Raw genomic sequence first — 56,635 nt, forward strand, 5'->3', positions numbered from 1 at the left:
CCCCCCCCCCCCCCCCCCCCCCCCCCCCCCCCCCCCCCCCCCCCCCCCCCCCCCCCCCCCCCCCCCCCCCACAGGGTAAGACGTTCGGGCTAGTACACCAACGGCACAAACAACTCCGGCGGCGTCGGTGTACGGCTGTAGTCCTCCTGGCGCACGCGCTGCGGCAATTCGATGCGCGGCGTCTCGACCTCTTCGTACGGCATCTGCGCCAGCAGGTGATTGATGCAGTTCAGCCGCGCCTTCTTCTTGTCATCCGCCTGCACCACCCACCACGGCGCCTCGGCGATGTGGGTGCGGGTGAGCATCACCTCCTTGGCCTTGGTGTAGGCCTCCCAGCGGCGCCGCGATTCCAGATCCATGGGGCTCAGCTTCCATTGCTTGAGCGGGTCGTGGATACGGCTCAGAAAGCGCAGATGCTGCTCCTGGTCAGAGATCGAAAACCAGTACTTGATCAACTGGATGCCGGAGCGCGCCAGCATCCGCTCGAACTCCGGCACGGTACGAAAAAACTCTTCGTACTGGTCGTCGTTGCAAAAGCCCATGACCTTTTCCACACCGGCACGGTTGTACCAACTGCGGTCGAACAGCACGATCTCGCCAGCCGCCGGCAGATGCGACACATAGCGCTGAAAATACCACTGGGTACGCTCGCGATCGTTCGGCGCCGGCAATGCCGCCACCCGGCAGACCCGCGGATTGAGCCGTTGCGTGATGCGCTTGATCACCCCGCCCTTGCCCGCCGCATCCCGCCCCTCGAACAGGATCACCACCTTGTGGCCGGTCTTGACCACCCAGGCCTGCAACTTCACCAACTCGCCCTGCAGCCGGAACAGCTCCTGAAAATAGAAGCGCCGCGCGGCCTTCTCCGGGCTTTCGGGGGTGTTGCGATCGAACAGCTCATCCAGCATTTCACCGTCGTCCATCAACTCGAGCTCAAGCTCCTCATCGCTGTGATCGAGCAACTCGCGGTGAATCCGGTGCATCAGGTTTTCGGTGGTGGCGTACATGGTGAAAGCCCCGTGGCTGACGGATGAGGCTCGCAGCTTAGAGACATTTTGTTACGACCCGGTGAAGCCCTACGAGCTTTTAAGATCCGTCCTACATCAGCTTCCCCTGCCTCCGATTTATATCCTGATCTGCCTATTGGTAGGTTTGCACTCCCAGCTGAAGACCCCGGCTGCTATCATCAAGCGATATCACCTCATGATAAAAAACAAGCATCGAAAGACACTCGAATCCATATTTCGCGTGCCGACAAGTCCCTCGATCAAATTCTCGGATATCGAAAATCTGGTTGTGCATCTGCAAGGGGAAATTATCGAGCGGGAGGGCTCGCGAATCATACTCAGGATCGCAGGCGAGACTTGGCGCTGCCATCGCCCTCATCCCGGCAAAGAAGCCAAACGCTATCAAGTAGAAGAAGCTCGGGATTTTTTTTCACGGGCAGGAGTAACCCCATGAACACCATGAATTACAAAGGCTACACGGCGAGGATCGACTTCGACGAACGCGATGACATCTTCGTTGGGCGCGTCCTTGGCGTGAGAGACATCATCAGTTTTCACGCGTCTTCGGTCAGCGAATTGAAGGCCGAATTGGCGATCGCCATCGATGACTATCTGGATGATTGCGAAACGCGCGGAATTTCCCCCGACAAGCCGGCGTCGGGCAAAGTGATGTTGCGGATCAGACCCGAGGTCCATGCGGCTGCCACTCTCGCCGCGCAAGCCGCAGGACGAAGCTTGAACCAGTGGGCTGACGAGGTTTTCGAAAAAGCTGCGAAGGCCACCCCGCTCAGCTGAATGACGCGTACTGGCTGCTTTTCAGACTCAACGCCCCCACCGCGCCATCACGAAATCCACGAACCGTCGCAGCTTGGGCAGTCGATAGCGGTCCTGGGTGTAGACCAGGTGCATCGGCCGGCTCGGCGGTGGGTAGTCTTTGAGCAGGGCGATGAGTTTGCCCTCTGCCAGGTCCTGGCCGACCACCACGTCCGGGAGCATGACGATGCCCATGCCGGCCAGGGCCGCCTGGCGCAGTGCTGGGGAGCTGTTGATGGCCATGGGGCCGGACACCGGGACCACCACTTCGCCGTGCGGGCCGGTGAGCCGCCACTCCTTGGCCACCGATTGCCAGTCATCCCCGGCCGGGTAGGAAAACGCCAGGCAGTCGTGCTCGCGCAGTTGCTGCGGCTCGGTCGGCATGCCGCGACGTTGCAGGTACTCGGGGGCGGCGCAGATGTTGAGGGTGTAATCCTGCAACGGGCGGGCGATCAAGCCCGACGTCTCGATCACGCCCAGGCGGATGGCCGCATCGAAGTTCTGCTCGATGGGGTCGATGATCTGGTTGGTCAGCACCACTTCCAGCTGCACCTGCGGGCACTCCAGACTGAATGCGGCCAATGCCGGTACCAGGCTCTCAGCGCCGAACGCTGGAGCCGCCGTCAGGCGCAACACGCCACGCGCTTCATCCTGGGCCTGCGCCGCCAGTTGCTCGGAATCATCCACCAGCCCGAGCACGTCCTTGCAGCGCTGGTAGTAGGTGGCGCCGAACTCGGTGAGGCTCTGGCGGCGGGTGGTGCGCTTGAGCAGGCTGACGCCCAGGCGTTGCTCTAGCGCGCGCAGGTGATTGCCGACCATGGTGGTGGACAGCTCACAGGCGTGCGCCGCCGCAGTCATGCTGCCGGTTTCCACCACTTTGACGTACACGTTCATGGCCTGGAACAAATCCATTATCAACTCCTGCTTTAAAGTAATCTCAGGATAGACGCGTTTATCCCCTTCGGGTGGTTAAAGATACTGGCAACAACCAATCGAAGGAGATCGATGCCGTGACCGCCGCCAGCCTGATGAATACCTACAAGCCCCTGCCCCTGCAATTCCAGCGCGGCCTGGGCACCCGCGTGTGGGATCAGCAGGGCCGCGAGTACCTGGACGCGGTCGCGGGCGTGGCGGTGACCAACGTCGGCCATTGCCATCCGCGCATCGTCGCGGCGATCACCGAGCAGGCCGGCCTGCTGCTGCATACCTCCAACCTCTACGGCATCGACTGGCAGCAACGGCTGGCGGCCAAACTGACCAGGCTGTCCGGCCTCGACGCGGCGTTTTTCAACAATTCGGGCGCCGAGGCCAACGAGACCGCACTCAAACTGGCGCGCTTGTATGGCTGGGCCAAGGGCATCGAAGCGCCGCTGATCGTAGTCATGGACAACGCCTTTCATGGCCGCACGCTGGGCACCCTGGCGGCCAGCGATTGCGCGGCGTCGCGCAGCAGTTTCCAGCCGCTGCCGGGCAATTTCCTGCGCGTACCCTTTGGCGACATGGCGGCCTTGCAGGCGTTGACGCGCACTTATGCCGAACGCATCTGCGCGGTGTTGCTGGAGCCGGTGCAAGGCGAAAGCGGCGTGCAGACCGCGCCTGTGGGCTACCTGCAAGCCCTGCGCGGGCACTGCGACAGCCAGCGCTGGCTGCTGATGCTCGACGAAATCCAGACCGGCATTGGCCGTACCGGGCACTGGTTCGCCTTCCAGCATGCGGGCATCGTCCCGGATGTGCTGACGCTGGCCAAGGCGCTGGGCAATGGCATTCCCATCGGTGCCTGCCTGGCCCGGCAGCGGATCGCCGATTTGTTTACCCCGGGCAGTCACGGCAGCACCTTTGGCGGTAATCCGCTGGCCTGCCGGGTGGCCTGCACGGTGCTGGAGATCGTCCGCGACGAGGGGCTGCTGGCCAATGCCGCGCGCCAGGGGCACCGGTTGCTGGCAGGGTTGCGCGAGGCGTTGGCGGATAACGCCAATGTGCGGGAAATCCGCGGCCTGGGGTTGATGGTGGGGATCGAGCTGAAGGAGCCGATGCGCGATCTGGCCCTCAGGGCCGCCGAGGAACAAGGGCTGTTGATCAATGTGACGCGGGGCAAGATCGTGCGCTTGCTGCCGCCGTTGACGGTAACCGATCGCGAGCTAGACATGATCGTCGGCAGGCTAGAGCAGTTGCTTCTGGTTTGAGACTGAGGCGTGAGCCCGCTTCCACAAGGGGCACGCAGATCCCTTGTGGGGCTGTGCCCGCGAAAGGCCCATCGGCTGCATTGGCGACTTCAGCCTAGAGTGACCTGCCCCTCGATGCAGGTCACCACCGCGCCGCCGATCCAGATGTCATCGCCGACCTGCTCGACGCTGATCCGCCCCGCACGGCCAAGCACGGTGCCCTGACTGGCGATGTACCGCGCCGGCGCTTGTCCGGTGCCCAGCAACCAGCGGGCGATGCCGGCATTGAGGCTACCGGTGGCCGGGTCTTCGGGCACGCCGTCGCCGCCGATAAAGGCACGCACTTCGAACTGCGCCTCCTCGCCGTCCTCGGCCTGCCACGGCGCCACCACGCCGACGTCGAGGCCGGCCAGACGGCCGTAGTCCGGTTGCAAGCTCAGCACCCGCGCCCGGCTGGGCAACATCAGCGCCATCCACGGCACGCCGTTGTCGACCCATTGCGCGCCAAGAATCTCCTCTGGACGCAAATCCAGGGCCTGGCGCACGCGCTCCAGCAACTCGGCTTCAACCGGGCCGGCCCGCAGCAATGGCGGCGCGGTAAACGCCAACTGCGCACCCTGGCGGCGAATCCGCACGAGGCCAATGCCACACTCCTGAATGATCTCCTCGCCCTTGGGCTGGCCGCCGGCCTGCAGCCAGGCATGACAGCTGCCCAGGGTCGGATGGCCAGCAAAGGGCAGCTCCCGAGCGGTGGTGAAAATCCGCACCCGGTAATCTGCACGCGGGTCCTGGGGCTGAAGCAGGAAGGTGGTCTCGCTGAGGTTGGTCCAGTTGCCGAACGCCGCCATGCGCGTGGCGTCGAGCTCATCGGCACCGAGCACCACGGCGAGCGGGTTGCCCTTGAGCGGTTGGGTGCTGAAGACGTCTACCTGCTTGAATGCGAAGATGCTCACTGGGAAGGCCTCGTGCCAGGGAAAAGCCGCACTGTGCCCGAGTCCTCGCCGCCCTGCAAAGTCATTCAGGGGCCGGCACCATCCCTGAAACGATGAGAGTTGGCTTGGCACGCTACCCGGTGGATGCCACCGGGCTGCGCCTCTTTGTCGTGGGCTGCCGTCCTCGCTGCCCGACGCGAGCACCTTGATCAGTCAAGGATGATCAAGCGATCAGGCAATTCGTTACGAGCCTGAGTCAGCGGCACATGGCGCTTGAGATGTTCGCCGCAGGCCTCGATGCAGGTCAGGAAGCCCTGCAGGGTCTGCCCACGGCCGACCGCCTGGGTGAAGTCGGCGACGATCGCTGCCCAGGTGTCATCGCCGATGCGCGCGGATATACCGTGATCCACCAGGATCTCGACGTAACGCTCGGCCTCGGAGACGAAGATCAACACCCCGGTGCCACCCACCGTGTGGTGCAGCTTGCGTTCGAGAAACTGACGCCGCGCCAGGTTGGCCGCCCGCCAGTGCCGCACGCGTCGGGGGATCAGGCGTGTGGTGATCGCGGGCAGCCGAAACAGCAGACCGATCACGATAAACGTCAGCCATTGCACCAACAGTAACTGGTGCGCGCTGAGCCAGGCCGGGTAATAGTTGACGATGCCCGGCACCAGCAATGCGATCAGGCCGGCCCAGAGCAGCGGAATGTAGGCGTAATCGTCCGCGCGCGGCGCGAGCACGGTGACCAGTTCGGCGTCGGTCTCGAGCTCGACACGAGCGATAGCGGCGGCGACCTGTTGTTGCGCACTTTCATTGAGCAGGGTCATATCAGGGTCAGACTCGTCATCATTCGTTTACCAGCCACCGGAAGCTCCACCGCCGCCGAAGCTGCCGCCGCCACCACCAAATCCACCGCCACCGCCACCACCAAAGCCGCCACCGGAGGAACCACCGCCCCCCAGTACGCTGCCCAGTATCGCGCCGTTGAGCACCGAGCGCCCGCCCCCACCACGGCCGCCACCACCCCCACCGCGAACGATCAATACCACGACCACGATCAGAAACAGGAACAACGGCCAGGGTAATTGCTGGCGCCCCTGTTCACTGGCCGCGCGTTGCTGCGGCTGGGCCAACGGATCGCCACCCAGCACCTGCAACATGGCCGCCGCGCCCGCCTGGATGCCGGCGCTGAAATTGCCCTGTTTGAAGGCTGGCAAAATGACGCTATTGATGATGATCGACGACTGCGCGTCGGTGAGTCTGTCTTCAAGGCCATAACCGACTTCGATACGCACTCGCCGCTCATCCTTGGCGATCAGCAGCAGGGCGCCGTTGTCCTTGCCCTTCTGGCCGATGCCCCAGGCGCGGCCCAACTGGTAGCCGTAGTCTTCGATGGTGCTGCCCTGCAGGTCAGGCACGGTGACCACCACCAGTTGCTCGCCGCTGGCCTGCTCGTGAGCCTCGAACATCTGGCTGATCTGCGCCCGCGCATTGGCATCGAGCATACCGGCCTGATCAACCACCCGCCCGCTCAGCGCGGGGAAGGTCAGAGCCTGGGCGACGTTCACCACACCCCACAACAGCAGCGCCAGGCACAGCTTCACTACCGATGGCCTCATTGAAACTTCACGGCAGGGGCTTCGTTGGCATTGGCCGCAGTCGCCTTGAAGTTCTCGCGTACCTGCATGTCGCGGTACATGGTCATCCGCCAGAGCTTGCCGGGGAAGGTGCGGATTTCGGTGTTGTACTTCTCGACGGCGGTGATGAAATCACGCCGCGCCACCGCAATGCGGTTTTCAGTCCCCTCGAGCTGCGATTGCAGTGCCAGGAAATTCTGATTGGACTTGAGGTCCGGATAGCGCTCGGACACCACCATCAAACGGCTCAAGGCGCCGCTGAGTTGCTGTTGAGCCTGATCGAACTGCTGCAGCTTGGCCGGATCGTTGATAGTGCTCGCGTCGATCTGGATCGACGTGGCCTTGGCCCGTGCTTCGATCACCTTGGTCAGGGTGTCCTGCTCCTGTTTGGCGTAGCCCTTGACGGTCTCCACCAAATTGGGGATCAGGTCGGCGCGCCGCTGATACTGGTTTTCCACCTGCGCCCAGGCCGCTTTGACCTGTTCGTCGTACTGGGGAATGTTGTTGATGCCACAGCCAGACAGCAAGCTGGCGAGGACCAGCAACCCGAGCAGGCGGGTTCTGGGAAAAGCGCGAAAGATGAAATCCATGATTGCGTGTCGTTCCTTGCGGGTTGGGCGGTCAGGCCACTGGGCGGATGTATCGAGACTAGCAGTTGCAGTTGCAAAACCCCTGCTACGCTCAAGAACGGGTATGGGCAATGAGCCAGTACCCGTCAATCGGGAAAACTGTCTGGTAGATCAAAAAACGCTGGATCGCGTCGATAAACCTTATTAACTGTTTCCTACATCTGGTATCGCCATGTTCAATACTCGTTCCAAACAGGAGTTGACGGCGCTGCGCGCCGAGGTTTCCCTGCTGCGGCAGGTGCAGGAAGCCATGGACAAAGAGATGATCACTCTGAGTATCGATGCGCAGTTTCGCATTACCCACATCAACTCCAGATTCACCCAGGCCATGCAGCACAACGAATCGTCTCTGCTGGGACGGTCGCTGGACGAGATCGTTCCGGAGTACGTCAAGAAACTCGATTGCTATCGCAACCTCAAGGCCGCCATCGCCCGCGGCAATTCAATCGGCGACCTCTACCGCCTGCTGCGCGCCGATGGCAGCGAAGCCTGGCTGCGGGCGTTCTGGAACCCGCTCAAGGACGAACAGGGGAATGTCTTTCGCGTCGACTGCATCGCCACCGACGTGACCGCCGCCGTGGTGACCGCCAAGGAAAACGAAGGGCTGATCAATGCCCTGCTGCGTTCCACCGCCGTGATCGAGTTCAACCTGCAAGGCGAGGTGCTGACCGCCAACGATCGCTTCCTGCAGGCCATGGGCTACCGCCTGGACCAGATCAAGGGCAAGCACCACAGCATGTTCTGCGATCCGGTGGAGGCCAATTCATCTGAATACCGCGAGTTCTGGGCGACCCTCAACCGTGGCACCTTCATCGCCGACCGCTTCAAGCGTGTCGACAGCAACGGCCGTACGGTGTGGCTCGAGGCGTCCTACAATCCGGTGCACGACACCAGCGACAAGCTCTACAAAGTGGTCAAGTTCGCGACCCTGGTGACCGATCAGGTCAACCGTGAGCAGGAGGTCAACGAAGCCGCGCATATCGCCTTCAGCACCTCGCAGCAAACCGATGTGAGTGCCCAGCGCGGCGCCAGCGTGGTCAAGGAAACCGTCGACACCATGCACAAGATCGCGGACGAGATGGAGTCGGCTTCTCAAGGCATCGAGGCGCTGGGCAAGCAGTCTTTGTTGATCAGTTCGATCGTGCAGACCATCGGCGGTATCGCCCAACAGACCAACCTGCTGGCCCTCAATGCCGCCATCGAGGCTGCGCGCGCAGGCGAGCAAGGCCGCGGCTTTGCCGTGGTGGCGGATGAGGTGCGGCAGTTGGCCGGGCGCACCAGTACGGCCACTGAAGAAATCATCAATGTGGTGCAACAGAACCAGAAGCTGGCGGAGGAAGCGGTGCGCGGCATGGCCAACAGCCGCACCCAGGCCGAGCAAGGCTTGAACCTGGCCAACCAGGCCGGTGACGTGATCGTTGAAATTCAGGATGGCGCCAAGCGGGTGGTCAGTGCGGTGGGGCAGTTTGCCAGTCAGTTGCGGTGATGCCTACACCTCTGTGGTGAGGGGGCTTGCTCCCGATACGGGGTGTCAGACACGAATACTCGTCTGACACACCGCATCGGGAGCAAGCCCCCTCACCACAGAATCGGCTGTATAACCACATGCAATGGATCAAACCGTTTCGTGCGCCACCCCGATCACCGTGATCGGCTCCACCGTGCCATCGCCCAGACCGTGAGTCTGGTACGGCTCCGAGGTCACCACCGAACTGCTCTGATTGGCAAAGATGACGTTGTTCGCTGTCAGATCGTTCAGGTGATTGCCACTAAGCAATATCTCGAAATGCTGGCCATCCCGGTCGGACGGCTCAAGTGACTTGAGCGCAGTCTTGTCCCCCGCCGCGCTGAGCACCACTTTCAACATACCGTTGTAGCCATTGCCCAAGCCACTGAAGCCCAGCGCGGAGACGTCGATCAGGTCGTTGTCCTGTTCGTTGAAGTCAGTGATGGTGTCGCGCAACGCCGTCCCTCCGGCGCCGTCATAGCGGGCGCTGTCGCGCACGTTGGTGAATACGAAGGTGTCGGCGCCGGCGCCACCGGTGAGGGTATCGCCGCCCGGCCCGCCATTGAGCCGATCGTCACCGGCACCAGCGTCGAGCACGTCCTTGCCGGCATTGCCGAGCAAGGTTTCTGCGCCTGCTGTACCGGTCAATACGTCCCGGCCGGAGGTGCCGCTGAGCTCATGCTGGAAGTTGTCGTCGGTGAGGCTGCCACGGTAGTCGCCCTTGAGCACCAGTTCGAAACGGTTGCCCAGCACATCCTCCTCGAAGCTCTTCAGGTAGGTGAGGTCCTTGGCGGCGTTGTACGACAGGTACAGGGTGCCGTCGTGGCCGTCACCCAGGCCGCTGATGTTGATGTCCGCCAGATCGAGCTTGTCGTGTGCGGCATCGAAATCGGTGATGCGGTCCGCGAAGGATTTGCTCGCCGTACGGTAGCTGTCCTCCAGGTCGGTGAAGCGGAAGATATCGTTGCCCGTGCCGCCACTGAGCGTATCCACGCCGCCGCCGCCGACCAGGGTGTCATCGTTGGCACCGCCGTTGAGCACGTCATTGCCGGCCTGGCCGAACATTGTGTCGCGGGTGATGCCGCCGGTGATGGCGTTGCCGTCGCGGGTACCGAAGGTGAAGATCTGCGAGGGGTTTTTCGCCGAGTCGCTGTGTTCGCCGTAGACCTGCGCGCCGCCATCGATCATGTTGCTGATGACGTTCTGATTGACGAAGTTGTAGTCGCCGGCCCCTTGGGCCTCCAGCACGCCGTAGGTGGAGTGCGCACCGCCGGTAATGATATTGGTGCCGATGGTGTTGAACTCCGACGCGGGCGTGGCCGATTTGCCGGTGCTGGCGCCAACGATCTGCACCTCGGCCGAGTTGCCGTTCTGCGCGTTGTGGGAGATGTGGTTGTAGGACACGTCGCCGAACGAACTGGCCTCCAGCGACACACCGGCATCGCCGTTGTCATGGATATCGGCGCCGCTGATGGAGAACAGTTCCGCCGCGCTGACGGTCACACCATCGCCGTGATTGCCATAGATGACCCCACCTTCGACCGACAGCGCACTGCGGGCGCCGCTGGTGCCCTCCTGCAGAAACACGCCACTGCCGCCGTTGCGGTAGGCGTCGCTGTCGATCATGCTGACGTCGCCGCCCAGGTTGTAACCATTGCCGCCGTTGGCGTAGGCACTGTTGTGGCTGAAGGTGCTGTTGCTGAGGTAATCGGCCACCAGGCCATCACCGCTGTTGTCGTGCACGCTGCTGTGGCTGAGCGTGATCTGGCTATTCTTGCCCTGCAGGTCGAGACCCGCGCCGGCGAAATTCTGCGCCTCGATGCTGTCGAGTTGCACCTGGGTCGCGCTGCCGTTGAGCCAACCGGTGGCGACGGCGGCGGTGTGTGCCGAGTTGCCATCCAGGGTCAAGCGACTGGCACCGACATCATGGCTGTTGTTGCCGGCCTTGATCAGGCTGGTGACGCCCACACCGGCGCCGTCGGCCAGCTTCAGCGTGGTGGTGCCGATACCGTCGCCTTGCAGGGTGACGTTGCTTTTCAGGGTCAGGCAACTGCCGGCCTTGGCGCTGAGAATGTAGGTGCCGGCATCCAGGTGGACCTGGCCACCTCCGGCGGCTGCGGCGGCGTTGATGGCTTTTTGCAGCGCGGCGGTATCATCACTGCTACCGTTACCGGTCGCGCCGAAATCGGCGGCATTGAACACTGTGGTCATGAGTTCTCCAGAACCTGCGAGTGACTCCTTGATCGCCCACTTGGCGCACTGCTGCGCAGTACACGCCAGGCCGGCGAACAGACTGCGAGAGAATTGGACAGTGTGGGCGAACTCAGAGGTTTTTCCAGATTTGCGCCCGTGAGCCGACGAAACGCCGATTGGCTGTCGCGCAAGATTCTCTGCGAATATGACGGCGACTTGGCAGGCGAGCCTTGCTCCCACAGGTGAAGAATGCGGGAGCAAGACTTGCCCGCGAAGAGGTCGGCGCCCCCATGACACGCTGCGAACCCTGGCAGAACGCGGCGGGTCACACCCTAAACCAAGCCCTTGAGACAGAGCCTTCCATGACGGATAAAACGCCCCACACACGCCGCGACTTCCTGCTGGTAGCCGTGGCCTTCTTCATCAGCATGATGGGCACCACCCTGCCGACGCCGCTGTATGCGCTGTACCAGCAGCAGTTGGGTTTCGATGCCATCTGGCTGACGCTGATCTTCTCGGTGTACGCCGCTGGCGTGATCGCCGCGCTGGTGCTGGTCGGCAGTTGGTCGGACCAGATCGGCCGCCGCCCGCTATTGCTCGCGGGCCTGCTGATGGCGGCGATCAGTGCGGTGATCTTCCTCACCACCCACTCGGTGGGCGGCATGCTGGCAGGCCGGCTGTTTTCCGGTTTCAGCGCCGGGATCATGACCGGCACCGCAACCGTGGCGGTGGTCGAGTCGGCGCCCCAGGCGTGGCGCAACCACGCGACCCTGATGGCCACCGCGGCCAACATGTTCGGCCTGGGCTTCGGCCCGTTGCTGGCAGGGTTCACCTCGCAATATCTGCCGTGGCCGATCACTCTGATCTTCTGGTTGCACCTGGGCCTGCTGGTGCTGGCGGCTGCAGGCGTCGCCATGGCACGCGAGACCGTGCAACGGCCTGCGCAGATCCGCCTGCGGATCATGCGGCCGAGTATCACCCCGGCGGTACGCACACTGTTCATTCCTGCGGCGATCGCCGGGCTGGCCGGGTTCAGCGTCGCCGGAGTGGTCACCAGCCTGGTGCCGTCGATCATGCGCCAGTTGATGGGCCAACAGGGCGGTCTGGTGATCGGCGCCGTGTGCTGCCTGTTCTTCGTCGCTTCGATCTGCGGCCAGGCAGCGCTGAAATGGATCGCCGCCAGCCAGCAGATGACGGTCGGGTGCTGCGGTTTGATCGCCGGCGTACTGGCGTTGGGCGCGAGCATCCATACCCATCAGATGAGCCTGTTGCTGTTGGGCGGCTGCCTGTCCGGCGCCGGTCAAGGCATGGTCTTCAAGGCGGGGATGGGGGCGGTCATGGCGGCGTGCCCGCCACAGCAGAAAGCGGCGGTGACCTCGGCGTTGTTCATCGTGTTCTACTTCTCGATGTCGCTGCCGGTGATTGCCTTGGGGTTCAGCATTGCGCCATTCGGCTTGAGCCTGGCGGGTGAGGTGTTCAGCGGGATTATCGCCGGGGTGGCGGTGCTGGCGATGGTGAGCATGGGTTATGCCCGGCGCGCAGCGGCCGCCTGAGAGCTTCGGTGGGAGACCCTGTGGCGTACGGTGTGTCAGACGCAGCCATGCAGCTGACATACCGTATCGGGGGCAAGCCCCCTCGCCACAGGGGGGGTGGCAGATAGCAAGTGCAACTGCGGATCAGATTCCGTCGCGGGCGATGTCCATGGCGAAGTAGGTGAAGATCAGGTCCGCGCCGGCGCGCTTGATCGCTCCAAGGCTTTCGCGCATCACGCGGGCCTCGTCGATGGCACCGGCCTGGGCGCCGAACTTGATCATCGCGTACTCGCCACTCACTTGATAGGCCGCCAGCGGCAAGCGCGAGGCTTCACGGATGTCGCGGATGATGTCCAGATAGGCTCCGGCCGGCTTGACCATGATCGCGTCAGCGCCTTCCTGCTCGTCCAGCAGCGACTCGCGCACCGCTTCACGGCGGTTCATAGGGTTCATCTGGTAGGTCTTGCGATCACCGGTCAATGCCGTGCCCCCCGCTTCGCGGAACGGACCGTAGAGCGCCGAGGCGAACTTGGTGGAGTAGGCCATGATCGAGGTCTGGTTGAAGCCCGCCGCGTCCAGCGCACTGCGAATGGCTTGCACCTGACCATCCATCGCCGCCGACGGCGCAATGAAATCCGCCCCCGCCTGGGCCGCAACCACGGCCTGACGGCCGAGGTTGAGCAAGGTCGCGTCGTTGTCGACTTCATGGCCGTGCAACACACCGCAGTGGCCGTGGGAGGTGTACTCGCAGAAGCAGGTATCGGACATCACCACCATCTGCGGCGCGGTGTCCTTGATGATGCGCGACATCCGCGCCACCAGGCCGTTGTCGTTCCAGGTGTCGCTGCCGGTCTCGTCGAGATGGTGCGAGACGCCGAAGGTCATGACCGAGCGGATACCGGCACGGGCATAGCGTTCGATCTCGCTGGCCAGCTTCGACTCGGGGATGCGGTTGACACCGGGCATGGTCTTGATCGGGACGAAATCGTCGATGTCCTCTTCGACGAAAATCGGCAGCACCAAGTCATCCAGGCTGAACTCCGCCTCCTGGAACATCGACCTTAGTTGCTCGTTGCGCCGCAGGCGACGTGGACGTGCTGCGGGGAAATAACTGGACATCGGGGATTCCTTGATTGATCAAACGACGCGCTCATAGCCGCCGAGTACGCCTTTTTTCGACAGTACCCATTGCCAGAGCTGAATATCACGGGCCCTGAAGGCCCCGGCGCACGACAGCAGATAATAACGCCACATGCGGTAGAAACGCTCGCCCATTACTTGCGAGAAACGTGGCCAGGCCGCTTCGAAGTTCTCGCACCAGGCCATCAGCGTCTTGTCATAGTCGGCGCCGAAGTTGTGCATGTCTTCGGCCACGAACAGGCCGTCCATGGAATCGCCGATCTGGCCGATGGACGGCAGGTCGCCATTGGGGAAGATGTATTTATCGATCCAGCGATCGGTGGAACTGTTGCGCTGGTTCTTGCCGATGGTGTGCAGCAGGAACAGGCCATCGTCCTTCAGGCAGCGGTGGGCCATTTCCATGTAGGTGCGGTGGTTCTTGCGGCCCACGTGCTCGAACATGCCGACGCTGACGATGTGATCGAACTGCTCGTCGACTTCGCGGTAATCCTGCAGGCGAAACTCCAGCGGCAAGTCAGGGTATTGGCGCTTGGCCCAGTCGCATTGCTCTTTGGAGATGGTCACGCCGACGCATTCGACGCCGTAGTGCTCGGCCGCGTAGGACATGAAACTGCCCCAGCCACAACCGATGTCCAGCACGCGCTGACCGGGCTGCAGGCGCAGCTTGCGGCAGATCAGGTCGAGCTTGGCGTTCTGCGCCTCGGTCAGGTCCTTAGCGTCGCGCCAGTAGCCGCAGGTGTAAGCCATGCGCGGGTCGAGCATGCTCTCGTAGAAGTCATTGCCTAGATCGTAATGCTGCTCCCCGACCTGAAAGGCGCGACTGCGGCTTTGCAGGTTGACCAGCTTGGCGCGTACCGCATGGAACAGCAGGGCCGCCGGGTTGACCAGGTCTGCCACCCCGGAGCGCAGCAGCCGAGCAAAGAACTCATCCAACTGCTCGGCGTCCCAATCGCCGTTCATGTAGGCCTCGCCCAGACCGAGGTTGCCCTCGGCGAGTGCGCGCTCGGGCACTTTCGGGTCCTTGAGCTGCATATCCCAGGGGGCTCTGCCATCCAGGCTCAGGCCGGCTTTGGAGAGCAGGTCTTGGGTAAACCGCAACGCACTGGTGCTGCGGGTCGAAGAAGCGGGTGAACCAGAAAGCTTGGTGTGCATAGCGATCCCCTGTTCTTTGCATTCGATCTAGTAATGCGTGAGTCGTACGTCCAAAAATTTAGAGCTCACGCAAAAGGCGAAAGTGCCGTCCACAGCATAGCCGCCGCTGCCTGAGAGGCAATGGCTGCGGCGTTGCAAGGCGACTTTATGACGCGCTTTCATGGACATTTTCATCATCAGCTAATCACGTCGAGCTTATGCCCGAATGCGCGCAGTTAAAAATGTCCATTTGGGAAAAGTTATTTTCCGTATCGGTAATAATCAAGCCACCGCTGTATGTAGCGTAGCTATGTTATCGCCGATAGGTAATCGCCGAGTCGAATCAAGGCGGGCGTGCACAAACCAGGGTGAGGCCTGTGGCGAGCGTGTCGCCCCCGCCACAGGTTTACGGCAGGGTTATTCGACGCCGGCCCTGGCCTTCTCGTCCGCCCGGAACATCTGCCGAATTCCGCGCACCGCCTGGCGAATGCGGTCCTGGTTCTCGATCAGGGCGAAGCGCACGTGATCGTCGCCGTAATCGCCAAAGCCGATCCCTGGCGACACGCAGACCTTGGCCTCGGCCAGCAGCTTCTTGGCGAATTCCAGCGAGCCCAGATGCGCGTACGCCTCTGGAATCTTGGCCCATACGTACATCGACGCCTTGGGGTTCTCGACCATCCAACCCAACTCGTGCAGGCCCTTGACCAGCACGTTGCGGCGCTGGCGATACTGCTCGGCGATGTCCAGCACACACTGCTGATCGCCTTCGAGCGCGGCGATGGCGGCGACCTGCAAGGGGGTGAAGGTGCCGTAGTCGTGGTAGCTCTTGATCCGCGCCAGGGCGTTCACCAGCTCCGGGTTGCCGACCATGAAACCAATCCGCCAGCCGGCCATGTTGTAGCTCTTGGACAGGGTGAAGAACTCCACCGCGATGTCCTTGGCGCCCGGCACCTGCATGATCGACGGGGCCTTCCAACCATCGTAGACGATGTCGGCATAGGCCAGGTCGTGCACCACTAGCACGTCGTAACGCTTGGCCAGGGCCACCACGCGCTCGAAGAAATCCAGCTCCACGCACTGGGCGGTCGGGTTGGACGGAAAGCCCAGGATCATCATCTTCGGCTTGGGGATGGACTCGCGAATGGCCCGCTCCAACTCGTTGAAGAAGTCCACGCCGGGCACCAGCGGCACCGAACGAACCTGGGCGCCGGCAATCACGGCACCGTAGATGTGGATCGGGTAACTGGGGTTGGGCACGAGCACGGTATCGCCCTGATCCAGGGTGGCCAGCATCAAATGCGCCAGCCCCTCTTTGGAGCCGATGGTGACGATGGCTTCGTCTTCAGGGTCGATCTCGACGTCGTAGCGATCCTTGTACCAGCGCGAGATCGCCCGGCGCAGGCGCGGGATGCCGCGAGACGTGGAGTAACCGTGGGTGTCTTCGCGCTGGGCGACGCTGACGAGTTTTTCGACGATGTGTGGCGGGGTCGGGCCGTCGGGGTTGCCCATGCTCAAGTCGATGATGTCTTCGCCACGGCGACGCGCCGCCATCTTCAGCTCGGCAGTGATATTGAAAACATAGGGGGGGAGACGATCTATGCGCGCAAAGCGGCGCGGCGAACGATGTTCGGCCATGACTTCCTCGAAACGTAAGCGCCCGGAACCGTCCGAGCGACGTCGGCCACTGCGGTGGCCTGGGCCAGGAAGATAATGACCCCGCCCCCTGGTTGTCAATGCTCACTATGTAGCGAGGGGGCTTGCCCCCGAAAATCGTGTCAACGACATCTTCGTAGCTGGCGCACTTATCGGGGGCAAGCCCCCTCGCTACAGTGTCCAGGATTATCCAACGACAGTAACGAAAACGCCCCGGACCTTGCGGCCCGGGGCGTCTCGAATTGCAGCAGGCTTTCGCCCGGCGCCTACGCGTGGATCAATACGCGTAGGCCAACAGCACCGCTGGTACCTTGAAGTCCACGGACATCATGATGCTCAGCGCCGTGATGGTGAAGATCGAGAACACGAACAGCTTGCGTGCCCACTTCACATCATCGGATGTCTTGTAGCCGGTCCAGGCCATGTACAGCCAGTACATGCCCATCGCCGCCGCCACCGCCATGTAACTCATGCCGGCATAGCCGCCAAGGGTCAACATCAGGGTCGCTACCAGGAACGCCGCGATGTAGTACAGGATGTGGCGCTTGGCGACGTCGATGCCACGCTTGACCGGCAGCACCGGAATCGATGCGGCCAGGTAGTCGTTGAAGCGGAAGATCGCAATCGCGTACGAGTGCGGCATCTGCCACAGGCTGAACATCACCAACAGGGTCAGCGCGGCGAGGTCGAAGTGATTGCTCACCGCGACATAGCCGATCACCGGCGGCATGGCGCCGGAGAGGCTGCCCACCAGCGTGCCGTGAACCGACTTGCGCTTCAGGTAGAGGCTGTAGAAACCGACATAGATGATGAAACCGATCAGGCCGAACAGCGAGGCCAGCGGGTTGGCCAGCTCGCAGAGCATGCCCAGTCCGGCGACACCCAGAATCGTGGCGTAGGTCAGGGCGACTTTCAGAGAAATCTCGCCCTGCACCAGCGCTCGGTTCTTGGTGCGCTCCATCTTCAGGTCGATGTCGCGGTCGATGCAGTTGTTGAATGCACAGCCCGACGCCACCACCAATGAAGTGCCAATCACTGTAGCGAGGAACAGCCAGAGATTGACCGTTCCTTGCGAGGCCAGGAAGAAGCCGCCTGCCACAGAAAGCACGTTACCGAAAATGATCCCCGGTTTGGTGATTTGGATAAAGTGCTTAATGGACATGCGCCTGCCTCACTTCGCCATCATGAAGTGATGAATGCTGAACATGATCCACAGCGACAAGCCGACCAGGAACGCAATGATCAACGCCGAGAACACGAATGCAATCACGTTCCAGCGCTGTTCCGAGCTGCGGTCCAGGTGGAGGAAGTACACCAGGTGCACCAGGACCTGAACCACGGCGGTGACCAGGACGACCAGCAGGGTCATGTCCTTGGGCAACGCGTGGGTCATGACCGCGGCGAACGGGATCGCCGTCAGGATCACCGACAGGATGAAACCGATCATGTACGACTTGTAGCTGCCGTGGCTGCTACCAGCGGAAGTGGTATGAGCGTTAGCCATTACAGGGTCCCCAGCAGGTAGACAACGGTGAATACGCAGATCCAGACCACATCCAGGAAGTGCCAGAACAAGCTCAGGCAGCTCATGCGAGTCTGATTGGTCGCGGTCAGGCCGTGCTTGCGAATCTGCAGGATGACCACAGCCATCCACAGCAGACCGCTGGTCACGTGCACACCGTGGGTCCCGACCAGAGTGAAGAACCCGGACAGGAAGCCACTGCGATCAGGACCGAAGCCCTCTTCGATCAGCTTGTGGAATTCGTTGATTTCCATACCGATGAAAACCAGACCGAACAGGAAGGTGACGAACAACCACAACAGCACCTTGCTCTTGTCACCTTTGTACATCGCCAGCATGGAGAAGCCGAAGGTGATGGAGCTCAACAGCAGTGCCGCGGTTTCGACCAGCACGTAAGGCAGTTCGAAGATGTCGGCGCCCGAAGGGCCGCCGGCAACGTTGTTCACCAGGACTGCGTAGGCGGCGAAGATCGACGCGAACAGGATGCAGTCCGTCATCAGGTAGATCCAGAAGCCGAAGACCGTCATGGCCCCGGCGTCGTGATGATCATCGTGGCCATGATCGTGATCATGGCCGTCGGCGACAGCGCCGTGAATTGCTGTATTGGACATTATTTAAGCCTTCTCCACCGTGGAGTTCAGACGGCCATGAGCGGCACTGGCGGCAGCCAGAGACTTCATGTGTTCGCCCTCGATGCGTGCTACCACGTCAACCGGCACGTAGTAGTCGATATCGTTGTCGTAGCTGCGGATGATCACACCGGCAATCATGCCGACCAGACCGATGATCGCGGCCCACCAGATGTGCCAGATGAGCGCGAAACCCAGCACCAGGCTGAACGCACCGATCAGGACGCCCATACCGGTATTGCGCGGCATGTGGATCGGCTTGTAGGTCGCAGCCTTCTCGGTCGCCTGGGAGCGTTCTTTCATGCCCCAGTAAGCGTCCAGGTCGGAAACGGCCGGCACTTCAGCGAAGTTGTAGAACGGTGGTGGCGACGAAGTCGACCATTCCAGCGTACGGCCATCCCATGGATCGCCCGTGGTGTCGAGGTTCTTGTGACGGTCGCGAATCGATACGTACAGTTGCAGCATCTGGAAGAAGATACCCGCAGCGACGAACAGTGCACCAACCCAGGCCGCCAGCAGCCATGGAGTCCATTCCGGGTTGTTGGTGTGGTTCAGACGACGGGTCATGCCCATGAAGCCCAACACGTACAACGGCATGAACGCCAGGTAGAAACCGACCAACCAGCACCAGAACGAGTACTTGCCCAGACGCTCGTTCAGCTTGAAGCCGAAGGCTTTCGGGAACCAGAACGAGAAGCCGGCCAGGTAACCGAACACGGCACCACCGATGATCACGTTGTGGAAGTGAGCAATCAGGAACAGGCTGTTGTGCAGTACGAAGTCAGCACCTGGAACGGCCAGTAATACGCCAGTCATACCGCCGATACTGAAGGTCACGATGAAGCCGATCGTCCACAGCATTGGCGTGGTGAACTCGATGCGACCGCGGTACATGGTGAACAGCCAGGTGAAGATTTTCACACCCGTCGGGATCGCGATCACCATCGTCATGATGCCGAAGAAGGCGTTGACGTTGGCACCCGAACCCATGGTGAAGAAGTGGTGCAGCCAGACGATGAACGACAGTACGGTGATGGCGATGGTTGCCCATACCAGCGATACGTAGCCGAACAGACGCTTCTTGGCGAACGTCGAGGTCACTTCGGAGAAGATACCGAACGCTGGCAGGATCAGGATGTACACCTCAGGGTGACCCCATGCCCAGAACAGGTTGACGTACATCATCGGGTTCCCACCAAGTTCGTTGGTGAAGAAGTGGAAGCCCAGGTAGCGGTCAGCGGTCAGCAGCAGCAGGGTCGCGGTCAGGATCGGGAACGAAGCGGCGATCAGGACGGCGGTGCACAGGCAGTTCCAGGTGAACACCGGCATTTTCATCAGGGTCATGCCAGGCGCACGCATCTTCAGGATGGTGACGATGAAGTTCACCCCTGTCAGCAATGTACCCAGACCCGATATCTGCAGCGCCCAGATGTAGTAGTCGACCCCCACGCCCGGACTGTATTGCAGCCCCGCCAGCGGTGGATAGGCTACCCAACCGGTCTTGGCGAATTCGCCGACACCCAGGGAGATGTTGACCAGCAGCACCGCAGCCACGAACAGCCAGAAGCTGACGGAGTTGAGGAACGGGAAGGCCACGTCGCGTGCGCCGATCTGCAGCGGCACGACGATGTTCATCAGACCGATCATGAATGGCATGGCCATGAAGATGATCATGATCACACCGTGAGCGGTGAAGATCTGGTCGTAGTGTTCCGGCGGCAGGAAGCCGGTGGAGCCGCCGGTGGCGACTGCCAACTGGGAACGCATCATGATGGCGTCGGCAAAACCGCGCAGCAGCATGACCACGGCCACGACGATGTACATCACGCCGATACGTTTGTGGTCGACAGTGGTCAACCACTCGGTCCACAGATAACCCCACTTCTTGAAGTAGGTGATTGCTGATACGACGCCCAGGCCCAATATGGCGACGACCGCGAGGGTCACCATCACAATCGGCTCGTGGAACGGTATCGCCTCCAGACTTAATTTACCGAACATCTTTTACTCCTTCGCCCCAGCAGCTGAATTCGCGCCCATGTCCATCCCTTCCATACTGCCACCGGCTTCGTGCTCGGAGTGCAGACCTTTACCTGGGTTCATGCCTTCGTACTTGTCGAGGATGGTCTGAAACAGGTTAGGCGCATACGAGCTGTACTCGACGGCAGGATTGTTTTCGCTAGGCTTGGCCACTTCAGCGTATTCAGCCGTATCAAGCTGTTTAGGTGTCGCCTTGACTTTACTTACCCACGCATCGAAATCAGCCTGGGAGGTCGCTTCTGCTTTGAACTTCATACCGGTGAAACCGGCACCGCTGTAGTTGGCGGAGATACCGTCAAACACACCGTTTTCGTTGGCTATCAGGTGCAGCTGGGTCTGCATGCCGGCCATCGCGTAGATCTGGCCGCCGAGTGCCGGGATGAAGAACGAGTTCATCACCGAGTCGGACGTGATGCGGAAATTCACCGGGGTGTTGGCCGGGAACACGATCTTGTTGACCGTGGCGATGCCTTGCTCCGGATAGATGAACAGCCATTTCCAGTCCAGGGCTACGACCTGAATGGTGACCGGCTTGTTCTCGGATACCAGGGGTTTGTACGGATCGAGGCGGTGAGTGGATTCATAAGTCACCCAGCCCAGCGCGATAATGATCAGCAGCGGGATGCCCCACACTGTCAGTTCGATCTTGGTGGAGTGAGCCCACTCTGGCTGATAGTCGGCATCCTTGTTGGACGCGCGATATTTCCACGCGAACATGAAGCACATGACGATCACCGGTACGACCACCAGCAACATCAAGGCGAATGCGATGAAAATCAGGTTACGTTCGTCGATGCCGACCTGCCCTTTCGGATCCAGCAGGGTCCAGTTGCACCCGCTGAGAAAAAGCATGCCGAAAAAGGGCAATATGCCAAACAGTCTGGGGTAACGCTTTTTGCTCATCTCACGACCTCTAAAGCAGCTTGCTTCAATGCAATTGTGTTGTGATCGCCAACACTTCGTCCTGCCAAGCGTCAGCATTTATCGGTATCGAAAACGGGCATGCCTCTAGATCAGCTGCTGTTGGCAGACCAGTGTAGTACGGTGTTCTATTATTGTGGCTTCGTCGGCGCTACGCCTTCAACGGACCCGATCCATCGGGTGCAGGACATCCTGAAGGGACCTTCTACACGACACCGCGAAGCTGGATGCCCGAGGCTCTGAACAGCGCATCTGCGCAGGATTCGGAGGGCTTTCAGGCGGTACCGCAAGGCGGAAAGTGCCGCGATTGTAGTGAGGTAACCCCTCAATGAATACGGTTTAGTTAGCAACAGTTACTTCCGAATTATGCAACAATCGGCCGTAAATTCAAGTCCTTGCGACACGATGTCGCACCCTCGCAGATCCGCCGACACGCCCGGAATATCTGGGCCGCAGGCGAATGAAGCAGAATAAATCGTCATTCTCCGCGACGAAACCGCACAGGCGACAATTTGTATCGGCCTGCAATTATGAATCTGAAGAGTAGCTATGCGTTCCGACGATTTCTGTAAACGCACAGCGGTACCAGCACGGCAGTCAGCACAAAGGCGGTCAACGCCCATTGCGCCAGCGACAAACCGAGCACCGGCGGGTACGGCGTAGTGCAGAAGCCAGACACCTGGAAGACCATTGGCCACCAGTTCGCCATTGGCAATCCATCGACGATCGGTTGCAGCACATCGATACCGCAGCTATCCGACGGATGGGCGAGTACCCAGGCGTGATTACCGGCGGCGGCGATTCCGCCCAGCGCACTCAACACCACCAGCGCTTCGAAAAACGTCATCGACTTGCGCCCCGGCATGGCGGCAGCAATGAACGCGAAGATGGCGATCAGCAGCAAGGCGTAACGTTGCAGGATGCACAGCGGGCAAGGTGCCTCTTGCAAGACTACCTGCATGTACAGCGCGCCGCCGATCAACGCCAGGCAGATGATCCCCAGCAGCACCAGATAACGCCGCTCGCGGACCAGCCGCACATTGATGTCACTCATGGGTTTTCCTTTGTTCGCCAGTTCGAATCGACCCGCGGCCGATTCCCGGCCGCGGATGAAAAGTGGGCGCCAGTCTACGCCCACGCAACGCCAGCGAGTAAAGGGTAACGCGATTAATCCAGGATTAACTCTGTGCAAATGTTACATGGGCTTCATTTCGCTTTTATTGATCCAGCGCACTGGCCGGGCCGAAAAACTCGTAGCGGCACTGCTGCTGCGGCACGCCACGGGCGATCAGCAGCTTGCGCACGCTGGACATGAAGCCCTTGGGCCCGAGGAAGTAGGCATCCACATCGCGGGTTTCAGGCAACCAGCGCCCCAGCACGTATTCATCCAGATAACCGACGGCGTCCGCGCCCGCTTCCTGCTCGTAGCAATAGAAGCGCTTGAGCTGCGGATACTGTTGCGCCAAAGCGTCGACCTGCGCCTTGAATCCGTGGGCAGCGCTGTTGCGAGCGCAATGAATGAAATGCACCGGGCGCCCGGTCGGCAAGGCCGCCTCGAGCATCGCCAGGGTCGGGGTGATGCCGACGCCACCACTGATCAACACCAGCGGCTTGTCACTTTCGCTCAGGGTGAACTCGCCGGCGGGCGCGAACAGGTCGAGGGTCGCGCCTATCGCCAACTGATCATGCAGGTAGTTGGAAACCTTGCCGCCCGCTTCACGCTTGACGCTGATACGGTAGTCCTTGCCATTGGCCAACGCCGACAACGAGTAGTTGCGCCGATGCTCCTGGCCCTCGATAAAGACCCGCACACCGATGTACTGCCCAGGCGCGGCCCGCAGAACCGCCTGGCCATCGGCGGGTTCGAAATACAGCGAAGTGATCTCGGCGCTTTCCACTACCTTGCGGCTCAGGCGGAACGCCCGCGCGCCACGCCAGCCACCTTCCGCCTGCTCACTCGCCAGGTACCTGGCCTCTTCGGCACCGATGAGAATGCCAGCCAACTGCCCGTAAGCAGCGCCCCACGCCTCGATGACTTCAGGCGTGGCGATGTCCTTGCCGAGCACCTCTTCGATGGACTGCAGGAGGTACTTTCCTACAACAGGGTAGTGTTCCGGAAGAATCTGCAGCGAAACGTGCTTGTTGATGATACGAGTCACCAGATCACCCAACGCTTCAAGCTGGTCGATATGCTTGGCGTACATCAATACACCATTGGCCAGCGCGCGCGGTTGTGCGCCATCGGCCTGGTGCGCCTGGTTGAACAAAGGCCGCAGCTCGGGGCACTCGTTGAGCAGAAGCTTGTAGAAGTGTGTGGTCAGGGTCTCACCGCCGGTTTCCAGCAAGGGAACGGTGGCTTTGACGATTGCGCGGTGCTCTTGGCTTAACATGGAAAAGCTCCTTGAACCTTCAGGCTCACGATAATGGCTGATCAGTACAATCCATTTTTCATGCCATTCATTTTGTTCTTATAAATCAACGAGTTGAAAACACTAGAGTCATAATGACTCCAACTTTGGTAGAGTCATAACGACTACAAGAGGTCTTTATGACTGCCAAGCCTTTGCTGACTGCCCTCCTTCCTCTGGTCGAGGATCTCTCCCGTGAACTTTCCGAGGCGGAACGTTATCGCCGCCTGCTGGAGGCCTTGCGTGCCCTGTTGCCCTGCGACGCCGCCGCGCTGCTGCGCCTGGAAGGCCAGTGGCTGATCCCGCTGGCAGTCGACGGCCTGAGCACCGATACCCTGGGGCGGCGCTTCAAGGTCAACGAACACCCGCGCTTTGAGCAACTGCTGGCCAACCCGACACCCACGCGTTTCGACAGCCACAGCCCGCTACCTGACCCTTACGACGGGTTGGTGGATGGTTTGCACGAGCAACTGCACGTACATGACTGCATGGGCTGCCCGCTGATGATCGAGGAACGCCCCTGGGGCCTATTGACCTTGGACGCCCTCGACCCGCACCGCTTCGACCACCTGGACCCAGGCGCCCTGCAAGCTTTCGCCAGCCTGGCCGCCGCTACCGTCACCGTGGCCGAGCGCATGCAGCACCTGGCTCGACGCGCCGAAGACGAGCACCAGCGCGCCGAAACCTACCGCCAGGCCAGCGGCCAGCAAGACCAGCCAATGATTGGCCAGAGTCCCGCGTTCAAGCGCCTGCAGGAGGAAATCGCACTGGTCGGCCACAGCGACCTCACCGTGCTCATCACCGGCGAAACCGGGGTAGGCAAGGAACTGGTCGCCCAAGCCATCCATCGCAGCTCTTCGCGTGCGCACAAACCTCTTGTGAGCATCAATTGTGCGGCCCTGCCAGAAAATCTAGTCGAGAGCGAGCTGTTCGGCCATGTCCGCGGCGCATTCACTGGCGCGCAAAGCGATCGTCGGGGCAAATTCGAACTGGCGGATGGCGGCACCTTGTTTCTCGATGAAGTCGGCGAACTACCGCTGGCCGTGCAGGCCAAACTGCTGCGCGTCCTGCAAAGCGGCCAGCTGCAACGGCTCGGCTCGGACCAGGATCAACTCGTGGACGTCCGGGTGATCGCCGCCACCAACCGCAACCTCGCCGAAGAAGTGCGCGCGGGCCGTTACCGTGCCGACTTCTATCATCGCTTGAGCGTATTCCCGCTGCACATTCCCGCCCTGCGCGAGCGTGGCCGGGATGTGTTACTGCTGAGCGGCTATTTTCTCGAACTCAACCGGTCCCGCCTGGGCCTTGATGGCCTGCACCTCGAGGCAGGCGCTCAGGCGGCGCTGCTGGCCTATGCCTGGCCGGGCAATGTGCGTGAACTCGAACACCTGATCGGCCGCAGTGCCCTAAAGGCCTGGGGCCGACGCTCCGGTTCCCGGTTACTGGGCCTGAGCGCCTGCGACCTGGATATCGATCAGACGGCCGATCCCGGCATCGACATGCCGGCGCCCGCACGGCCGCCATTCGGCACCGCCGCGGCTGCGGCAGCGGCTGGGGCAGCGGCAGCCCCCGCGACCGGTGGCGACCTGCGCCTGGCTACCGAGGCCTTTCAACGCCGCATGATCGAAGCCTGCCTGGCCCGGCACGGCCATAATTGGGCGAGCGCCGCGCGTGAACTCGGCATTGACCGCGCCAACCTCAATCGCATGGCCAGACGGCTGCTGTTGAAGTAAGCGCGGATAAAGGCTAAAGCCTGCCGCTTGAAGGTCGATAACCCCATCAATGTTCCCTCCCTCACGACTCAGAAGGTCCTTATGTCGTCCCCTAAAGCCCGCGCGGATTCGTTATCGCTGTTGCTGTTCACCCTGCGCAGCGGCAAATTGATGGCGATCAACCTGCTGAAAGTCAGCGAGATCATCCCCTGCCCGCCGCTGACCCGCCTGCCGGAGTCGCACCCGCACGTCAAAGGCGTCGCGACCCTGCGCGGCACGTCGCTGTCGGTCATCGACCTCAGCCGCGCCATTGGCGAGATGCCCCTGCTCGACCCCGCCGGTGGCTGCCTGATCGTCACCGACGTCAGCCGCTCCAAGCAGGGCCTGCATGTGCAGGCCGTGAGCAAGATCGTGCATTGCCTGACCACCGACATCCGTCCGCCGCCCTTCGGCTCAGGCAACAAGTCCTACATCACCGGCGTCACCCGGGTCGATAACACCTTGGTGCAGGTGCTGGATATCGAAAAAGTCATCCACGGCATCTCCCCCATGCAGGTCGAGGCCGTGACCGATGGCCTGAGCGCGGAAGATGCAGAATTGCTGGCCACAGCCAATATCCTGGTGGTCGACGACAGCCAGGTGGCGCTGCAGCAATCGGTGCTGACGCTGCGTAACCTGGGGCTGTCCTGCCACACTGCCCGCAGCGCCAAGGAAGCCATTGAACAGCTGCTGGACCTGCAAGGCACCGCGCAGCAGATCAACATCCTCGTGTCGGACATCGAGATGTCGGAGATGGACGGCTACGCCCTGACCCGCAGCCTGCGCGAGACGCCGGACTTCCAGGACCTGTATGTGCTGCTGCACACCTCGCTGGACAGCGCCATGAACAGCGAGAAGGCCCGGCTCGCGGGCGCCAATGCGGTATTGACCAAGTTCTCCTCGCCAGAGCTGACCCACTGCCTGATTCGCGCGGCACGGGCGGTCAACGGCCTGCCTGACTGAACCCACGGATGGCCGCCGATCACTGCCTGCTGATGCGCAGGTCGCTGCAACAGGCGCTCCCCTCCCCTCTCTGGCCGCCGGGCGTGACACTGCGCCTGTTCGATACCGCCGACGCCCCGCAGGCCTACGCCCTGTTGCGCGAAACCAATGCCGATGACCTGCTCGACTGGTCGAACTGGCTGGCGCAGTGGCACTGCAACGCCGAGTATGATCCCACTCTGTGCCTGCTGGTCATGGACAGCGAAGGTCTGGTCGCCCTGGCGCAGGGCTGGACCAGCGGATACCTGAAAGACCTGGTGGTGCACCCTCGTGCGCGCCGCCGAGGGCTCGGCCGCGCACTACTGGCATGGGCAATGGCAACCTATCGCCAACGTGGCGAACCCTGGCTGGACCTGCGGGTGCGCGAAGACAATCATCCGGCGCGCCGTCTGTATCGAGAGATGGGTTGGCGCTGCGTGCAGCGCAGCCCCTGCTGAAACCGTGTGCGCTCAGACCCGCACGAACAGATACAACAGCGACAACGCGGTCCGCGACAGATTGCTCTCCGTGGCCATGAGAGCCACCAGCAGACCGATCAGCGAACTGCTTGAAGACAACCAGTACATCCAGCGATGACGCCATACCAGCGCCAGCCCTATGACCAACGCGATGAATGGCACCAACAGCCAGGCCGTCGATGCAGGGCTCCACGGCGAAAGATAAAGCCATAGACTGCCTGCGCACAGCAGTACGCCAAACAGCAGAAAGATCGGGATATGTCGCGAATTGTTGTTTTTCTGGGCACCCACAGAGACTACCTCTTGCTTCCATAGATCGAGTCGGTGTTAAGTCTCGGGGCTGGTTTTTGCAAGATCTACTGGATAATTCTGAGATGTCTGTAGGAATACTCCACTAATTCACATTAAACGTTTCAGTGTTGGCGGCTGCACCTGCGCGCGTCCACACTCCGCGTCAGGCACCCAGTCACATGCGCAAGTCTTCAATTATTGCTGTTGCGGTAGCAGGCATGGGGCTGGCCTCGTACGTTGCTCTGCGTACCCCGCCTCTGAGTGACACTCCGGACCAGACCGCGCTCCCTGTGCACGTCATCACCCTGAGCCTGCAAGATGTCCCGCGTATGCTCGGCGGCGTGGGCACCGTCGAGCCGCTGCACGGCGCCACTGGCACCACGCCCATGGCGGCCGTGTTTTCCCTGCCGGAAAACTCCCTGCCGATCTTGCAAAGCCTGATACAGGACACCGAAGATCCGCCGGTATTGGCCTATGCAGACAGCCAGGCGCCCGCCCTGCTGGCCGAAGGACGCCTGACGCTGATCGACAACCAATCCCCCTTGGCCACAGTGCGGGTCAAGGCCGAGTTTGAAAACCCGCTGCAGACGCTGCACCCCGGGCAGGCGGTCAACCTGCAATTGCAGACCGGATGGCTGCGCCAGGTGCTGGCGGTACCAGCCGACGTGGTCCGACACAGCAACGGGCAAGACGCGTTTGTCTACCGCCTCGACGGTGACAGGTTGACCTCGGTCCCCGTGAAGGTGGCTTATCGCACGGTGCTGATGGAAGTCATCGAGGGCGTGCAGGAAGGCGACACCTTGGTCGTGGGTGGATCGACTGCGCTTAAGCCCGGAACGCGAGTGCAAGTCGTGACGCAGTAGCAAGTCTCGAGGACGACGATTTGGCACCAGCCTGGATTGGCCGTAGCGGACAGTTCAGTCGTTTCAACTGACCGTCGCCACTGCATTCGATCGAAAAAATAAAATGATGCCCGCCCTCCATTTCGATAAGCCAAGGAAAACAAAAGAGAAACAGGCCAGATCAAGCAATTCGGTGTCGTCCTGACATGCGCGGGATGTTTCCGACCGGATTTTGATCACTTGTGACTCCTCGGTCACCCCCCCTAGAATACCGCCGCTCCCGGCACCATCACCGGCCCCGGAGCCTCGCCGCCTCCAGGAGTCACGCTCCTGAGCGCCGTCTCACCGACCGAGCCAAGATTCACTGCCATGATCGAACGGACTCACCGCAGACGCGACTTACCCGAACGAGCACTGATTCTGGGCTGCCTGGTGGCAATGGCGGCAATCATCGGCCTGGTGACCTTTATGCTCGTGCGTGAACACAGCGGCGCCAGACAGGCCGCCATTCGCGCCTCCAGCAACGTGGTGCAGCTGATCGATGCCGAAGTGCAGCGCAACATCGACCTCTACGACGCCTCGCTGCTGGGCCTCATCGACACGTCGCAAAACCCCGACTTCGCCACCCTGCCGCCCCGCCTGCAGCGCAACATGCTGTTCGGCAAGGCTACCGGTGCGCCGTTGCGCGGTGATCTGCTGTGGCTCGATGCTCAGGGCAACATCGTCGCCGACTCTCTGGCCAATCCGCCGCGCAAGGCTAACTTCGCTGACTGGCCAGAGTTCATCGCCCATCGTCAACAGGCCGATAGTGGCCTGATCGTCAGTCGGCCTTTCCAGGACCAGATTGGCACCTTGAGCTGGTGCATCAGCCTCAGCCGCCGCATCACCTCCCCTTCGGGCCAATTTCTCGGCGTCGCGTCCGGTGCCCTGCGCCTGGACTACTTCAACAACCTGTTCAAAAGCCTGAACATCGGCCCGGACAGCAGCGTCAGCCTGATGAGCGACGAGGGCTACATGCTGGCCCGCGAGCCGGCTTCCGTGGGGGATGCGGCGGCAGGCGCCGATTACCGCCGCAGGGGCAACTTTCTGGCAATCATGGCGGCGGGCACTGCGGGCAGTTTCGTTGCGGTGTCCGGCACCGACAGAAAAGAGCGCCTCTACACCTTCGCCCGTGTGGGCAAGCTGCCGATGATCGTGGTGGTAGCGGTGTCCACCGAGGTGGTATACGGCGCCTGGCGCCGTACCGCCCTGCTCGTCTGCGCGGCCACGGGCGGTTTGTGCCTGGGCATCCTGTGGCTGGGCGCCCTGCTGCGCCGTGAGCTGAAAAAACGCCAGCGCGCCGAACGCAAGCTCGCCACCCTGGCCGCCACCGACAGCCTGACTGGCCTGGCCAATCGCCGGCAACTGGACCTGACTCTGAAGCGTGAATGGTTGCGCGCCCAGCGCACGCGCAAGCCGCTGTCGGTGCTGATGATCGATGTCGATCATTTCAAGGCCTTCAATGAGCGTCACGGCCATCAAGGTGGCGATGACGCCCTGCGTGCCGTGGCCAATACCCTGCGCGAACGCACCCAGCGGCCCGCCGACCTCGCGGCCCGTTACGGCGGCGAGGAGTTTCTGGTAGTGCTGCCAGAAACCAGCCTGGACGGCGCCCGCAGGATCGCCGAAGCCATCCGCCTGGCCGTGGAGCGCCAAGTGCTGCCGGGCAAGCCGCAGTTGGCAGTGACCATCAGCATCGGCGTAGGAGCCACCAGCGTCACGGGCGCAGATTCCCTGCAAGCCCTGCTGGCGCAGGCCGATGCCGCGTTGTATCGAGCCAAACGCAATGGTCGCAACCAGGTGGCCTGCAGCCTGACATCGGCTCTGGAACTCTCGCCCTCCTGATCGCAAGTGACAAAACGCGTACAAAAAAACGCCGGCACAAGCCGGCGTCAAAGGGGATGACACACGCATTAACTCATTGCCGATCAGCTGGCGCGGGCGATGTTGCGCAGTGCCTTGACCTGATCGTGGTTACGCTGTACACCGCCGAACTGACGCTCGACGATGGCATAGACATTGGCCGGCAGTGGCTTGGCCAGTGCTTCCTTATAGGCAGCCTTGGCGTGGTCTTCACCACGTTCGGCTTCGTTGAGCACCGCTTCTTCGCTCTTGCCGGTGATCAGGGATTTCAGGTCGACCCAACGACGGTGCAGATCGGCACTCACGCTGGTGGAATCTTCAGGCTCGCCACCCAGCGCGACGACTTCCTGCTGCAATTCGCCAGCGGCGATACCGCATTCCTGGGAGCGTTTGATGAACAACGCTTTCAACTCGGGGTTCTTGATATCTTCAGCGCAGGTCTTGAAGCCTTCCTGACCGTCTTTGCAGGTTTCAATCAGGTTGTTCAGGACTTTCACGACGTCTTTGGCTTGATCGTTCATATTCAATTACTCCGCTTTGTTAAAGGTTACCTGTATGGGAGCAGAGTTCGTGCCAAACCTCCTATAAATAATAAATCCTTAAATATCAGCAATTTAAACAACTATGAACTTTACCGATCCTGTCGTTCTGCATGAACCGTCAGTTGGCCTTCATGCAAAATGCCTGTATTTTCGACCACCCACCCCATTTATTGCCGCACTTGATAATGAATCCTGAAAAACTTGAACTGCTGGTAACTCGAGAGATGCCCTTCGGCAAATACAAGGGGCGGATCATTGCCGATCTGCCGGGGCCTTATCTCAATTGGTTTGCGCGCGAAGGCTTTCCCAAGGGGGAGCTGGGCGGGCTGCTGGCGCTGATGCAGGAGATCGACCACAACGGCCTGGGTGATCTGCTCGCGCCATTGCGCGCCAAGCATGGATTGCCCCCAGCGCGTCAGTATTGAATGCCTGAGCGCTTTGTTGCGGGCAAAAAAAAGGTGCGCCGACCGAGCGCACCACAAATAGCCGTCAAGCCATGCAACAAAAATCGTTCAATCCAGCAGCGCGAGGGCCTCGGCACTGGCTTCCTGGACCCGCGCCCAGTCGCCGTTCTTGATCCAGGCGCTGTCGAGCATCCAGCTACCGCCTACGCACATCACATTGGGCTGGCTCATGTAGCTTTTGATATTGGCCGGCCCCACGCCGCCAGTCGGGCAGAACCGCACGCCGACGAAGGGGCCACCCAGGGCCTTGAGCGCAGCGACGCCGCCGCTGACTTCCGCCGGAAACAACTTGAAGCGCCGGTAACCCAAGGCATAGCCGAGCATGATGTCCGAGGCGCTGGAGGTGCCTGCCAGCAACGGCAGATCGCTTTCAATGCCCGCCTGCAGAATGTCCTGGGTCACCCCGGGCGTCACGACGAACTGTGCGCCGGCGGCCTCGACTGCCGCATACATCTCGCGGCTCAGTACAGTACCGGCACCGATCGACAATTCCGGGCGCTGCTCGCGCAGCACCTTGATGGCCTTGAGGCCCAGCTCCGAGCGCAAGGTCACTTCCAAGGTGCGCAGGCCACCGGCGGCCAGGGCATCGGCCATGGGCAGGATATCCTGCTCACGATTGATGGTGATCACCGGCAGAATTCGCGCTTGCGCGCAGATGGCGTCGATGCGGGCGATCTTGTCCGCCATGCGGCTTTGTTGTTGTGCGGGCGTCGTCATAGCGGCGGGTCCTTGGCTCATGGGCACCAGTAGATTTCCAACGGGGATTGCAAAAACGCACGCACAGGCATCGTGGCTTCATCGCCACTCGCCGCCGTGCGCAGGGTATCGAGTTTGCCTTGTCCGGAAATGGACAACAGCGGGTAGCGGGCGCTGGCCAGCAACGCGCGGCTCATGCTCAGGCGTTGATGAGGCACGGTCGGCGCCAGCATAGGCCAGCAGCGACGGGTACCCTGCGGGTCGAGCGCTGGCTGCAGGTTCGGGCTATTCGGGAACAGCGACGCCGTGTGGCCGTCGTCGCCCATGCCCAGCACCAGCACGTCGATGGCGGGCAGCTCGGCCAGCGCTTCGTCAGCGGCCTCTGCGGCCTTTTCCTGACTTTGCGCAGAACGGTACAGGCCGATGAATTTCGCCTTGGCCACCGCGCCCACCAGCAGGTAGCGACGCAGCAGCGCTTCGTTGCTGTCGGGGTGCTCGACCGGGACCCAGCGCTCGTCCGCCAAGGTGATCACCACCTTGGACCAGTCCAGCGGCTGGCGTACCAGCTGCTGGAACAAGGCGATCGGGCTCTTGCCACCGGATACCACCAGCGTGGCAATGCCGCGAGCCTCGATGGCCTCGCGCAGTTGACCGGTCACGCGCTCGGCCAAGGCCTCGGCCAACAGCGGCGCGCTGGGGAATTCCCGGGTGCTTACACCCTGGGGCAGTTGCAGTTCAGATATCGCCATACCAAGACCTCCCATCGCGGGTAATCAGTGCAATCGAGCTCATCGGCCCCCACGACCCGGCCGCATACGGCTTGGGCGCATCGGCGGATTTTTTCCAGCCGGCGATGAGCTGATCGCACCATTTCCACGCGTATTCGATTTCATCTTTACGGACAAACAGATTCTGATTGCCCTTCATCACTTCGAGCAGCAGACGCTCATAGGCATCTGGAGTACGACTGCCGCGATTAGTGTCGGAAAAATTCAGTTGCAAGGGCCCGCTGCGCAGTTGCATGCCCTTGTCCAGGCCCTGCTCCTTGGTCATCACCCGCAACGAAATGCTTTCGTCCGGTTGCAGGCGGATGATCAGCTTGTTGCCGATCTGCAGGCGCTGCTCGGGGGCGAAGATGTAGTGCGGCGGCTCCTTGAAGTGGATGACGATCTGCGACAGCTTTTGCGGCATGCGCTTGCCGGTACGCAGATAGAACGGCACCCCGGCCCAACGCCAGTTGCGGATGTCGGCACGCAGGGCGACGAAGGTTTCGGTGTCGCTCTGGGTGTTGGAGTTTTCTTCCTCCAAGTAACCCGGCACCGGCTTGCCCTCGGCGTAACCGGCGATGTACTGACCGCGCACCACCTGCGTGGTCAGTCCCTCGGAGGTGATCGGCGCCAACGCCTTGAGCACCTTGACCTTCTCGTCACGGATGCTGTCGGCGGAGAGGTCCGCCGGCGGGTCCATGGCGATCAGGCACAGCAGCTGCAACAAGTGGTTCTGGATCATGTCGCGCAGCTGGCCGGCCTTGTCGAAGTAGCCCCAGCGGCCTTCGATCCCGACCTTTTCGGCCACGGTGATCTCCACGTGGGAGATGGAATTCTGATTCCACTGGGTTTCGAACAGGCTGTTGGCAAAGCGCAGGGCGATGAGGTTCTGCACCGTCTCCTTGCCCAGGTAGTGGTCGATCCGGTAGACGCGGTTTTCCGGGAAATACTGCGCTACCGCATCGTTGACCCGGCGCGACGACTCCAGGTCGTGGCCGATGGGTTTTTCCAGCACGGCGCGGGTGCGATCGGTCAGCCCGGCCTTGGCCAGGTTCTCGCAGATGGCACCGTAAACGGCTGCGGGGGTGGCGAAGTAGGCGATCAGTTGATCGACGTCACCCACCACTTCGGCCAGCGCGTAGTAATCCTTGACCTCAAGAAAGTCCACATGCACGTAACTCAGGCGCGCCAGGAAACGCTCCAGCGCCTGCTCTTCGATCTGGGCTTCGCCGACAAAGCCGCGCAAGCGCGACTCGATGTTCGCCAGGTGCTCGTCCACCGTACCGACTTCACGCGACAGCGCCAGGATGCGCGTTTCGGCGTGCAGCAGGTTGGCTCGGTCCAGCTGGTACAGCGCCGGGAACAGTTTGCGCAAGGCCAGGTCGCCCAAGGCGCCGAACAGGGCAAATGTGCAAGGGTCTGCGGGATTCGAGAGCATGATGTTTTTTCTTTTATCAAGTTGAAGTAGAAATACCGTTTTCAACGGCGATTTTCAAGGCAAATGTAGTAATAACTACAACATTTGGCCGTTTTACCAGATTCAAGTGGTGATCCCAGTGGGCCATCAGTACGATAGACCACCCTGACGACAGCCTCATGGCAGATGCCCAACGGCTGATTCCCCCTAACCAGGAGACACCATGGACCGCGCGCGAAACCTTCTGGAGCAGATCAAAGGTCGCCTGGAAGAGCTCAACAAGGCCGAGCGCAAGGTGGCCGAAGCCATCTTGCTCAACCCTCAGCAGGCCACCCGCTTCAGTATCGCCGCCTTGGCCCAGGCGGCCAAGGTCAGCGAACCGACCGTCAACCGCTTCTGCCGCTCGTTCGGTGTCAGTGGCTACCCCGAACTCAAGCTGCAACTGGCCCAGAGCCTGGCCAGCGGCGCCGCCTATGTGAGCCGCGCCGTGGAGGAGGATGACGACCCGGCGGCCTATACGCAAAAAATCTTTGCCAGCGCCATCGCCTCCCTGGACAGCGCCTGCCAGCAACTGGACCCGACGCTGGTCAGCCGCGCCGTCGACATGATGATCCAGGCGCGGCAGATCCACTTCTTCGGCCTTGGCGCCTCGGCCCCGGTGGCCATGGATGCGCAGCACAAGTTCTTTCGTTTCAACCTGGCGGTCTCGGCCCACGCCGACGTGCTGATGCAGCGCATGCTGGCGTCCGTGGCCCATACCGGCGAGCTGTTCGTGATCATTTCCTACACCGGGCGTACACGCGAGCTGGTGGAGGTGGCGCGCACGGCGCGGGAAAACGGCGCTTCGGTGCTGGGCTTGACGGCGCTGAACTCGCCCTTGGCGCAGGCCTGCTCGATGAGCCTGAACATCCCGTTGCCCGAAGACACCGACATCTACATGCCGATGACCTCGCGCATCATTCAGTTAACCGTACTCGATGTGCTGGCCACAGGCATGACCCTTCGTCGCGGCACTGACTTCCAGCCGCACTTGCGCAAGATCAAAGAGAGTTTGAACGCCAGCCGTTATCCGCTGGAGGAGTAGCCACATCCACCTGTAGCGAGGGGGCTTGCCCCCGATCTCGGTGTGTCTGCCACAACAATGGCACTGATACACCGCAATCGGGGGCAAGCCCCCTCGCTACAGATGAGGGGGCGCAAGGGCCCCCAGCTGGTTTTGGCTTAGAAGCTCGACTGAATCTTCAACCCGGCAACGATGGCATCGTCGACCTTGTCGATACCGCCCGGGTGCTTCACGTACTGCAGGTTGGGCCGCACGGTCAGCCAGTTGGCCAAGTGGAAGCCGTAGTAGATCTCGGCGTTGTACTCTGTGCTCTGCACCGGCAGATAGCCCGGGTTGTCATAGTCGGTGATACCGCTCAGGTCGTTGACCAGGCGACGTTGGTCCTGGGCGTCGTCGTTGACGTGGATACGCGCCACACCGATACCGATGTCATCTTTGGGACGCGCATCGAACGGGCCCTTGTAGGTGAAACCGAACTGCTGGTAGTTGTCGATGTAGTTGGTGGCCTTGTCATGCACCGTGGCGTTGGCGAACACGCTCAAACCGCGGTTCTTGTCGCCGTTATGGGTAGTCAACTGTTGCTGCGCCACGACCCACCAGCCGTGCTTGCTGTCGTGAGACTTGAACGCACCACCGGAGATCGGCTGGGCCTGGCCATCAGCGCCTTCATAGACGTCATCGGCGTTGGCCGAGCTCTTGTAGTAGCCCACACGGTATTCGCCGGGCAAATCGTTGACCCGCGGCGTCCACACCAACTCGACCGGCAACAGCACGCCCTTGGTGCCGCTACCGCTGAGCTTGAAGCCGTTCTGGCGATCCAGGTTCGACGGGTTCTGCTCGAACGCGCCGATCTGCGCGTACACATCCGGCGTCAGCTTGTATTTGACGCGCAACGCCCACTGGCTGACCGGCCAGTTGTACCACACGCCGCCGACCCAGTTACCTACCTGCGAGCCGCAGAATGCCAGGTTCTGGAAGTCGCACGGGAAGCTGTTGAATTCCTCGCCCGGGCCGAAACGGCCGACCTTGACGTCCAGCTTGCCGTCGAAGTACTTCTGCTTGATCCACATCTGGGTCAGACGGTAGGTCTGGCCGCGACCCCAGACTTCCTGAGACGAACTGAAGGTGCCGCCACGGGGATCGCCGATGCGGTCGTTGGAGATGTTGCGCCCGCTACGCTCGGTGATGGTGATCTTGGCTTCGGCGTCGTTCCAGCCGAGAATCTTCTGCAGATCGAACTTCACGCCCAGCGCGAACTGGTCGCTGTAGCGCGCGGTGGTGTCGTCGTTGTAGCCGCCCTTGAGGTTGCTGCCGACTTCACCCACGTACTCCAGGGAAAAATCGTAGCCCTTGTTCAGCAACTCGGTACGCGCGCCGCCCCAGTCGCCGGACATCCATGGCGAATTGGCGTCGAACGCGTCGTACGCCTGGGCCGTGCCCGCGAGCCCCAGCGCCCCGAGCATCGACAACCGCCCGATCAACTGCAACCTGGCGGGTGCCTTGGTGGTGTATTTGTTCATCCTTTGTGTCCTCGTTTTATTGTTATTGGCCCCGACCCTTCAAGCCGGGGCATGCTGCAGTGACAACTCCATGGGCGAATGACAGGCCATTCGCCAGCTTTCAACGACCCTTGAACTGCGCGACGTTGCCGGCGCGGGGTGCAGACTGCGGCTGGCCGACAACCCCCAAACGCTCACCGCTCTTGGCGTCGAACAGCAACACCTTGCTCGGATCGAACTGCAGGTTGAGGGTCTCGCCTACCTGTGGCGCCATGTCCGGTGCCAGGCGGCAACAGACTTTGGTCTGGTTGAGGGTGACGAACACCAGCGTGTCCGGCCCTGTGGGTTCGGTGACCTGCACTTCGGCGCGGATGCTCGGCAGCTCGCTGGCATCGTTGCCCACCAGGCCGATCTGCTCCGGACGCATGCCGAGGATCACTTCACGATCTTCAAGCCCGGCCTCGTCGATACCCAAAGCCAGCTCGCAACGTGCCTGGCCGCTGTCGAGCAGCGCCACCAGGCGGCCCTCCTGGCGTTGCAGGCGCAGCGGGATGAAGTTCATCGGCGGCGAGCCGATGAAGCTGGCGACGAACAGATTGGCCGGATCGTTGTAGATTTCCTTGGGCGTACCGAACTGCTGAATGATGCCGTCCTTCATCACCGCCACCTTGTCACCCAGGGTCATGGCCTCGATCTGATCGTGGGTCACGTACACGGTGGTGGTCTTGAGACGCTGGTGCATCAGTTTCATTTCAGTGCGCATTTCCACGCGCAGCTTGGCGTCCAGGTTGGACAGCGGCTCGTCGAACAGATAGATCTTCGGCCGCCGCGCCAGGGCCCGACCCATCGCCACACGCTGCTGCTGGCCACCGGACAACTGACCCGGCTTGCGCGCCAGCAGGTGCTCGATCTGCAACAGTTTGGCGACGCGGGCGACTTCTTCTTCGATGGCCGCCGGGGCCATCTTGCGAATCTTCAGGCCGAAGGCGATGTTCTCGCGCACGGTCATGGTCGGATACAGCGCGTAGGACTGGAACACCATGGCGATGTCGCGATCCTTGGGGCTCATGCCGCTGATGTCGCTTTCGTCCACCAGGATCGCGCCGCCGGAGATGCTTTCCAGGCCGGCAATGCAATTCATCAGGGTGGATTTCCCGCAGCCCGAGGGGCCGACCAGAATCAGGAACTCGCCGTCATTGATCTTCAGTTCGATGTTTTTCAAGGTGTCCGGCAAACCGCTGCCGTAGGTCTTGTTCACGTTGCGCAGTTCAAGCGTTGCCATGTCTTACCCCTTGACTGCGCCGGCAGCGAGCCCACGCAGGAAATACTTGCCCGCCAGTACGTACACCAGCAGTGTCGGCAGCCCGGCGATCATCGCCGCAGCCATGTCTACGTTGTATTCCTTGACCCCGGTGCTGGTGTTGACCAGGTTGTTGAGCGCCACCGTGATCGGCTGCGCATCGCCACTGGCGAACACCACGCCGAACAGGAAGTCGTTCCATATCTGGGTGAACTGCCAGATCAGGCAGACCATGATGATGGGGATCGACATCGGCAACAGGATCTTGTTGAAGATGGTGAAGAAGCCCGCCCCATCCAGCCGCGCCGCCGCCACCAGGGCGTTGGGCACGCTGGTGTAGTAGTTGCGGAAGAACAGCGTAGTGAAGGCCAGGCCATAGACGATGTGCACCAGCACCAGGCCGGTGGTGGTATTGGCCAGGCCGAGCTTGCCGAGGGTGAAGGACGCCGGCAGCAGCACGGTCTGGAACGGCAGGAAGCAGCCGAACAACAGCAGGCCGAAGAACAGCTGCGAGCCACGGAAGCGCCACATTGACAGCACATAGCCATTGAGCGCACCGATGAAGGTGGAGATCAGCACGGCCGGCACGGTGATCTTCACCGAATTCCAGAAGTACCCGCCCACGGTGTCCCAGGCCTTGATCCAGCCGATGCCGGTCACCACTGCGGGCCAGCTCAACAGGTTGCCGGTACTGATGTCGTCTGGCGACTTGAAGCTGGTCAACAGCATCACCACCAGCGGCACCAGATACACCGCGGCAGCGATCAACAGCACGGCGTAGATGGCCGCGCGGCTGAGGGTGAACGGCGTGCGTTGCGATTGATCAGTCATGGCGCTTGCCTCGTAGTTCGGAGTACAGGTACGGCACCAGGATCGTCAGGATCGCGCACAACATCAGAATCGCACTGGCCGAGCCCATGCCCATCTGGCCGCGGCTGAAAGTGAAGGAGTACATGAACACCGCGGGCAGGTCCGAGGCGTAGCCCGGGCCGCCGGCGGTCATCGCCGCCACCAGGTCGAAACTCTTGATGGCGATGTGGGCGAGGATCATGAAGGCGCTGAAGAACACCGGGCGCAGGCTCGGCAGCACGATGCGCAGGTAGATGGTCGGCAAGCTCGCGCCATCGACCTGGGCGGCGCGGATGATCGACTGATCGACACCCCGCAGTCCGGCGAGGAACAGCGCCATGACGAAGCCCGAGGACTGCCACACGGCAGCGATGACCAGGCAGTAGACCACGCGGCTCGGGTCCACCAGCCAGTCCATGCGAAAGCCGTCCCAGCCCCAGTCACGCAGCATCTTGTCCAGACCCAGGCCCGGGTTGAGCAACCACTTCCAGGCGGTGCCGGTGACTATCATCGACAGCGCCATGGGGTACAGATAAATCGTGCGAATGAAGCCTTCGCGGCGAATGCGTTGGTCGAGCAGTACCGCCAGGAACACGCCGAGCACCAGGCTGATGGCGATGAACAGGAAGCCGAAGACCACCAGGTTCTTGCTGGCGACCCACCAGCGATCGTTGTCCCAGAGACGGGCATATTGCGCCAGGCCCACCCACTTGTAGGTCGGCATGAAGCTGGAACTGGTGAATGAGATCACCGCAGTCCAGAGGATGTAACCGTAAAAACCGATCAGCACGATCAGCATGCTGGGCGCCAAGACCAGCTTGGGCAGCCAGCGTTGCAGCGCGTCGAACGGCGAAGCTTTGCTGGACACAGCGACAGAGCTCATCAACGTGATCCCGTAGTCAAACCAAATAGAACCTGCCGGACGTTCGCCTGCATCCCCCTACAGGATGTACGCGAATGAAAGCTCCGACAGGGGTGAACTGGGTGCCTGGCTTCAGGGCCTCTTCGCGAACAAGCCTCGCCCCACAGCTGTATACCGCTCAATTGTGGGGGCTTGCCCGCGAAGGGCTCCCACAGCTGTATACCGCTCAACTGTGGGAGCGAGGCATGCCCGCGAAGGGCTCGCCGTCGCTCCTGAGCCTTACTGCGCCGACTTGATCGCCGCCGCCAGCTTCTCTGCGGTTTTGGCAGGGTCGGCTTTCGGGTCGTTGATGTAGTTGGTCACGGTATCGAAGATCGCGCCTTGCACGGCCAGGTTGGTGGCCATGTTGTGCGCCATGCTTGGCTGCAGGCCGCCGGTCTTGTCGTCGGCGAGGAAGTCCTTGGCGGCCGACTGGGCGCAGGCGTCGAAGCCGTACTTGCCCATGTCGTTCAGCATGTCGATACGCACCGGGATCGACCCCTTGTTGATGCTGAAGACTTTCTGGAAGTCGACGCCCAGGACTACCTTGGCCAGGTCCTGCTGGGCGGCGGTGGTGGTCTTGTCTTTCTGGCTGAACATGGCCAGCGAGTCGATGTTGTAGGTGAAGGCATTCTGGGTACCCGGGAACGGTACGCACTCGTAGTCCGTGCCAGCGACCTTATTCTTGGCGGTCCATTCACTCTTGGCCCAGTCGCCCATCATCTGCATGCCAGCCTTGCCGTTGATCACGTCGGCGGCGGCGATGTTCCAGTCACGCCCGGCACGGTTCGGGTCCATGTAGGTGGCGACTTTCTTCAGCTCGGTGAAGGCCTTGACCATCTCGGGGCCGGTGAGGGTCTTCTGGTCAAGGTCGACGAAGGCTTTCTTGAAGCCTTCCGGGCCCATGACCGAGAGCACCACGTCTTCGTAGACGGTACTGTCCTGCCATGGCTGGCCGCCGTGGGCCAGGGCGATGAAGCCCGCTGCCTTGAGCTTGTCGCCTGCGGCGTAGAATTCTTCGAGGGTGGTCGGCGCCTTGGCGATCCCGGCTTTCTTGAACACTTGCGGGTTGATCCACAGCCAGTTGACGCGGTGGATGTTCACCGGCACGGCCACGTAGTTGCCTTCGTACTTGACCGTGTCGGAGACCTTCTTCGACAGCAGGCTGTCCCACTTCTCGTCCTTGGCCACGTCCTTCAGGGCGTCGGTGTCCAGCAAGCCGGTGCTGGCCCATTCCTGAATGTCCGGCCCTTTGATCTGCGCGGCGCCCGGTGGATTGCCAGCGACGGCGCGGCTCTTCAACACGGTCATGGCGGTCGCGCCGCCACCGCCGGCGACGGCGCCGTCCTTCCAGGTGAAGCCGTCTTTTTCGACTTGGGCCTCTAGGACATTGACCCCTGCCTTTTCACCAGCCGATGTCCACCAGTGAACGACCTCTATAGTGCCTTTGGAATCGGCAGCGAGGGCGCTGAGCGGGAACAAGGAAGCCAGGGAAACGACAGTAGCGAGGCGAGAAATCGCATTCATTTGATTACCTTTCTTGTTGTTATACCGGGGCAAGTCTGTGCTTGCGCTGCGTGGAGTCTAAACACGAATGAGCAAAGCGCACGTAACGAATCGCTGTGCGAATGTCACTGAATGGTGACATTAGCGATTTGCTCAGCATCACCTCAGGCGGATCTGTCGTGATCAGATCATCAGCGCTACGGGCAACGGTGGGGCCCAAGCTGCGCCTTGGCAGCACCCAAGTCATTCAATACGCCATAACTTATTACATTTTAGCCGCGCGTGGCTGCGCTCCCATCATGTTGATTGCAAGCAGACGACTTAAGCTGCCGGGGCATGCACTGCTGAAAAAGTACAGAGGCCGTGTAGGGCGGCACGAGGTTTCGGCGAGTTGCCATGAGAGTTCCTGTCAATCCGTCGCGCCCCGCCCCCCAGCCACTGGGCACCAGCTACTGAAAATGCATCACTGCGGGGCAAACTTTCCTGCACGCCAACACCGATAGGTACTTCTTTTGATGCAAAAAAGATCTACCCCTTCCGGTGGCACCTTAGGAGTACAAACATGAAGATCAGCGACCAAACGCCCCCCATCCAACTGTGTTTGGCCGATCTTCGGCTTTCCAGTCCTGCGCGCTTCAATGAGGTAATGGCGCGGCTGACAAGCGTCCAGAATTGCTCGACCACTCTGAAACTAAGAGGTAAGTTACTGACCACGGCGAGTACGAGCGAATCAGGGCTCAATAACCCCGGGCGCCAACAGCGCGAAGAACTGGATGCGACAAGAAAGATCCCGGGAATCTTTTTTAGTATCGATACTACTGACAAGCCTTTGACTTGCGGACAAGTTGCCAATGCGCTACGCAACGAATACGTGGACGCATTAGCCACCGCTCATGGAATAGTCGCCCAAGGACCTGCCGGACTCTTGCATCGCAGCGATTGCAATTGGCCGCAAAGCGTGGGAGGAACTGTCACCTGCAACATCCCATACACCCCCCGCCCTAATGGCAACGTCAAACCCTACTTCCATTTTCTTCCGGAGGAAGCCAGATTCGTGCGCTCAATCCTCACCATCAAGGATTTCAGTCTGGGCCAGGCTGGCGTCGGCAAGTTCTCATTGAGCCTGTCGCATATAACGCTCAGAGACATCAATTTCGATAGCGATCAGTCTGGGTCAATAAAATTTCCTCACAGCCAGATAACCGGCGGCGTAATTAATGTCCCAAACGCGACCGTAGATCTGACCGATGCACGATTGGAAGATATCAAATTCGGTAGCCCAATGACGGCTCTCCACCCGGCCCGTCTCAAACTGACGCTTACAGGCGCCACCTGCACTGGTGTGGATTTTTCTGGCATCAATCTCTTTGCATTGAATGCAGACCGTGCTCTTTTTCTGAATGTAAATCTAAGCAATGCCATTATCGAGAGTTCGGACTTCAGCCATGCACACTTGGAAAACGTTTGTTTTGATAACACCGAGGCGCAAGACATCGACCTGCGCGATGCCGTCCTGGAAAACGTTATCTGGCGCAACTCCGATTTCTCCAACGCCCTCTTGGACAACACCCGTATCACACTGGACCTGAGCGACCAGGCCCTTCTAAACGATGAAGAGTTCCATAAAGCCATCCTCACGATCACTACTCTGCACGACCGCTATGAAACCCTGAGAAATGAACTGGCCCGGTCAGTCAAAAAGCGTCTGACCGAATTAGCGGTCGATCGGCCAGAAGTGCAGTCGATGATTTTGCACCTGGGAGTTTTATTGGGCGTTTAACACTCGATCATGGCTCTTCCGTCTTGGGACACCGCGATGATGGTCGCAATCAACGTTTCCGCGGTGCCGAGAGGGATAGTGTGGTTTCACCCACGGCTTTGTCGCGCACATCGCTTTGATGTCTGTTTCAGCGCGGAACGTCAGCGAGTTATATGTGCCGAGGTTACGCAGGGCGGAGTGGAAAAATCTTGGCGTATCACCCGTGAAGTGGTTTCTCGCTAATGCGCTTGAAAGGCGGAATTGATGAGTTTTTTGCATCGTAACATTCTGCAATGAGTGCTTTGTGAAAGTTGTCAGGTGGAGTCATGGCAATACTGCGCTTTTTGAGGACTGTATTCCATGCCTGTAGGATTCCCCGGTATAGCGTCAAATTCATCCCTAGTGGATGCCTCCTGTGTTAAACCATGCGCAAAGCGTTCAATGTGGACCAAGCTGTTTCAAACATGCAGAAATAGCAGTGATGTTATTGAGCCGGTGTCTACTGAACTACCCTCAGAACCAGACGTCCATTTCTCGCCGAAAGGGCGGTGGAAAATTGTTGCGAGCTCAGGTAGCGTAACGTTCGGTATATACCCAGTTTCTGTCAGCAGTATGCTAGGGAACCCCGCGGCACGCGTAGGCTCAAACAAGATAATCAATGCTCACGTAGCTATCAAGACATTCGATCTGACCTCGCGTGATGGTATATCTCGAGCAATCAGGGAAAACTGGGTCTTGCAGAAAATAATGAAAAAACCTCATCCTCACCTACAGACCCCTCTCCATGTCGATAATGAGCGCACCACCTCTAAAATTGCTGTCACTGATCTCCGAGATTATCGCGAACTGGCGCCCATTCCTGACAAAGAATTTTTAAAATTGATGAGGCAGGTCGGGACGGGAGTGGAGTACCTGCATAGCTTAGGGTTTTTACACCTTAATTTGAGTTTCGCAAATATCCTCATATATGCATCAGGCGATGCAGTGGTTGCAGATATCGGCGGATATATACCCGGGGTAGTTGAATTTGATGGTTATACCGGATCAAGTTTTCCCGAAGCAAACAATAGCGTCGGAACGCATTCTGACGTTTTTGGCTTGGCGGCACTGCTATATGCCCATTTTTTCGGAGAGCATTTATCCATACCTTCTAACGCTCCCAATTATCTACACCAGAACTTGATACCTGATCGTATTCGTGAAGGGCTGAACAAGAGCTTTGACGCAAAAAAAATCGAAGATACCCAGGCAAGAAGAACATTGATCGATACGCTCATAAAGTCGCTATCAACGAATCCCGCCCAACGCCCCAAGCTTTCGACCCTGATAAGCGCTATCAAGGGTGTGGAACGGCAGTTGTCGCCGCCGCCGACCTCCTCCGCCGTCTAGGTGCTGACTGCACAGCATCCGAGAAAGGTGATACTGGTCGCCTGTAGTCGCGAGGGTAATCCGGCACCTCGCCCCCGCGGCAACACCAGTGCCACTCGCAACCCGCCCTCACGCTGATTCTGCAACGTCACCTCGCCCCCATGGCTGTGGGCGATGTTGCGATGCTTAGGGATAACCGGGGCAAGTCTGTGCTTGCGCTGCGTGGCGTCAAAACAGGAATGAGCGAAGCGCACATAAGGAATCGCCGTGGGAATGTCACCGGATGATGACATTCCCACATCTTGGGGCTGTGCTGCGCACGCTGGATCAGGTGCGATCAACCCATTGATGGCGGGTGTGATCGGCGACGTTCAGCTGATTTTCCATTATGCGGATCGCATTGACCAGCACCGGGAGCGAGGGGCGATTGGCGGGTTCAATTGAAAGCGACTGCGTAAGTACCTTGATCAAGTTTTTCGCGGCAGAGCTATTATAGATACCGCTCTCTGCCATCCCCGCACTCAAAGCGTTATGAGCTGATCGCGGAGCCACTGTTTTTTCAAAATACTCAAGACCATCTAGGGATTTATCGTAAAATTTCGCATCTACAAAAGGATCACGATCAGATGACTTTAAAATATCGCCAGTATGGACCATGCGCGTACCGAGCCTGACCATCCCGCAAGCCCCCCCGCCAATTGCAAATTTTCTGGTTGGCGAAAACTGGCCAGCAAGTCGAGTAGGTGTCGAAGTGGTCACCCACTGAATAGTGTTGCTGTCATTTCTACAAGCCCGTAACAACTTGGAAAAAGTTGGATAGTGGGAGGGTAGCTTAATAACCGTCCGATTGCCTGGCAGTAATCCTGCTTCTCACCCCCGCGGCAACACCAGTGTCACTCGCAACCCGCCCTCACGCAGATTCTGCAACGTCACCTCGCCCCCATGGCTGTGGGCGATGTTGCGGGCGATGCCCAGGCCCAGGCCGTAGCCCTGCTGACCGCCCGCCAGGCGAAAATGCGGCTCGAATACCTGCTCCAGGCGCTGCTCTGGTACGCCGGGGCCTTCATCGTCGACGTGCAGGATGAAACGCTTGCCGCCATCCTCGATGCGCACATGGGCGCGCTTGCCGTACTTGATGGCGTTGTCGATGAGGTTGCCGATACAGCGCTTGAGCGCCAGCGGCTTGCCGGAATAGGGCCTGCGCGCCCGACCGTCGAGGGTGACGGTGCCATTTCCCAAGGGCGACAGGAACGGTTCGACCAGGCAGTCGAGCACATGGTTGAGGTCCACCGGCTCGATGTTTTCGTGGATATCGGTGTCCTTCACGCATTGCAAAGCGCCCTTGACCAACAGCTCCAGCTCGTCGAGATCGCGGCTGAAACGCGCTTCGAGGTCCGCGTCCTCCAGCAGTTCGACCCGCAGGCGCAGGCGCGTGATCGGTGTGCGCAAGTCGTGAGAGATCGCGCTGAACAGCTGGCTGCGCTCGGTCAGGTAGCGGCTGATACGTTCGCGCATGGCGTTGAACGCCCGGGCCACTTCCACCACCTCGCTGCCGCCGCCTTCGGTGACCGGCTCGTCGACCGCCGGGCCGTCGACCTCGGCGCCCAGCGACAGCTCCCGTGCGGCCCGGGCCAGGCGTTTGAGCGGCCGGCTCTGCCAATGCACCAGCAGGCCGATGAACAACAGCAAAAAGGCGCTGGTCATGACGATAAAGGCCACCTGCTGCGCCGGCAGCCCTTGTTCTTCGAGGCTGGTGTAGGGCTCGGGCAGCAAGGAGGCGATGTACAGCCACTCGCCCTGCCCCAGTTCGATCTGGGTGACCAGAATCGGCGGATTGACCGGCTCCAGGGTCAAGGCATAGTGGGCCCAGGAGCGCGGCAGCTCTTCGAGCTTGAGCCCGCTGTTGAAAATGCGCAGATCGTCGGGGGCCACGAACTGCACCGAGACATCCACCTGATCGCCGAGATTGCCACGCAGGATTTCCCCGACGCTGTCGATCACCGCGTCCTTGCGCGGTGTGTGCGGCAGCACGGCCATGTCCAGCGGCTTGTCGTTGAGGGTCACGACGAACCGCGTGCCGCCCATGCTGCGCAGCTGTTCGAGCACCATCGGCCGATAGGCCACCGGCAGCGAGCGGATGTAACTGACACTGGCGACCATCGAGTGCGCCAGGCTGCGGGCGCTGGTGACCAAGCCTTCAAGCTGGGTGGCGCGCAGTTGCGCTACCCAGATCACGCTCGACAGCGCCTGGGCCAGCAGCACCGCCAGCAAGGTCAACAGCAACATGCGCCCAAGCAATGAACGCGGCAGCCGGGGTTTGGGCAGCCGCAGCTCAGGCAGGCGCAACGCTGGCCGCCAGTTGATAGCCGCTGCCCCGCACGGTGCGGATCAGCCGGGGCGGCTTGTCGATGTCGCGCAGGCGCTGACGCAGGCGGCTGACCGCCATATCGACGATGCGATCCAGCGGCATCGGCTCGCGGCCGCGGGTGGCATTGCCGATGGTGTCGCGATCGAGGATCTGTTGCGGGTGATCGAGAAACAGCTTGAGCAGGGCGAAATCGGCCCCCGACAGCACCACCTCTTCGCCGTCGACGTGGAACAGCCGGTGACTGACCATGTCCAGGCGCCACTCGTCGAACGCCAGCACATCGCTGCTGGCATTCGCCGACTGACTGAAGGAGCAGCGCCGCAGCAGCGCCTTGATGCGCGCTTGCAGTTCACGGGGGCTGAAGGGTTTACCCAGATAATCGTCGGCGCCCAGCTCCAGACCGATGACCCGATCGGCCTCGTCCGAACTGGCGGTGAGCATGATGATCGGTACCTGACTGTGGCGCGGATGGGCCCGCGTCCAGCGGCACAGGCTGAAGCCGTCTTCGTCGGGGAGCATGACGTCGAGGATCACCAGATCGGTAGGATCGGCGGCGTTCAGCGCTTCGCGAAAACCCCGGCCGTGCGCCGTGGTGCGCACGGCAAAGCCGGCGCGGCTGAGGTAGGCCTGCAGCAGTTCGCGGATTTCCTGGTCGTCATCGACCAGCAGGATCGATTTGCCGGCAGTGCTCACATGACCGTCCTTGTTGTTCGATTATTGTTATTCGCCGGGTCGAGGCGCCCGGCTGTCTGCTGCTGATTAGACGCTCAAGCCAGTGTTTGTTGCAAGGCCACCCCGGCGCCGAGCAGACCGGAGAACTCGGCCGTCACCACCCACACCGGGATGCCCTTGAAGTAATCGCTCATGCAGCCCTTGTCGGCGAAGCTTTCGGCAAAGCCGCTGGTGAGGAACAGCTTGAGGAACCGCGGGATCACCCCGCCGACGATGTACACACCGCCACGACCGCCGACGGTAAGGACGTTGTTGCCCGCCACCCGACCAAGGAAGCGACAGAACTGCTCGACGGTCGCCAGCGCCACCGCCTCGCCCGCCAGCGCTCCTTCAGTGACTTCGGCGGGCGACTTGTGGGTCGCGGTATGGCCATCGACGGCGCAGATCGCCTGATACAAACGCAATAGGCCACCGCCGCTGAGGATGGTCTCGGCGCTGACATGGCCGATATCGGCCTGGATGTGGGCGCGCAACTGGGACTCGCGAGCGTTGCCCACCGGCAGATCGACATGGCCACCCTCGCCCGGCAAGGCCAGCCAGTGGCTGCCCAGATTCATCAGGGTGCCAACCCCCAGGCCGGTGCCCGGGCCGATGACCACGGCCGGACGCGAAGGATCCGGATCACCCGCGCAGACGCTCTGGTATTCATCGGGCTTGAGCCGCGTCATGCCCAGGGCCATGGCGGTGAAATCGTTTATCAACGACAGATGCTCGACTTGCAGCGTCTCGCAAAAGGCCTTGCGGCTGATGCGCCAATGGCTGTTGGTAAAACGGAATTCATCGCCGCTGACCGGCCCGGCCACCGCCAGGCAGACCGCGCCGATATCGCCCTTGGCCAGGTTCAAGTCCTGCAGATACACGCCGATGGCGTGCTCGGGACTGGTGTAATCGGCGGTCGGGAAGACCCGGACCGAATGTAGTTGTTGTTCTTCCCACAACGCGAAACGCGCGTTGGTCCCACCGATATCACCGACCAGCGCCAGTTTCATTGCAGCGATTCCAAACTCGAAGTAAAGGCACAGGCGCCTTGTTCTGCCGAACTGAACGCTTGGCGCATGAAGCCAAACAGTTCTCGTCCACAGCCCACGCCATTGGCCAAAGTGCCGACTGCCGGAGTACGCGCGGCCAGCGTCTGGGCGTCGACCAGTACCTGCAAGGTACCGGCGACGCCATCGACGCGAATGATATCGCCGTCTTCGACCAACGCCAATGGCCCACCGCTGGCGGCTTCGGGGCTGACGTGGATGGCGGCGGGAATCTTGCCGGATGCGCCGGACATCCGCCCATCGGTCACCAGCGCCACTTTGAAGCCGCGATCCTGCAGCACGCCGAGGAACGGCGTCATCTTGTGCAGCTCGGGCATGCCGTTGGAACGCGGCCCCTGGAAGCGCATGACAGCGACGAAATCCTTTTCCAGTTCGCCGGCCTTGAAGGCGTCGGCCAGCTCTTGCTGATCCTGGAATACCCGGCACGGCGCTTCGACGACCTGGTTGGCGACCGCCACTGCGGAGACTTTCATCACCCCGCGGCCGAGGTTGCCTTGCATGACCCGCAGGCCGCCTTCGGCCGAGAACGGATTGGCCACGGGGCGCAGGATGCTTTCGTCGAGGCTCTCGATCGGGCCGTCGCGCCACTCCAGCTTGCCCTCGACCAGGAACGGCTCTTGGGTGTAGCGGCTCAGACCACGACCGGCGACGGTGTTGACGTCTTCGTGCAGCAGCCCGGCTTCGAGCAGTTCACGAATCAGGAAGGCCATGCCGCCCGCGGCCTGGAAGTGGTTGATGTCGGCCTTGCCGTTCGGATACACGTGGGACAGGGTAGGCACCACTTCTGACAGATCGGCCATATCCTGCCAGGTCAACTGGATGCCCGCGGCCATGGCGATGGCCGGCATGTGCAGGGTGTGGTTGGTCGAGCCACCGGTGGCGTGCAGGGCGACGATGGAGTTGACCAGCGAACGCTCGTCGACGATCTCGCCCAGGGGCATGAAATTGCCGCTGGCCTTGGTCAGACGGGTGACCTGCTGCGCGGCTTCGTGGGTCAAGGCATCGCGCAGGGGCGTGTTGGGGTTGACGAACGAGGCGCCCGGCAAGTGCAGGCCCAGCACTTCCATCAGCAACTGGTTGGTGTTGGCAGTGCCGTAGAAGGTACAGGTGCCGGGGCTGTGGTAGGACTTCATTTCCGACTCGAGCAGCTCTTCGCGGCTGGCCTTGCCCTCGGCATAGCGCTGGCGCACGTCGGCCTTTTCCTTGTTGGAAATGCCCGACGGCATCGGCCCGCCCGGGATGAACACGGTCGGCAGATGACCGAAGCGCAGCGCGCCCATCATCAGCCCCGGCACGATCTTGTCGCAGATGCCCAACAGCAGCGCGCCGTCGAACATGTTGTGCGACAGCGCCACGGCGGTGGACAACGCGATGGTCTCGCGGCTGGCCAGGCTCAACTCCATGCCCGCTTCACCCTGGGTCACCCCGTCGCACATGGCGGGCACACCGCCCGCGAACTGCCCGACCGAACCAATATCGCGCAGCGCCTGCTTGATCTGCGCCGGATAGGTTTCGTAAGGCTGGTGGGCCGAGAGCATGTCGTTATACGACGAGACGATGGCGATGTTGGCGGCGTTCATCATGCGCAGACTGTGCTTGTCCTCGCTGCCACAGCCAGCGACACCGTGGGCGAAGTTGGCGCATTGCAGCTTGCCACGCTGCGGACCGTCTGTGGCTGCCTCACGGATCATCTGCAGATAACGATCGCGTGTGGCACGGCTGCGGTTTATCAGCCGTTCGGTGACCTCGAGAACGCGGGGATGCATGGGAAAACTCCAGGCTAGGGGGGCGACCTCTGCGGCAGATTCACAAGTTTCACTCGTCGGGCCGTTGCAGCGTCTAGGCTCGAAAAGGATCCAAAAAAGGTGCCGTACCGGTCACTCGTTGTAGATAGAACAAAATATTGCCATTAAAAAGGCTTGTTTTCTATTTCTATGCGAATAATCTTGTAATTCCAACAACAAAACCAGATTTCGTGTCCGTGCGCTCGTGGCCCGATCACCTTACAATCTGTCCGACAGTAGGTAACCCATGACTATTCGCATCGCAATCAACGGTTTTGGACGCATCGGTCGTAACGTCCTCCGTGCACTGTATACCCAAGACTATCGCCAACACCTGCAAGTCGTCGCCATCAACGACCTGGGCGACAGCAAGATCAACGCTCACCTGCTCAAATACGACACCGTACACGGCACTTTCGATGCCACGGTGGAGCACGACGAAGAAAGCCTGACGGTCAACGGTGACCGTATTGCGGTCAGCGCCATCCGCAACCCCGCCGAGCTGCCGTGGAAGGCCCAGCAGATCGACGTGGTGTTCGAATGCACTGGTTTCTTCACCGACCGCGACAAGGCCGCCGCGCATTTGAGCGCCGGCGCTCGCAAAGTGATCATTTCGGCACCGGCCAAGGGCGCCGACGCCACGGTGGTGTATGGCGTCAACCACGAGGTACTGCGCCAGTCGCACCAGATCATCTCCAATGCCTCCTGCACCACCAACTGCCTGGCTCCGGTCGCGCAGGTGCTGCACCGTGAGCTGGGCATCGAGCAAGGCCTGATGACCACCATTCACGCCTACACCAACGATCAGAACCTGATCGACGTGTACCACACCGATCCCTACCGCGCGCGCTCGGCGACCCAGTCGATGATCCCCAGCAAGACCGGGGCCGCCGAAGCCGTCGGCCTGGTGCTGCCGGAACTGGCGGGCAAGCTGACCGGCATGTCGGTACGGGTGCCGGTGATCAATGTGTCGCTGGTGGACCTGACCCTCAACGTCGGCAAACAGGCCAGCAGCGAGGAAATCAACGCACTGCTCAAGCACGCCAGCGAACAGTCCAAAATCCTCGGTTACAACACCCTGCCGCTGGTTTCCACTGACTTCAACCACAATCCGCTGTCGTCGATCTTCGATGCCAACCACACCAAGACCAACGGCAAACTGGTCAAAGTCATGGCTTGGTACGACAACGAGTGGGGTTTCTCCAACCGCATGCTCGACAACTGCCTGGCACTCTGCAACGCCGAGTAACAGTTGCCCTGTTAAAGACTCAGGCAAGGCTTGACGCAAATAGCGGATGATAAGCATTATCATCCGCTATCTTTTCGTCCGGTATTCCCGTGAGCCAGTCCCACTTCAACTCGGTGTTCATCGCCCAACGCCTGGTGCTGCTGCGCACCTTGCAGCGCATGGTCGATAACCCCAGCACCGCCGAAGACCTGCTGCAGGAGACCTACCTGCGGGTCACGCGTGCGCTGAAGGAACGCCCCATCACCCATCTGGAGCCATTCGTGTTCCAGACCGCGCGCAACCTGGCCCTCGATCACCTGCGTGCCCGTCGTCTGCGCGAGCACACGCTGCTGGAAGATGTTTCCACGGATGTGCTACACAATGTTGCAGCGCCCTGCAGTTCCGCCGAAGATGCGGCCCATGCCGAGCAGTTGCTGCAGCGCCTGAGCAGCAGCCTGTCGAAGTTGAGCGAGCGCCAGCAGCGGATTTTCATCCTCAGTCGCCTGCACGGCGCAAGTTGCCTCGAGATCGCCGAAACGCTTCAGGTGTCGGCCAGTACTGTGCAGAAGGAACTCAAATTGATCATGGCTATCTGCATGGGTATCGCCGAGCGTATGGAGGCGCCATGAACCTGATCTGGCAATCGCTGCCGAGGAAACGTTTTGATCGATCCTGACACCCTGCCCGCCTCTGGAGCCGCCACCGAAATGCCGAGTGGCGCGCTGGATCCGGCCGTCGATCAGGCGCTGGACTGGCTGATCCGCCTGGAAAGCCCCAGCCCCGAGGATTGCCTCGCCTTCGACGCTTGGCTGGCGGCTGCGCCGGAGCATGCGGCTGCATTCGCCAAGGCCGCCGGTGTGTGGCAGGGCGCGACGATGCGCCAGGCGGCGGAAAGTCTCCAGGCCCGCCGCACGCCACGCCTGCGCCGACGGCTGCTGGCCCGCTGGAAGCCTTTGGCGACCGCAGCGGTGCTGTTGATCGGCCTGTTCAGTTTCAGCAATGTGCCCCTGCGCCTGCAGGCCGATCACCTGACTCAGGTCGGCGAGCGTCAGCGGGTCGAGTTGCAAGACGGTTCCAAGGTGCTGCTCAACACCCATTCGGCCATCGCCTCGACCTTCGACATCGATCATCACCGCACCCGACTGTTGCAGGGCGAGGCGTTCTTCGAGGTTGGCGGTAGCCCGGCATTGCCATTGGAAGTCCAGGCCGGCCCGGTGCTGGCCAGTGTCCACGATACGGCGTTTGCGGTGAGCTATCTGGACGGTGAAGCGCAGGTCAAAGTGCAGCGCGGCAATGTCGACCTGCAAGCCAACGACGCCCAAAGCCTGCGCCTGAGCGCGGGGGACAGCATCCGCATCGGCCCCCAGGGCTTCGCCCGGCGCGAGCGCATGGACCCGGCGGTGGATCTCGCCTGGGTGCAAGGCCGCCTGGTATTCGAGGATCGCCCGCTGGGGCAAGTGCTGGCGGAGTTGCGTCGCTATTACCCGGGCTGGATCGTCAGCCGCAATGCTCAGCGGGAGGCCATGAAAGTCACTGGTAACTATCGGCTGGATCAACCTCGGGATGTGCTGCGCTCGCTGGCTCATGTGACCTCGGCCGATTTACAGGAATATCCGGGGGTGGTGATTTTTAACTGATGTTTGTCTGATGGATGATTTGTTGTCTGCACCGGCCCTTTCGCGGGCAAGCCTTGCTTCCACAGCTTCCACTGCTCTATGACTGTGTGGGTGTGGGAGCAAGGCTTGCCCGCGAAGGGGCCCTCCGCCTCCCCAAAAACCAAAGTCCACCAACTATTTTTACGCAATCCTTTTCCCGGCACGTCTCGTCATAGTCGATGCAATTGATTCCCATTCGAATCATTCACTATTACCCGTGCCACGGAACGCTTTTCATGCCAACAGGTTCATACCGCCCCACCAATACCCTATCGGCCCTTACCGTCGCCCTGCTCTGCGCTGGCGTCGCGCTGCCCGTCGCCGCCGCCGATTCCGTACCCACCGCACGCCAGCAGACCGGCACCTATAGCTTCGCCATCGTCCAGCAACCGCTGGTGGCCGCGCTGAACAATTTCAGCCAGATTACCGGCTGGCAGGTGGGTTTCTCGGCGGAACTCGCACAAGGGGTCGCCTCGCCCGGAGTGAAAGGCGCCTTGACCCCGGACAAGGCCCTCGAGCGCCTGTTGTTGGGCACCGGGCTGAGCTATCGCAAACTGGGTGACAACAACATCGTGCTGGAACGCAGCAGCGGTTCAGCCTTGGCGCTGCAGCAGATCACCGTGAGTGCGACGCGTCAGGCCGACGAAGTCAGCAAGGTGCCCGCCACCGTCACGGTGCACAGCCGGGAGGCGCTGGACCGCCAGAACGTCAACGACATCCGCGACCTGGTGCGCTATGAGCCAGGCGTTTCGGTCGGCGGCGCGGGCAACCGCGCAGGCACCACGGGTTACAACATCCGCGGCATCGACGGTAACCGCATCCTCACCCAGGTCGACGGCGTCGAAGTCCCGGACAGCTTCTTCAACGGCCCTTACGCCCAGACCGAACGCAACTACGTCGATCCGGAAATCATCAAGCGCGTGGAGATTCTCCGCGGCCCGGCCTCGGTGCTGTACGGCAGCAGCGCCATCGGCGGCGCGGTCAGTTACTTCACCCTCGACCCCGAGGACATCATCAAGCCGGGCCAGGACTACGGCGCGCGCTTGAAGACCGGCTACAGCTCCAAGGACGACAGCTGGCTGAAATCCGCAACCCTGGCCGGGCGCAGCGGCGACTTCGACGGGCTGCTGCACTTCAGCCAGCGCGATGGCCACGAGACCGAGTCCTACGGTGAACACGGCGGCACCGGCTTGAATCGCACCGAGGCCAACCCTGAAGACGCGCGCAAGACCAACGTGCTGGCCAAGGTGGGCTGGAACTACGCCGACGACAGCCGACTGGCGTTCACCTACGAGAAGTACAAGAGCGATGTCGATACCGATCAGTTGAGCGCGGTAGGTGGGCCGTTCCAGGCCAGCGGTACCGGCCTTGGCATGTACCGGTCGCGCCAGGGCAACGACACCATCAGCCGCGAGCGCTTTGGCCTGACCCACGACTTCGCCCTCGATACCGCCGTGGCCGACCACGTCAAGTGGAGCTTCAACTACCAGTTGGCGAAGACGGATCAGCGCACCGAGGAAATCTATTTCCCGTTTGCCTATACCTTGCTGCGCACCCGCGACACGCTGTACCAGGAACGCCAGTGGGTGCTCGACGCCCAGGCCGACAAAGCGTTCAGCATCGCTGACAGCGACCACCTGTTGACCTACGGCATCAATCTCAAACGCCAGAAAACCACGGGGTCGCGCAGCGGTACCGCCACCTGCCTGACCGCCACTGGTGCGTGCAGGGCCGTGGGCGTCGGCGGTTCGCTGGCGGGCTCGGCACTGGCCAAAGTCAGCGACTTCCCGGACCCGACCATCGATACCTACGCGTTGTTCGCTCAGGATCAGATCAGCTGGAATCAGTGGACCTTCACCCCGGGCCTGCGCTACACCAACACCCGCCTCAAGCCGCACGCGACCGACGCTTTCCTGGCATCGGTGGCTTCCGACCCGGACGGCACCTTCGACGATTCGACCCGAATCTGGCACAAGGTCACCCCCAGCTTCGGCGTGACCTACGCATTCGACGATCATTACACCTGGTATGGCCAGTACTCCGAAGGCTTCCGCACCCCCTCGGCAAAATCGCTGTATGGCCGCTTCGAAAACACGGCGAGCGGTTACATCGTCAAGCCCAACCCCGGGCTCAAGCCGGAAGAAAGCCGCAGCTATGAAACCGGTCTGCGGGGCAACTTCGATGCCGGCTCGTTCGATCTGGCGGTGTTCTACAACCAGTACAAGAACTTCATCGACGAAGACAACGTCACCAATGGCGCCGAAGCGCAGACGTTCCAGGCCAACAACATCAAGCATGCGGTGATCAAGGGCGCCGAGCTCAAGGGCCACCTCAACCTCGACAGCTTCGGTGCGCCGCAGGGCCTGTATGCCCGCGGCTCGATGGCTTATCTGTGGGGTGAAAACCAGGACACCGGCGCGCCGCTCAACACCGTGAACCCGTTCACCACCGTGATGGGCCTTGGCTATAGCCAGCCGAAATACGGCGGCGAATTGGCCTGGACGCTGGTCAAGCGCAAGACCCGTGTCGACGACAGCACGTTCTACGCCCCGGATGGCGCCAACAAGTTTCACCCCCCGGGCTACGGCGTGGTCGACCTCACGGGCTTCTACAAGCTCACTGCGGATCTGACGGTCAGTGGCGGGGTGTACAACCTGGCCGACAAGAAATACTGGCAGTGGGATGACGTTCGCGGCTACGACGGCGTAGGTGAGGCCGGCGTGCTCGCCCCCGCCAGCATCGACCGCCTCAGCGAACCTGGCCGCAACTTCGCGATCAATCTGGTCTGGGACCTCTGATATATGGCACTGTACCGCCAGCACCCGTGCTGGCGGTATGCCTCACTCACCCGAGCCCGCTATCGGATGAACCGATTGGCACTTTTTTTACTGAGATCGACGCCTCGTTCGTCTGGTTAATACAGCACTGCACTTCTCAAGGATTCGCCCATGACTGTTATCGAACAGGCTGCAAACGCCACCCTTCTGCGCTCGGCGCGCCTGCGCGCGCTGAGCCACAGCCTGCATGACGAGCTCGAGCAGGTCGTCGCCACCTATGCGCCTTTCGACAGCGTCGAGAGCTATGGCCATTTCGTGCAGATGCAGTACCTGTTCCAGGCCGAACTGCAGCACCTGTACAACGATCCGGCCCTGGTCGCGCTGTTCCCCGACCTGCCCGAGCGTTGCCGCGCCGATGCCGCCAAGGCCGACCTCGCCGATCTCGGCTTGCCCGTGCCGGCGCCACTGCCGGGGGCCCTGAGCAACCCCAGCCAGGCCACCGCGCTTACCTGGATTCGCGTCTCGGAAGGGTCTAAACTCGGCGCCGCCATCCTGATCAAGCGTGCCAACGCCCTCGGTTTCACCGAAGCGTTCGGCGCCCGTCACCTGGCCGAACCCGAAGGCGGCCGTGCCAAGGGCTGGAAAGCGTTCAACGCCATATTCGACGCGCTGCCATTCAGCGAGGCCGCTGAAGCCGAAGCCGATCAAGCCGCGCTCGACGCCTTTTCCCGCCTGCACGTGCTGCTGCAATACACCTACACCGCCGAAGGCAACGTTTCGGCGTGATCAATCTGGACTCCATGGACAACCCA

The 56,635-nt window shown here is 61.1% G+C and carries 51 protein-coding genes and 3 pseudogenes (1 of these 54 cut by a window edge); 21 read left to right on the top strand and 33 right to left on the bottom strand.

Annotation, left to right across the window (positions count from 1 at the left end):
* Positions 1 to 89: 89 nt before the first annotated feature.
* Positions 90 to 983 (bottom strand): polyphosphate kinase 2, encoded by an 894-nt coding sequence (gene ppk2 / locus AC3WJP_RS13465; protein WP_493722738.1) that lies wholly within the window; start codon positions 981 to 983, stop codon positions 90 to 92.
* 22 nt (positions 984 to 1,005) lie between these two features.
* On the opposite strand from ppk2, the gene AC3WJP_RS13470 reads away from it, so the two are divergent.
* Both AC3WJP_RS13470 and AC3WJP_RS13475 read left to right on the top strand, forming a co-directional pair.
* Positions 1,006 to 1,461, top strand: coding sequence for a type II toxin-antitoxin system HicA family toxin (locus AC3WJP_RS13470; RefSeq protein WP_493722730.1), 456 nt, complete (start codon positions 1,006 to 1,008; stop codon positions 1,459 to 1,461).
* Positions 1,458 to 1,802 (top strand): type II toxin-antitoxin system HicB family antitoxin, encoded by a 345-nt coding sequence (locus AC3WJP_RS13475; protein ID WP_493722729.1) that lies wholly within the window; start codon positions 1,458 to 1,460, stop codon positions 1,800 to 1,802. The genes AC3WJP_RS13470 and AC3WJP_RS13475 overlap by 4 nt, the downstream gene beginning before the upstream one ends.
* Before the next feature lie 27 nt (positions 1,803 to 1,829).
* Here the strand turns inward: AC3WJP_RS13475 and AC3WJP_RS13480 are convergent, their stop codons facing one another.
* Entirely contained in the window at positions 1,830 to 2,732 is a 903-nt protein-coding gene (locus tag AC3WJP_RS13480; RefSeq protein WP_493722728.1) for a LysR family transcriptional regulator, read from the bottom strand.
* A gap of 98 nt (positions 2,733 to 2,830) precedes the next feature.
* On the opposite strand from AC3WJP_RS13480, the gene AC3WJP_RS13485 reads away from it, so the two are divergent.
* Complete coding sequence (locus tag AC3WJP_RS13485; RefSeq protein ID WP_493722727.1) at positions 2,831 to 4,003, top strand: aspartate aminotransferase family protein; 1,173 nt, start codon at positions 2,831 to 2,833, stop codon at positions 4,001 to 4,003.
* Between the two features lie 89 nt (positions 4,004 to 4,092).
* Here AC3WJP_RS13485 and AC3WJP_RS13490 read toward each other — a convergent pair whose 3' ends face one another.
* The 4 genes from AC3WJP_RS13490 to AC3WJP_RS13505 all read right to left on the bottom strand — a co-directional run bounded on the left by AC3WJP_RS13490 (position 4,093) and on the right by AC3WJP_RS13505 (position 7,141).
* A complete protein-coding gene (locus tag AC3WJP_RS13490) occupies positions 4,093 to 4,935 on the bottom strand; it encodes a PhzF family phenazine biosynthesis protein (protein ID WP_493722726.1) in 843 nt (280 codons plus the stop codon).
* 188 nt (positions 4,936 to 5,123) lie between these two features.
* Positions 5,124 to 5,741, bottom strand: coding sequence for a TPM domain-containing protein (locus tag AC3WJP_RS13495; protein ID WP_493722725.1), 618 nt, complete (start codon positions 5,739 to 5,741; stop codon positions 5,124 to 5,126).
* Positions 5,742 to 5,768: 27 nt separating this feature from the next.
* Positions 5,769 to 6,533, bottom strand: a complete 765-nt coding sequence (locus AC3WJP_RS13500; RefSeq protein ID WP_493722724.1) for a TPM domain-containing protein — start codon at positions 6,531 to 6,533, stop codon at positions 5,769 to 5,771.
* On the bottom strand, positions 6,530 to 7,141 hold the full coding sequence (locus AC3WJP_RS13505; RefSeq protein WP_493722723.1) for a LemA family protein: 612 nt from the start codon (positions 7,139 to 7,141) through the stop codon (positions 6,530 to 6,532). Before AC3WJP_RS13505 ends, AC3WJP_RS13500 begins: the two co-directional genes overlap by 4 nt.
* Before the next feature lie 211 nt (positions 7,142 to 7,352).
* On the opposite strand from AC3WJP_RS13505, the pseudogene AC3WJP_RS13510 reads away from it, so the two are divergent.
* Positions 7,353 to 8,129, top strand: a pseudogene (locus AC3WJP_RS13510) (PAS domain-containing protein); the annotation flags it as partial.
* Positions 8,130 to 8,234: 105 nt separating this feature from the next.
* Positions 8,235 to 8,666 (top strand): annotated as a pseudogene (locus AC3WJP_RS13515) (methyl-accepting chemotaxis protein); the annotation flags it as partial.
* Between the two features lie 129 nt (positions 8,667 to 8,795).
* Here the strand turns inward: AC3WJP_RS13515 and AC3WJP_RS13520 are convergent.
* Complete coding sequence (locus AC3WJP_RS13520; RefSeq protein ID WP_493722722.1) at positions 8,796 to 10,898, bottom strand: glycosyl hydrolase family 28-related protein; 2,103 nt, start codon at positions 10,896 to 10,898, stop codon at positions 8,796 to 8,798.
* A 344-nt stretch (positions 10,899 to 11,242) separates the two neighbouring features.
* On the opposite strand from AC3WJP_RS13520, the gene AC3WJP_RS13525 reads away from it, so the two are divergent.
* Positions 11,243 to 12,433: an MFS transporter gene (locus AC3WJP_RS13525; protein WP_493722721.1), complete on the top strand. Its 1,191-nt coding sequence runs from the start codon at positions 11,243 to 11,245 to the stop codon at positions 12,431 to 12,433.
* 123 nt (positions 12,434 to 12,556) lie between these two features.
* Here AC3WJP_RS13525 and hemB read toward each other — a convergent pair whose 3' ends face one another.
* The 10 genes from hemB to hmpA form a co-directional block, all read right to left on the bottom strand.
* A complete protein-coding gene (gene hemB, locus AC3WJP_RS13530; RefSeq protein ID WP_493722720.1) occupies positions 12,557 to 13,531 on the bottom strand; it encodes a porphobilinogen synthase in 975 nt (324 codons plus the stop codon).
* A gap of 18 nt (positions 13,532 to 13,549) precedes the next feature.
* Positions 13,550 to 14,704: a cyclopropane fatty acyl phospholipid synthase gene (gene cfa / locus AC3WJP_RS13535; RefSeq protein WP_493722719.1), complete on the bottom strand. Its 1,155-nt coding sequence runs from the start codon at positions 14,702 to 14,704 to the stop codon at positions 13,550 to 13,552.
* Between the two features lie 396 nt (positions 14,705 to 15,100).
* Positions 15,101 to 16,318, bottom strand: a complete 1,218-nt coding sequence (gene alaC / locus AC3WJP_RS13540; protein ID WP_493722718.1) for an alanine transaminase — start codon at positions 16,316 to 16,318, stop codon at positions 15,101 to 15,103.
* A gap of 295 nt (positions 16,319 to 16,613) precedes the next feature.
* Positions 16,614 to 17,498: a heme o synthase gene (cyoE, locus tag AC3WJP_RS13545; protein ID WP_493722717.1), complete on the bottom strand. Its 885-nt coding sequence runs from the start codon at positions 17,496 to 17,498 to the stop codon at positions 16,614 to 16,616.
* A 9-nt stretch (positions 17,499 to 17,507) separates the two neighbouring features.
* On the bottom strand, positions 17,508 to 17,840 hold the full coding sequence (gene cyoD / locus AC3WJP_RS13550; RefSeq protein WP_493722716.1) for a cytochrome o ubiquinol oxidase subunit IV: 333 nt from the start codon (positions 17,838 to 17,840) through the stop codon (positions 17,508 to 17,510).
* Complete coding sequence (gene cyoC / locus AC3WJP_RS13555; RefSeq protein ID WP_493722715.1) at positions 17,840 to 18,469, bottom strand: cytochrome o ubiquinol oxidase subunit III; 630 nt, start codon at positions 18,467 to 18,469, stop codon at positions 17,840 to 17,842. The genes cyoD and cyoC overlap by 1 nt, the downstream gene beginning before the upstream one ends.
* 3 nt (positions 18,470 to 18,472) lie before the next feature.
* Entirely contained in the window at positions 18,473 to 20,488 is a 2,016-nt protein-coding gene (gene cyoB / locus AC3WJP_RS13560; RefSeq protein WP_493722714.1) for a cytochrome o ubiquinol oxidase subunit I, read from the bottom strand.
* A 3-nt stretch (positions 20,489 to 20,491) separates the two neighbouring features.
* Complete coding sequence (gene cyoA, locus AC3WJP_RS13565) at positions 20,492 to 21,430, bottom strand: ubiquinol oxidase subunit II (RefSeq protein ID WP_493722713.1); 939 nt, start codon at positions 21,428 to 21,430, stop codon at positions 20,492 to 20,494.
* Between the two features lie 565 nt (positions 21,431 to 21,995).
* On the bottom strand, positions 21,996 to 22,502 hold the full coding sequence (locus AC3WJP_RS13570) for a disulfide bond formation protein B (protein WP_493722712.1): 507 nt from the start codon (positions 22,500 to 22,502) through the stop codon (positions 21,996 to 21,998).
* A 163-nt stretch (positions 22,503 to 22,665) separates the two neighbouring features.
* Complete coding sequence (gene hmpA, locus AC3WJP_RS13575) at positions 22,666 to 23,838, bottom strand: NO-inducible flavohemoprotein (RefSeq protein ID WP_493722711.1); 1,173 nt, start codon at positions 23,836 to 23,838, stop codon at positions 22,666 to 22,668.
* Positions 23,839 to 23,996: 158 nt separating this feature from the next.
* Here hmpA and norR point away from each other — a divergent pair, with 158 nt between their 5' ends.
* The 3 genes from norR (at position 23,997) to AC3WJP_RS13590 (ending at position 27,046) form a co-directional block, all read left to right on the top strand.
* The gene (gene norR, locus AC3WJP_RS13580; RefSeq protein ID WP_493722710.1) at positions 23,997 to 25,589 is read left to right on the top strand and encodes a nitric oxide reductase transcriptional regulator NorR; all 1,593 of its coding nucleotides are present in this window, start codon (positions 23,997 to 23,999) and stop codon (positions 25,587 to 25,589) included.
* 81 nt (positions 25,590 to 25,670) lie between these two features.
* On the top strand, positions 25,671 to 26,570 hold the full coding sequence (locus tag AC3WJP_RS13585; RefSeq protein ID WP_493722709.1) for a chemotaxis protein: 900 nt from the start codon (positions 25,671 to 25,673) through the stop codon (positions 26,568 to 26,570).
* Positions 26,571 to 26,578: 8 nt separating this feature from the next.
* On the top strand, positions 26,579 to 27,046 hold the full coding sequence (locus AC3WJP_RS13590; RefSeq protein WP_493722708.1) for a GNAT family N-acetyltransferase: 468 nt from the start codon (positions 26,579 to 26,581) through the stop codon (positions 27,044 to 27,046).
* A 12-nt stretch (positions 27,047 to 27,058) separates the two neighbouring features.
* Here the strand turns inward: AC3WJP_RS13590 and AC3WJP_RS13595 are convergent, their stop codons facing one another.
* Positions 27,059 to 27,358, bottom strand: coding sequence for a hypothetical protein (locus AC3WJP_RS13595; RefSeq protein WP_493722707.1), 300 nt, complete (start codon positions 27,356 to 27,358; stop codon positions 27,059 to 27,061).
* Positions 27,359 to 27,537: 179 nt separating this feature from the next.
* On the opposite strand from AC3WJP_RS13595, the gene AC3WJP_RS13600 reads away from it, so the two are divergent.
* Positions 27,538 to 28,221, top strand: coding sequence for an efflux RND transporter periplasmic adaptor subunit (locus AC3WJP_RS13600; RefSeq protein ID WP_493722706.1), 684 nt, complete (start codon positions 27,538 to 27,540; stop codon positions 28,219 to 28,221).
* A gap of 348 nt (positions 28,222 to 28,569) precedes the next feature.
* The gene (locus tag AC3WJP_RS13605) at positions 28,570 to 30,084 is read left to right on the top strand and encodes a GGDEF domain-containing protein (RefSeq protein WP_493722705.1); all 1,515 of its coding nucleotides are present in this window, start codon (positions 28,570 to 28,572) and stop codon (positions 30,082 to 30,084) included.
* An 83-nt stretch (positions 30,085 to 30,167) separates the two neighbouring features.
* Here AC3WJP_RS13605 and AC3WJP_RS13610 read toward each other — a convergent pair whose 3' ends face one another.
* Entirely contained in the window at positions 30,168 to 30,623 is a 456-nt protein-coding gene (locus AC3WJP_RS13610) for a PA2169 family four-helix-bundle protein (RefSeq protein WP_493722704.1), read from the bottom strand.
* Positions 30,624 to 30,829: 206 nt separating this feature from the next.
* Here AC3WJP_RS13610 and AC3WJP_RS13615 point away from each other — a divergent pair, with 206 nt between their 5' ends.
* Entirely contained in the window at positions 30,830 to 31,069 is a 240-nt protein-coding gene (locus AC3WJP_RS13615; protein ID WP_493722736.1) for a DUF3820 family protein, read from the top strand.
* An 87-nt stretch (positions 31,070 to 31,156) separates the two neighbouring features.
* Here AC3WJP_RS13615 and AC3WJP_RS13620 read toward each other — a convergent pair whose 3' ends face one another.
* From AC3WJP_RS13620 to zwf, 3 genes are read right to left on the bottom strand one after another with little or no spacing between them, the layout of a single operon-like run.
* Complete coding sequence (locus AC3WJP_RS13620) at positions 31,157 to 31,846, bottom strand: bifunctional 4-hydroxy-2-oxoglutarate aldolase/2-dehydro-3-deoxy-phosphogluconate aldolase (RefSeq protein WP_493722703.1); 690 nt, start codon at positions 31,844 to 31,846, stop codon at positions 31,157 to 31,159.
* Positions 31,843 to 32,553, bottom strand: coding sequence for a 6-phosphogluconolactonase (pgl, locus tag AC3WJP_RS13625; protein WP_493722702.1), 711 nt, complete (start codon positions 32,551 to 32,553; stop codon positions 31,843 to 31,845). Before pgl ends, AC3WJP_RS13620 begins: the two co-directional genes overlap by 4 nt.
* Positions 32,540 to 34,009 (bottom strand): glucose-6-phosphate dehydrogenase, encoded by a 1,470-nt coding sequence (zwf, locus tag AC3WJP_RS13630; RefSeq protein WP_493722701.1) that lies wholly within the window; start codon positions 34,007 to 34,009, stop codon positions 32,540 to 32,542. The genes pgl and zwf overlap by 14 nt, the downstream gene beginning before the upstream one ends.
* A 202-nt stretch (positions 34,010 to 34,211) precedes the next feature.
* Between zwf and AC3WJP_RS13635 the strand changes: the two genes are divergently transcribed.
* Positions 34,212 to 35,072 carry a MurR/RpiR family transcriptional regulator gene (locus tag AC3WJP_RS13635; RefSeq protein WP_493722700.1) on the top strand — a complete coding sequence of 287 codons (861 nt, stop codon included), beginning with the start codon at positions 34,212 to 34,214 and terminating at the stop codon, positions 35,070 to 35,072.
* A 137-nt stretch (positions 35,073 to 35,209) separates the two neighbouring features.
* Here the strand turns inward: AC3WJP_RS13635 and AC3WJP_RS13640 are convergent, their stop codons facing one another.
* From AC3WJP_RS13640 to AC3WJP_RS13660, 5 genes are all read right to left on the bottom strand, one after another.
* The gene (locus AC3WJP_RS13640; RefSeq protein ID WP_493722735.1) at positions 35,210 to 36,514 is read right to left on the bottom strand and encodes a carbohydrate porin; all 1,305 of its coding nucleotides are present in this window, start codon (positions 36,512 to 36,514) and stop codon (positions 35,210 to 35,212) included.
* Positions 36,515 to 36,671: 157 nt separating this feature from the next.
* Entirely contained in the window at positions 36,672 to 37,832 is a 1,161-nt protein-coding gene (locus AC3WJP_RS13645) for an ABC transporter ATP-binding protein (RefSeq protein ID WP_493722699.1), read from the bottom strand.
* A 3-nt stretch (positions 37,833 to 37,835) separates the two neighbouring features.
* Complete coding sequence (locus tag AC3WJP_RS13650; RefSeq protein ID WP_493722698.1) at positions 37,836 to 38,681, bottom strand: carbohydrate ABC transporter permease; 846 nt, start codon at positions 38,679 to 38,681, stop codon at positions 37,836 to 37,838.
* Positions 38,674 to 39,582, bottom strand: coding sequence for a carbohydrate ABC transporter permease (locus tag AC3WJP_RS13655; protein WP_493722697.1), 909 nt, complete (start codon positions 39,580 to 39,582; stop codon positions 38,674 to 38,676). Before AC3WJP_RS13655 ends, AC3WJP_RS13650 begins: the two co-directional genes overlap by 8 nt.
* A gap of 258 nt (positions 39,583 to 39,840) precedes the next feature.
* Entirely contained in the window at positions 39,841 to 41,127 is a 1,287-nt protein-coding gene (locus AC3WJP_RS13660; protein ID WP_493722696.1) for an ABC transporter substrate-binding protein, read from the bottom strand.
* Positions 41,128 to 41,668: 541 nt separating this feature from the next.
* Here AC3WJP_RS13660 and AC3WJP_RS13665 point away from each other — a divergent pair.
* Positions 41,669 to 42,886: a pentapeptide repeat-containing protein gene (locus AC3WJP_RS13665; protein ID WP_493722695.1), complete on the top strand. Its 1,218-nt coding sequence runs from the start codon at positions 41,669 to 41,671 to the stop codon at positions 42,884 to 42,886.
* A 591-nt stretch (positions 42,887 to 43,477) separates the two neighbouring features.
* Entirely contained in the window at positions 43,478 to 44,254 is a 777-nt protein-coding gene (locus tag AC3WJP_RS13670; protein ID WP_493735675.1) for a protein kinase domain-containing protein, read from the top strand.
* Positions 44,255 to 44,328: 74 nt separating this feature from the next.
* Here the strand turns inward: AC3WJP_RS13670 and AC3WJP_RS13675 are convergent.
* The 6 genes and pseudogenes from AC3WJP_RS13675 to edd all read right to left on the bottom strand — a co-directional run.
* Positions 44,329 to 44,415 (bottom strand): annotated as a pseudogene (locus AC3WJP_RS13675) (hypothetical protein); the annotation flags it as partial.
* A gap of 145 nt (positions 44,416 to 44,560) precedes the next feature.
* Positions 44,561 to 44,890, bottom strand: coding sequence for a hypothetical protein (locus AC3WJP_RS13680; protein ID WP_493722693.1), 330 nt, complete (start codon positions 44,888 to 44,890; stop codon positions 44,561 to 44,563).
* Between the two features lie 213 nt (positions 44,891 to 45,103).
* Entirely contained in the window at positions 45,104 to 46,519 is a 1,416-nt protein-coding gene (locus AC3WJP_RS13685) for an ATP-binding protein (RefSeq protein ID WP_493722734.1), read from the bottom strand.
* A 46-nt stretch (positions 46,520 to 46,565) separates the two neighbouring features.
* Positions 46,566 to 47,294, bottom strand: a complete 729-nt coding sequence (locus AC3WJP_RS13690) for a response regulator (protein ID WP_493722692.1) — start codon at positions 47,292 to 47,294, stop codon at positions 46,566 to 46,568.
* 74 nt (positions 47,295 to 47,368) lie between these two features.
* Complete coding sequence (locus AC3WJP_RS13695) at positions 47,369 to 48,322, bottom strand: glucokinase (RefSeq protein WP_493722691.1); 954 nt, start codon at positions 48,320 to 48,322, stop codon at positions 47,369 to 47,371.
* Complete coding sequence (edd, locus tag AC3WJP_RS13700; RefSeq protein WP_493722690.1) at positions 48,319 to 50,145, bottom strand: phosphogluconate dehydratase; 1,827 nt, start codon at positions 50,143 to 50,145, stop codon at positions 48,319 to 48,321. Before edd ends, AC3WJP_RS13695 begins: the two co-directional genes overlap by 4 nt.
* A 265-nt stretch (positions 50,146 to 50,410) precedes the next feature.
* On the opposite strand from edd, the gene gap reads away from it, so the two are divergent.
* The 6 genes from gap to AC3WJP_RS13730 form a co-directional block, all read left to right on the top strand.
* Complete coding sequence (gap, locus tag AC3WJP_RS13705; protein WP_493722689.1) at positions 50,411 to 51,412, top strand: type I glyceraldehyde-3-phosphate dehydrogenase; 1,002 nt, start codon at positions 50,411 to 50,413, stop codon at positions 51,410 to 51,412.
* Positions 51,413 to 51,501: 89 nt separating this feature from the next.
* A complete protein-coding gene (locus AC3WJP_RS13710) occupies positions 51,502 to 52,020 on the top strand; it encodes an RNA polymerase sigma factor (protein ID WP_493722688.1) in 519 nt (172 codons plus the stop codon).
* Between the two features lie 33 nt (positions 52,021 to 52,053).
* The gene (locus AC3WJP_RS13715) at positions 52,054 to 53,028 is read left to right on the top strand and encodes a FecR family protein (RefSeq protein WP_493722687.1); all 975 of its coding nucleotides are present in this window, start codon (positions 52,054 to 52,056) and stop codon (positions 53,026 to 53,028) included.
* 254 nt (positions 53,029 to 53,282) lie between these two features.
* Entirely contained in the window at positions 53,283 to 55,844 is a 2,562-nt protein-coding gene (locus AC3WJP_RS13720) for a TonB-dependent receptor (RefSeq protein ID WP_493722686.1), read from the top strand.
* 150 nt (positions 55,845 to 55,994) lie between these two features.
* The gene (locus tag AC3WJP_RS13725; RefSeq protein ID WP_493722685.1) at positions 55,995 to 56,609 is read left to right on the top strand and encodes a biliverdin-producing heme oxygenase; all 615 of its coding nucleotides are present in this window, start codon (positions 55,995 to 55,997) and stop codon (positions 56,607 to 56,609) included.
* Positions 56,610 to 56,623: 14 nt separating this feature from the next.
* Positions 56,624 to 56,635, top strand: the 5' end (the start) of a protein-coding gene (locus tag AC3WJP_RS13730; protein WP_493722733.1) for a YbaN family protein. 384 nt of this gene lie beyond the right edge of the window; 12 of the gene's 396 nt are visible here — the first part of the coding sequence; it begins with the start codon at positions 56,624 to 56,626; its stop codon lies beyond the right edge, outside the window.

This window comes from Pseudomonas sp. GW821-FHT01A09 (assembly GCF_058986725.1).

Coding starts and splice junctions, on each gene's coding strand:
- AC3WJP_RS13570 (WP_493722712.1), bottom strand. CDS start 22,502: ATGAGTGACATCAATGTGCGGCTGGTCCGCGAGCGGCGTTATCTGGTG.
- AC3WJP_RS13680 (WP_493722693.1), bottom strand. CDS start 44,890: ATGGTCCATACTGGCGATATTTTAAAGTCATCTGATCGTGATCCTTTT.
- cfa (WP_493722719.1), bottom strand. CDS start 14,704: ATGCACACCAAGCTTTCTGGTTCACCCGCTTCTTCGACCCGCAGCACC.
- AC3WJP_RS13695 (WP_493722691.1), bottom strand. CDS start 48,322: ATGAAACTGGCGCTGGTCGGTGATATCGGTGGGACCAACGCGCGTTTC.
- AC3WJP_RS13655 (WP_493722697.1), bottom strand. CDS start 39,582: ATGAGCTCTGTCGCTGTGTCCAGCAAAGCTTCGCCGTTCGACGCGCTG.
- AC3WJP_RS13665 (WP_493722695.1), top strand. CDS start 41,669: ATGAAGATCAGCGACCAAACGCCCCCCATCCAACTGTGTTTGGCCGAT.
- AC3WJP_RS13660 (WP_493722696.1), bottom strand. CDS start 41,127: ATGAATGCGATTTCTCGCCTCGCTACTGTCGTTTCCCTGGCTTCCTTG.
- AC3WJP_RS13470 (WP_493722730.1), top strand. CDS start 1,006: ATGGTGAAAGCCCCGTGGCTGACGGATGAGGCTCGCAGCTTAGAGACA.
- pgl (WP_493722702.1), bottom strand. CDS start 32,553: ATGGCGATATCTGAACTGCAACTGCCCCAGGGTGTAAGCACCCGGGAA.
- zwf (WP_493722701.1), bottom strand. CDS start 34,009: ATGCTCTCGAATCCCGCAGACCCTTGCACATTTGCCCTGTTCGGCGCC.
- AC3WJP_RS13640 (WP_493722735.1), bottom strand. CDS start 36,514: ATGCTCGGGGCGCTGGGGCTCGCGGGCACGGCCCAGGCGTACGACGCG.
- cyoD (WP_493722716.1), bottom strand. CDS start 17,840: ATGGCTAACGCTCATACCACTTCCGCTGGTAGCAGCCACGGCAGCTAC.
- hemB (WP_493722720.1), bottom strand. CDS start 13,531: ATGTCCAGTTATTTCCCCGCAGCACGTCCACGTCGCCTGCGGCGCAAC.
- AC3WJP_RS13645 (WP_493722699.1), bottom strand. CDS start 37,832: ATGGCAACGCTTGAACTGCGCAACGTGAACAAGACCTACGGCAGCGGT.
- AC3WJP_RS13525 (WP_493722721.1), top strand. CDS start 11,243: ATGACGGATAAAACGCCCCACACACGCCGCGACTTCCTGCTGGTAGCC.
- ppk2 (WP_493722738.1), bottom strand. CDS start 983: ATGCACCGGATTCACCGCGAGTTGCTCGATCACAGCGATGAGGAGCTT.
- edd (WP_493722690.1), bottom strand. CDS start 50,145: ATGCATCCCCGCGTTCTCGAGGTCACCGAACGGCTGATAAACCGCAGC.
- cyoA (WP_493722713.1), bottom strand. CDS start 21,430: ATGAGCAAAAAGCGTTACCCCAGACTGTTTGGCATATTGCCCTTTTTC.
- hmpA (WP_493722711.1), bottom strand. CDS start 23,838: ATGTTAAGCCAAGAGCACCGCGCAATCGTCAAAGCCACCGTTCCCTTG.
- AC3WJP_RS13685 (WP_493722734.1), bottom strand. CDS start 46,519: ATGTTGCTGTTGACCTTGCTGGCGGTGCTGCTGGCCCAGGCGCTGTCG.
- AC3WJP_RS13650 (WP_493722698.1), bottom strand. CDS start 38,681: ATGACTGATCAATCGCAACGCACGCCGTTCACCCTCAGCCGCGCGGCC.
- gap (WP_493722689.1), top strand. CDS start 50,411: ATGACTATTCGCATCGCAATCAACGGTTTTGGACGCATCGGTCGTAAC.
- AC3WJP_RS13610 (WP_493722704.1), bottom strand. CDS start 30,623: ATGAACGATCAAGCCAAAGACGTCGTGAAAGTCCTGAACAACCTGATT.
- norR (WP_493722710.1), top strand. CDS start 23,997: ATGACTGCCAAGCCTTTGCTGACTGCCCTCCTTCCTCTGGTCGAGGAT.
- AC3WJP_RS13615 (WP_493722736.1), top strand. CDS start 30,830: ATGAATCCTGAAAAACTTGAACTGCTGGTAACTCGAGAGATGCCCTTC.
- AC3WJP_RS13590 (WP_493722708.1), top strand. CDS start 26,579: ATGGCCGCCGATCACTGCCTGCTGATGCGCAGGTCGCTGCAACAGGCG.
- AC3WJP_RS13635 (WP_493722700.1), top strand. CDS start 34,212: ATGGACCGCGCGCGAAACCTTCTGGAGCAGATCAAAGGTCGCCTGGAA.
- AC3WJP_RS13670 (WP_493735675.1), top strand. CDS start 43,478: ATGCTAGGGAACCCCGCGGCACGCGTAGGCTCAAACAAGATAATCAAT.
- AC3WJP_RS13720 (WP_493722686.1), top strand. CDS start 53,283: ATGCCAACAGGTTCATACCGCCCCACCAATACCCTATCGGCCCTTACC.
- AC3WJP_RS13495 (WP_493722725.1), bottom strand. CDS start 5,741: ATGACCCTGCTCAATGAAAGTGCGCAACAACAGGTCGCCGCCGCTATC.
- cyoE (WP_493722717.1), bottom strand. CDS start 17,498: ATGTCCATTAAGCACTTTATCCAAATCACCAAACCGGGGATCATTTTC.
- AC3WJP_RS13605 (WP_493722705.1), top strand. CDS start 28,570: ATGATCGAACGGACTCACCGCAGACGCGACTTACCCGAACGAGCACTG.
- cyoB (WP_493722714.1), bottom strand. CDS start 20,488: ATGTTCGGTAAATTAAGTCTGGAGGCGATACCGTTCCACGAGCCGATT.
- AC3WJP_RS13520 (WP_493722722.1), bottom strand. CDS start 10,898: ATGACCACAGTGTTCAATGCCGCCGATTTCGGCGCGACCGGTAACGGT.
- cyoC (WP_493722715.1), bottom strand. CDS start 18,469: ATGTCCAATACAGCAATTCACGGCGCTGTCGCCGACGGCCATGATCAC.
- AC3WJP_RS13600 (WP_493722706.1), top strand. CDS start 27,538: ATGCGCAAGTCTTCAATTATTGCTGTTGCGGTAGCAGGCATGGGGCTG.
- AC3WJP_RS13620 (WP_493722703.1), bottom strand. CDS start 31,846: ATGAGCCAAGGACCCGCCGCTATGACGACGCCCGCACAACAACAAAGC.
- AC3WJP_RS13585 (WP_493722709.1), top strand. CDS start 25,671: ATGTCGTCCCCTAAAGCCCGCGCGGATTCGTTATCGCTGTTGCTGTTC.
- alaC (WP_493722718.1), bottom strand. CDS start 16,318: ATGGCCGAACATCGTTCGCCGCGCCGCTTTGCGCGCATAGATCGTCTC.
- AC3WJP_RS13475 (WP_493722729.1), top strand. CDS start 1,458: ATGAACACCATGAATTACAAAGGCTACACGGCGAGGATCGACTTCGAC.
- AC3WJP_RS13725 (WP_493722685.1), top strand. CDS start 55,995: ATGACTGTTATCGAACAGGCTGCAAACGCCACCCTTCTGCGCTCGGCG.
- AC3WJP_RS13500 (WP_493722724.1), bottom strand. CDS start 6,533: ATGAGGCCATCGGTAGTGAAGCTGTGCCTGGCGCTGCTGTTGTGGGGT.
- AC3WJP_RS13480 (WP_493722728.1), bottom strand. CDS start 2,732: ATGGATTTGTTCCAGGCCATGAACGTGTACGTCAAAGTGGTGGAAACC.
- AC3WJP_RS13505 (WP_493722723.1), bottom strand. CDS start 7,141: ATGGATTTCATCTTTCGCGCTTTTCCCAGAACCCGCCTGCTCGGGTTG.